Source organism: Caldimonas brevitalea, assembly GCF_001017435.1.
Classification (GTDB): domain Bacteria; phylum Pseudomonadota; class Gammaproteobacteria; order Burkholderiales; family Burkholderiaceae_C; genus Caldimonas; species Caldimonas brevitalea.
The window spans coordinates 5,838,297-5,894,586 of the sequence record NZ_CP011371.1; the positions used below are offsets into that span (position 1 = coordinate 5,838,297).

51 protein-coding genes and 2 pseudogenes (2 of these 53 only partly in view) are annotated in these 56,290 nt (G+C 67.0%); 20 read left to right on the forward strand and 33 right to left on the reverse strand.

Annotated elements, in window-relative coordinates:
- Nucleotides 1–770 carry the 3' end of a DUF1800 domain-containing protein gene (locus AAW51_RS24860; protein ID WP_047196777.1) on the forward strand. The gene continues 1,093 nt to the left of window position 1, outside the view, so the window shows 770 of its 1,863 coding nt (coding positions 1,094–1,863); its start codon lies off the left edge, out of view; its stop codon occupies nucleotides 768–770.
- Nucleotides 771–778: 8 nt separating this feature from the next.
- Nucleotides 779–2,221, forward strand: a complete 1,443-nt coding sequence (locus tag AAW51_RS24865) for a DUF1501 domain-containing protein (RefSeq protein WP_238947688.1) — start codon at nucleotides 779–781, stop codon at nucleotides 2,219–2,221.
- 92 nt (nucleotides 2,222–2,313) lie between these two features.
- Here the strand turns inward: AAW51_RS24865 and AAW51_RS24870 are convergent, their stop codons facing one another.
- Nucleotides 2,314–3,201, reverse strand: coding sequence for a LysR family transcriptional regulator (locus AAW51_RS24870; protein WP_047196778.1), 888 nt, complete (start codon nucleotides 3,199–3,201; stop codon nucleotides 2,314–2,316).
- Nucleotides 3,202–3,300: 99 nt separating this feature from the next.
- Here AAW51_RS24870 and AAW51_RS24875 point away from each other — a divergent pair, with 99 nt between their 5' ends.
- A complete protein-coding gene (locus AAW51_RS24875; RefSeq protein ID WP_157360026.1) occupies nucleotides 3,301–4,176 on the forward strand; it encodes an N-acyl homoserine lactonase family protein in 876 nt (291 codons plus the stop codon).
- 108 nt (nucleotides 4,177–4,284) lie between these two features.
- Here AAW51_RS24875 and AAW51_RS24880 read toward each other — a convergent pair whose 3' ends face one another.
- On the reverse strand, nucleotides 4,285–6,336 hold the full coding sequence (locus tag AAW51_RS24880; RefSeq protein ID WP_047198268.1) for an ATP-dependent helicase: 2,052 nt from the start codon (nucleotides 6,334–6,336) through the stop codon (nucleotides 4,285–4,287).
- A gap of 256 nt (nucleotides 6,337–6,592) precedes the next feature.
- Between AAW51_RS24880 and AAW51_RS24885 the strand changes: the two genes are divergently transcribed.
- From AAW51_RS24885 to AAW51_RS24915, 7 genes are all read left to right on the forward strand, one after another.
- Entirely contained in the window at nucleotides 6,593–7,540 is a 948-nt protein-coding gene (locus AAW51_RS24885; RefSeq protein ID WP_047196779.1) for an AEC family transporter, read from the forward strand.
- Nucleotides 7,541–7,798: 258 nt separating this feature from the next.
- A complete protein-coding gene (locus AAW51_RS24890; protein ID WP_047196780.1) occupies nucleotides 7,799–9,268 on the forward strand; it encodes a catalase in 1,470 nt (489 codons plus the stop codon).
- A gap of 72 nt (nucleotides 9,269–9,340) precedes the next feature.
- Nucleotides 9,341–9,469, forward strand: coding sequence for a hypothetical protein (locus AAW51_RS31135; protein WP_256365026.1), 129 nt, complete (start codon nucleotides 9,341–9,343; stop codon nucleotides 9,467–9,469).
- A gap of 464 nt (nucleotides 9,470–9,933) precedes the next feature.
- Nucleotides 9,934–11,634: a 2-isopropylmalate synthase gene (leuA, locus tag AAW51_RS24900; RefSeq protein WP_047196782.1), complete on the forward strand. Its 1,701-nt coding sequence runs from the start codon at nucleotides 9,934–9,936 to the stop codon at nucleotides 11,632–11,634.
- Between the two features lie 11 nt (nucleotides 11,635–11,645).
- A complete protein-coding gene (locus AAW51_RS24905) occupies nucleotides 11,646–12,074 on the forward strand; it encodes a helix-turn-helix domain-containing protein (protein ID WP_169788077.1) in 429 nt (142 codons plus the stop codon).
- A gap of 408 nt (nucleotides 12,075–12,482) precedes the next feature.
- Nucleotides 12,483–13,226 carry a hypothetical protein gene (locus AAW51_RS24910; RefSeq protein ID WP_047196784.1) on the forward strand — a complete coding sequence of 248 codons (744 nt, stop codon included), beginning with the start codon at nucleotides 12,483–12,485 and terminating at the stop codon, nucleotides 13,224–13,226.
- A gap of 63 nt (nucleotides 13,227–13,289) precedes the next feature.
- Complete coding sequence (locus AAW51_RS24915) at nucleotides 13,290–13,610, forward strand: DUF7079 family protein (RefSeq protein WP_157360027.1); 321 nt, start codon at nucleotides 13,290–13,292, stop codon at nucleotides 13,608–13,610.
- 22 nt (nucleotides 13,611–13,632) lie between these two features.
- Here the strand turns inward: AAW51_RS24915 and AAW51_RS24920 are convergent.
- Nucleotides 13,633–14,753 (reverse strand): IS3 family transposase gene (locus AAW51_RS24920; RefSeq protein WP_417903582.1). Its coding sequence is split into 2 segments (ribosomal slippage): nucleotides 13,633–14,489 and nucleotides 14,489–14,753, totalling 1,122 coding nucleotides; the frame shifts between segments, so codons are not numbered across the junction.
- 45 nt (nucleotides 14,754–14,798) lie between these two features.
- On the opposite strand from AAW51_RS24920, the pseudogene AAW51_RS29500 reads away from it, so the two are divergent.
- A pseudogene (locus AAW51_RS29500) lies at nucleotides 14,799–15,007 on the forward strand (IS110 family transposase); the annotation flags it as partial.
- A gap of 105 nt (nucleotides 15,008–15,112) precedes the next feature.
- On the opposite strand, the gene AAW51_RS24930 reads toward AAW51_RS29500, so the two are convergent.
- The 8 genes and pseudogenes from AAW51_RS24930 to hemE form a co-directional block, all read right to left on the reverse strand.
- Nucleotides 15,113–16,248 (reverse strand): IS3 family transposase gene (locus tag AAW51_RS24930; RefSeq protein WP_417903583.1). Its coding sequence is split into 2 segments (ribosomal slippage): nucleotides 15,113–15,999 and nucleotides 15,999–16,248, totalling 1,137 coding nucleotides; the frame shifts between segments, so codons are not numbered across the junction.
- A 1,796-nt stretch (nucleotides 16,249–18,044) separates the two neighbouring features.
- Nucleotides 18,045–19,198 (reverse strand): IS3 family transposase gene (locus AAW51_RS24940; RefSeq protein WP_157360028.1). Its coding sequence is split into 2 segments (ribosomal slippage): nucleotides 18,045–18,940 and nucleotides 18,940–19,198, totalling 1,155 coding nucleotides; the frame shifts between segments, so codons are not numbered across the junction.
- Nucleotides 19,195–19,401 (reverse strand): annotated as a pseudogene (locus tag AAW51_RS30220) (transposase domain-containing protein); the annotation flags it as partial. The pseudogene AAW51_RS30220 and the gene AAW51_RS24940, both read right to left, overlap by 4 nt.
- Before the next feature lie 182 nt (nucleotides 19,402–19,583).
- A complete protein-coding gene (locus AAW51_RS29515; protein ID WP_083438742.1) occupies nucleotides 19,584–20,354 on the reverse strand; it encodes an IS5 family transposase in 771 nt (256 codons plus the stop codon).
- Between the two features lie 233 nt (nucleotides 20,355–20,587).
- Nucleotides 20,588–20,959, reverse strand: coding sequence for a cupin domain-containing protein (locus AAW51_RS24960; RefSeq protein WP_047196787.1), 372 nt, complete (start codon nucleotides 20,957–20,959; stop codon nucleotides 20,588–20,590).
- An 84-nt stretch (nucleotides 20,960–21,043) separates the two neighbouring features.
- Nucleotides 21,044–22,321, reverse strand: coding sequence for a hypothetical protein (locus tag AAW51_RS24965; protein WP_157360029.1), 1,278 nt, complete (start codon nucleotides 22,319–22,321; stop codon nucleotides 21,044–21,046).
- Nucleotides 22,322–22,461: 140 nt separating this feature from the next.
- Nucleotides 22,462–24,540, reverse strand: coding sequence for a primosomal protein N' (locus AAW51_RS24970; protein ID WP_047196789.1), 2,079 nt, complete (start codon nucleotides 24,538–24,540; stop codon nucleotides 22,462–22,464).
- Between the two features lie 350 nt (nucleotides 24,541–24,890).
- On the reverse strand, nucleotides 24,891–25,982 hold the full coding sequence (gene hemE, locus AAW51_RS24975; RefSeq protein ID WP_047198272.1) for a uroporphyrinogen decarboxylase: 1,092 nt from the start codon (nucleotides 25,980–25,982) through the stop codon (nucleotides 24,891–24,893).
- A 229-nt stretch (nucleotides 25,983–26,211) separates the two neighbouring features.
- Between hemE and AAW51_RS24980 the strand changes: the two genes are divergently transcribed.
- The 4 genes from AAW51_RS24980 (at nucleotide 26,212) to AAW51_RS24995 (ending at nucleotide 28,860) form a co-directional block, all read left to right on the forward strand.
- The gene (locus tag AAW51_RS24980) at nucleotides 26,212–26,814 is read left to right on the forward strand and encodes a LemA family protein (protein WP_047196790.1); all 603 of its coding nucleotides are present in this window, start codon (nucleotides 26,212–26,214) and stop codon (nucleotides 26,812–26,814) included.
- Nucleotides 26,815–26,821: 7 nt separating this feature from the next.
- The gene (locus AAW51_RS24985) at nucleotides 26,822–27,748 is read left to right on the forward strand and encodes a TPM domain-containing protein (protein ID WP_053014060.1); all 927 of its coding nucleotides are present in this window, start codon (nucleotides 26,822–26,824) and stop codon (nucleotides 27,746–27,748) included.
- An 18-nt stretch (nucleotides 27,749–27,766) separates the two neighbouring features.
- Entirely contained in the window at nucleotides 27,767–28,276 is a 510-nt protein-coding gene (locus tag AAW51_RS24990; RefSeq protein ID WP_047196791.1) for a TPM domain-containing protein, read from the forward strand.
- A gap of 119 nt (nucleotides 28,277–28,395) precedes the next feature.
- Complete coding sequence (locus AAW51_RS24995; RefSeq protein WP_047196792.1) at nucleotides 28,396–28,860, forward strand: RidA family protein; 465 nt, start codon at nucleotides 28,396–28,398, stop codon at nucleotides 28,858–28,860.
- Between the two features lie 158 nt (nucleotides 28,861–29,018).
- Here the strand turns inward: AAW51_RS24995 and AAW51_RS25000 are convergent, their stop codons facing one another.
- The 9 genes from AAW51_RS25000 to AAW51_RS25040 form a co-directional block, all read right to left on the reverse strand.
- Entirely contained in the window at nucleotides 29,019–29,435 is a 417-nt protein-coding gene (locus tag AAW51_RS25000) for a F0F1 ATP synthase subunit epsilon (protein WP_047196793.1), read from the reverse strand.
- 109 nt (nucleotides 29,436–29,544) lie between these two features.
- Nucleotides 29,545–30,924 (reverse strand): F0F1 ATP synthase subunit beta, encoded by a 1,380-nt coding sequence (atpD, locus tag AAW51_RS25005; RefSeq protein ID WP_047196794.1) that lies wholly within the window; start codon nucleotides 30,922–30,924, stop codon nucleotides 29,545–29,547.
- Nucleotides 30,925–30,972: 48 nt separating this feature from the next.
- Nucleotides 30,973–31,845: a F0F1 ATP synthase subunit gamma gene (atpG, locus tag AAW51_RS25010; protein WP_047196795.1), complete on the reverse strand. Its 873-nt coding sequence runs from the start codon at nucleotides 31,843–31,845 to the stop codon at nucleotides 30,973–30,975.
- A gap of 24 nt (nucleotides 31,846–31,869) precedes the next feature.
- A complete protein-coding gene (gene atpA / locus AAW51_RS25015; RefSeq protein ID WP_047196796.1) occupies nucleotides 31,870–33,408 on the reverse strand; it encodes a F0F1 ATP synthase subunit alpha in 1,539 nt (512 codons plus the stop codon).
- Between the two features lie 104 nt (nucleotides 33,409–33,512).
- A complete protein-coding gene (locus tag AAW51_RS25020) occupies nucleotides 33,513–34,046 on the reverse strand; it encodes a F0F1 ATP synthase subunit delta (protein ID WP_047196797.1) in 534 nt (177 codons plus the stop codon).
- A gap of 2 nt (nucleotides 34,047–34,048) precedes the next feature.
- Nucleotides 34,049–34,519 (reverse strand): F0F1 ATP synthase subunit B, encoded by a 471-nt coding sequence (locus AAW51_RS25025; protein ID WP_047196798.1) that lies wholly within the window; start codon nucleotides 34,517–34,519, stop codon nucleotides 34,049–34,051.
- Between the two features lie 50 nt (nucleotides 34,520–34,569).
- Complete coding sequence (gene atpE / locus AAW51_RS25030; RefSeq protein WP_047196799.1) at nucleotides 34,570–34,818, reverse strand: F0F1 ATP synthase subunit C; 249 nt, start codon at nucleotides 34,816–34,818, stop codon at nucleotides 34,570–34,572.
- 70 nt (nucleotides 34,819–34,888) lie between these two features.
- Nucleotides 34,889–35,761, reverse strand: coding sequence for a F0F1 ATP synthase subunit A (gene atpB / locus AAW51_RS25035; protein WP_047196800.1), 873 nt, complete (start codon nucleotides 35,759–35,761; stop codon nucleotides 34,889–34,891).
- 73 nt (nucleotides 35,762–35,834) lie between these two features.
- Nucleotides 35,835–36,398, reverse strand: coding sequence for an ATP synthase subunit I (locus AAW51_RS25040; RefSeq protein WP_238947691.1), 564 nt, complete (start codon nucleotides 36,396–36,398; stop codon nucleotides 35,835–35,837).
- Nucleotides 36,399–36,950: 552 nt separating this feature from the next.
- Between AAW51_RS25040 and AAW51_RS25045 the strand changes: the two genes are divergently transcribed.
- Nucleotides 36,951–37,508, forward strand: a complete 558-nt coding sequence (locus AAW51_RS25045) for a DUF2062 domain-containing protein (RefSeq protein ID WP_047198274.1) — start codon at nucleotides 36,951–36,953, stop codon at nucleotides 37,506–37,508.
- Between the two features lie 57 nt (nucleotides 37,509–37,565).
- On the opposite strand, the gene AAW51_RS25050 is transcribed toward AAW51_RS25045, so the two are convergent.
- The 4 genes from AAW51_RS25050 to AAW51_RS25065 all read right to left on the reverse strand — a co-directional run bounded on the left by AAW51_RS25050 (nucleotide 37,566) and on the right by AAW51_RS25065 (nucleotide 40,701).
- The gene (locus AAW51_RS25050) at nucleotides 37,566–38,480 is read right to left on the reverse strand and encodes an SMP-30/gluconolactonase/LRE family protein (RefSeq protein ID WP_047196802.1); all 915 of its coding nucleotides are present in this window, start codon (nucleotides 38,478–38,480) and stop codon (nucleotides 37,566–37,568) included.
- Nucleotides 38,480–39,343 (reverse strand): aldose 1-epimerase, encoded by an 864-nt coding sequence (locus AAW51_RS25055; protein WP_047198275.1) that lies wholly within the window; start codon nucleotides 39,341–39,343, stop codon nucleotides 38,480–38,482. Before AAW51_RS25055 ends, AAW51_RS25050 begins: the two co-directional genes overlap by 1 nt.
- A gap of 160 nt (nucleotides 39,344–39,503) precedes the next feature.
- Nucleotides 39,504–39,995 (reverse strand): GNAT family N-acetyltransferase, encoded by a 492-nt coding sequence (locus AAW51_RS25060; protein WP_047196803.1) that lies wholly within the window; start codon nucleotides 39,993–39,995, stop codon nucleotides 39,504–39,506.
- Nucleotides 39,996–40,041: 46 nt separating this feature from the next.
- Nucleotides 40,042–40,701, reverse strand: coding sequence for a cytochrome b/b6 domain-containing protein (locus AAW51_RS25065; RefSeq protein WP_047196804.1), 660 nt, complete (start codon nucleotides 40,699–40,701; stop codon nucleotides 40,042–40,044).
- Between the two features lie 227 nt (nucleotides 40,702–40,928).
- Here AAW51_RS25065 and AAW51_RS25070 point away from each other — a divergent pair, with 227 nt between their 5' ends.
- A complete protein-coding gene (locus AAW51_RS25070) occupies nucleotides 40,929–41,399 on the forward strand; it encodes a c-type cytochrome (protein WP_047196805.1) in 471 nt (156 codons plus the stop codon).
- 39 nt (nucleotides 41,400–41,438) lie between these two features.
- On the opposite strand, the gene AAW51_RS25075 is transcribed toward AAW51_RS25070, so the two are convergent.
- Nucleotides 41,439–42,170 carry an alanyl-tRNA editing protein gene (locus AAW51_RS25075; RefSeq protein ID WP_047196806.1) on the reverse strand — a complete coding sequence of 244 codons (732 nt, stop codon included), beginning with the start codon at nucleotides 42,168–42,170 and terminating at the stop codon, nucleotides 41,439–41,441.
- Nucleotides 42,171–42,211: 41 nt separating this feature from the next.
- Here AAW51_RS25075 and AAW51_RS25080 point away from each other — a divergent pair, with 41 nt between their 5' ends.
- Nucleotides 42,212–43,756 carry a B12-binding domain-containing radical SAM protein gene (locus AAW51_RS25080; RefSeq protein ID WP_047196807.1) on the forward strand — a complete coding sequence of 515 codons (1,545 nt, stop codon included), beginning with the start codon at nucleotides 42,212–42,214 and terminating at the stop codon, nucleotides 43,754–43,756.
- 37 nt (nucleotides 43,757–43,793) lie between these two features.
- On the opposite strand, the gene AAW51_RS25085 is transcribed toward AAW51_RS25080, so the two are convergent.
- The 4 genes from AAW51_RS25085 to AAW51_RS25100 all read right to left on the reverse strand — a co-directional run bounded on the left by AAW51_RS25085 (nucleotide 43,794) and on the right by AAW51_RS25100 (nucleotide 47,519).
- Nucleotides 43,794–44,633 (reverse strand): PhzF family phenazine biosynthesis protein, encoded by an 840-nt coding sequence (locus tag AAW51_RS25085; protein ID WP_047196808.1) that lies wholly within the window; start codon nucleotides 44,631–44,633, stop codon nucleotides 43,794–43,796.
- Entirely contained in the window at nucleotides 44,630–45,859 is a 1,230-nt protein-coding gene (locus AAW51_RS25090; RefSeq protein ID WP_047196809.1) for an aminotransferase-like domain-containing protein, read from the reverse strand. The genes AAW51_RS25085 and AAW51_RS25090 overlap by 4 nt, the downstream gene beginning before the upstream one ends.
- 100 nt (nucleotides 45,860–45,959) lie before the next feature.
- Nucleotides 45,960–46,901: a DMT family transporter gene (locus AAW51_RS25095; RefSeq protein ID WP_047196810.1), complete on the reverse strand. Its 942-nt coding sequence runs from the start codon at nucleotides 46,899–46,901 to the stop codon at nucleotides 45,960–45,962.
- A gap of 3 nt (nucleotides 46,902–46,904) precedes the next feature.
- Nucleotides 46,905–47,519 carry a LysE family translocator gene (locus AAW51_RS25100; protein ID WP_047196811.1) on the reverse strand — a complete coding sequence of 205 codons (615 nt, stop codon included), beginning with the start codon at nucleotides 47,517–47,519 and terminating at the stop codon, nucleotides 46,905–46,907.
- 182 nt (nucleotides 47,520–47,701) lie between these two features.
- Here AAW51_RS25100 and AAW51_RS25105 point away from each other — a divergent pair, with 182 nt between their 5' ends.
- Nucleotides 47,702–49,150 (forward strand): aminotransferase-like domain-containing protein, encoded by a 1,449-nt coding sequence (locus AAW51_RS25105; RefSeq protein ID WP_047196812.1) that lies wholly within the window; start codon nucleotides 47,702–47,704, stop codon nucleotides 49,148–49,150.
- Between the two features lie 141 nt (nucleotides 49,151–49,291).
- On the forward strand, nucleotides 49,292–50,113 hold the full coding sequence (locus AAW51_RS25110) for a hypothetical protein (protein ID WP_053013893.1): 822 nt from the start codon (nucleotides 49,292–49,294) through the stop codon (nucleotides 50,111–50,113).
- Nucleotides 50,114–50,186: 73 nt separating this feature from the next.
- Here the strand turns inward: AAW51_RS25110 and AAW51_RS25115 are convergent, their stop codons facing one another.
- The 4 genes from AAW51_RS25115 to AAW51_RS25130 all read right to left on the reverse strand — a co-directional run.
- Nucleotides 50,187–52,088, reverse strand: a complete 1,902-nt coding sequence (locus tag AAW51_RS25115) for an ATP-binding cassette domain-containing protein (protein ID WP_047196813.1) — start codon at nucleotides 52,086–52,088, stop codon at nucleotides 50,187–50,189.
- A 143-nt stretch (nucleotides 52,089–52,231) separates the two neighbouring features.
- Entirely contained in the window at nucleotides 52,232–53,188 is a 957-nt protein-coding gene (gene gshB / locus AAW51_RS25120) for a glutathione synthase (protein WP_238947692.1), read from the reverse strand.
- Nucleotides 53,188–54,378 (reverse strand): benzoate/H(+) symporter BenE family transporter, encoded by a 1,191-nt coding sequence (locus AAW51_RS25125; RefSeq protein WP_047198278.1) that lies wholly within the window; start codon nucleotides 54,376–54,378, stop codon nucleotides 53,188–53,190. The genes gshB and AAW51_RS25125 overlap by 1 nt, the downstream gene beginning before the upstream one ends.
- A 78-nt stretch (nucleotides 54,379–54,456) precedes the next feature.
- Nucleotides 54,457–56,290, reverse strand: the 3' portion of a protein-coding gene (locus AAW51_RS25130; protein WP_047198279.1) for a potassium transporter Kup. The gene runs 68 nt beyond the window's last position; the window shows 1,834 of its 1,902 coding nt (coding positions 69–1,902); its start codon lies beyond the right edge, outside the window; the stop codon is at nucleotides 54,457–54,459.

A 56,290-nucleotide genomic window follows, 5' to 3' on the forward strand; every position in this document is an offset into this window, starting at 1 on the left:
TCGAAGCCGTGCTCGACAGCCTGATGCGCCATCCCAACACCGCGCCCTTCATCGGCAAGCAGCTGATCCAGCACCTGGTCAGCAGCAACCCGTCGCCGGCCTATGTGCAGCGCGTGTCGACCGCCTTCAGCACCGGGCGCTACGGCAGCTTCGGCAGCGGCCAGCCGGGCGACATGAAGGCGACCATCGCCGCCGTGCTGCTCGACGCCGAGGCCCGCAGCGAGAACCCCGGCCCGCGTGCCGGCCGATTGCGCGAACCGGCGCAGATGTTCACCGGCGTGCTGCGCGCATTGAACGGCCGCACCGACGGCGATGCGCTCGGCTGGTGGTGGGGTGACACGATGCGCCAGCACGTGTTCCGTCCGCCCTCGGTGTTCAACTTCTACCCGCCGGACTATCCCGTCGCCGGCACCACGCTGGTGGGCCCGGCCTTCGGCATCCACAACGCCAACACCGCGCTGAACCGGCTCAACTACGTCAACTACCTGATCAACTGGAACGGCAGCGACGCCAGCGGCAGCATCCCGAACGCGGTGGGCACCAAGGTCGACCTGAGCGCCTTCCAGGCCGACGCGGCCGACCCGGCCAAGCTGGTCGACCGTTTGTCCACACTCGCCTATGGCCAGCCGCTGCCGGCCAATGCGCGCACCCAGGTGATCAATGCCGTGGCCGCGTTCGGACGCAACAACGACGGCAGCTACCTGAGCAACCGTGTGAAGAGCGCCGCTTATCTGGTGTTCAGCGCCCCGCAATACCACGTGACCCGCTGAGAGCCCTCATGACGAAATCGAAGACCCACGACCTCGACGCGCTGCTGATGCAGCGCCGCCAATGGCTCAAGCTGGCCACCGGTGCCCTGGGCGCTGCCGGCATGGGCGGCCTGATGATGGCGCCGCAACGTGCCTACGCCGCCGAGTACAAGGCGCTGGTGTGCATCTTTCTCTACGGCGGCAACGACGGCATGAACACCGTCGTGCCGACCGATGCGACGCGCCACGGCGAGTACAGCACCGTGCGCGGCCGCCTGGCGCTGCCGCGCACCAGCCTGGTCAGCCTGAACGGCAGCGACTACGGGCTGCACCCGTCGTTGTCGGCACTGTCGACCGCCTGGAGCGATGGCGCGCTGGCGCCGGTGTTCAACGTCGGCCCGCTGAACCGCCCGCTCACCAAGGACGAATACCGGCGCCAGACCGGCTCTTCGGCCCTGATCCCCGACAACCTGTTCTCGCACTCCGACCAGCAGACGTTGTGGGAGAACGGCACCAGCAGCGTGCTGACCCGCACCGGCTGGGGCGGCCGTGCCTCGGCCGCGCTGCGCACCACCAACCCGGTGATCTCGGTTGGTGGCAACGGCCGCTTCGGCATCTCCGACCTGGCCGCGCCGCTGGTGCTGCCACAGCCCGGCGCAACCTTCGGCGTCCAAGGCCTGGAAGACACCAGTTGGGCGCCGGTCGCCGCGCGCAAGGCGGCGCTCGACGCCCTCTATGCCGAGAACCACCAGAACGAGTTGCTGCAGGCCTATGCGCAGCAGCAGCGCGAGGCCTTCGCCATGTCCACCCGTCTGGGCCCGGTGGTGAAGATCAGGCCGGGTGACCAGGAAGCGCCGGCCGGTCTGAAGCAGGCCTTCGCCTCGCTGACCGGTCCTGACGGTCAGGCCACGACCATGATCGCGCAGCAGATGTTCCAGATCGCAAAGCTGATCAACGATCGGGCCACGGTGCAGGGCGATCGGCAGATCTTCTTTGCGCAGCTGGGCGGCTTCGACACCCACGGCAACCAGATCGACGCCAACAGCACGGTCGGCCAACATGCAACGCTGCTCAAGATGCTGGGCGACGCGATGGGCGCCTTCCACCAGGCCATGAAGAACATCGGCATGACGCAGCAGGTGACCACGTTCACCCAGAGCGATTTCGGCCGCACCTTCAAGCCCAACAACAGCAGCGGCACCGACCATGCATGGGGCAACCATCACCTGGTGATGGGCGGTGCCGTCAATGGCGGCACCACCTACGGCACCTACCCCGCGCTGGTGCTGGGCGGGCCGGACGACGTGGGCGTCAACAGCTGGGAACAGCAAGGCCGCTGGATCCCGACCACCAGCGTCGACCAATACGCGGCGACGCTGCTGCGGTGGTTCGGTGCCGAAGATGGCCAGCTCAACAGCATCCTGCCCAATCTGGCGAACTTCGGCTCACGCCGGGTGTTGGGCTTTCTGTAAGGCGGCCGACCGCCGGTGGCATCAGGGCCGGGCGCCAAGCCCGGCCCTTTTTGTTTCAGCGGCCTCGGCAGGCCTTCACGCGCAAGTCCAACTCACGGCCCCAGCGTCTGCAACACGTACGTCACGAAGCTCTGCAGCTTGGCGCTGGGCCGGCGGTCGGGCAGGTAGAGCAAGTGTGCCGGCCGCTCCGGCGGCGCGTAACGAGGCAACACCCTCACCAGCCGGCGTGCGGCGATGTCTTCCCGCACCAGCACCTCCCATTGCATCAACACGCCGGCGCCGGCCAAGGCGGCCTGGCGCAAGGCTTCGCCGTTGTTCATCGTCAGCGCGGTGGTGACCGGCACCGCGTGTTCGCCGTCCGGCCCGATCAGGCGCCATCGGTCCGGGTGCGCCCAGTGGCTGAAGCCGAGGCAGGCGTGCGCGGCCAGGTCGGCGGGTACACGGGGCACGCCATGGCGGCGCAGATAGGCCGGGGCGGCGCAAAGCACCATGCGCAGCGGCCGCAGGGGGCGGGCCACCAGCCGCATGTCGGCCGGCAAGGGGCCGGACCGCAGCGCCACGTCGTAGCCTTCGTCCATCAGGTCCACCACGCGGTCGTGCAAGGCCAACTCGACCTTCACATGGGGGTGCCGCGCCATGAAGCCGGGCAGCAGCGGGGCCAAGCCGCGCGAGCCGAGCACGACAGGCGCGGTCACCCGCAGCACGCCACGCGGCTCCGCCTGCAACTCCGTGGCCGCCGCTTCGGCGGTTTCGAAGGCGGTCAGCACGGCGCGGCAGCGTTCCAGGTACAGGCGGCCGGTGTCGGTGAGGCTCTGGCGCCGGGTGGTGCGGTAGAGCAAGGGGGCGCCGAGCCGGGCTTCGATGGCCTGGATGTGCTTGGCCACCATGGCGGGGGAAAGATCGAGCTCGCGTGCGACGGCCGCGAAGCTGCCCGCCTCGGCGACCCTCACGAAGACTTGCAGGCTCTCGATCCGGTCCATATTCAACACCGCCAGTTGGGAATGAAGCAACCTTAGCAGGCTGGGCAGACGCAGGCGGCGGCGGCACAGTCCGCCCTACTTCATCTCCTGGTGCCCACCATGCTCTGTCGTTTTGTTTCTCGACTGTCGGGCGGCGCCCGGCTGGCTGCCCTGCTCAGCCTCGCGCTTCACGCCACAGGGGCCTTGGCGGCCGATGTGCGCCTGTACACGCTGGACTGCGGTCATGCGGAATTCCGCGATTTTTCGGTCGGGTCGGACACCGGCCACTATGACGGCCGACCTGCCCGCCTTGCCGACCCGTGCTTTCTGATCCGTCATCCTCAAGGGTGGATGCTGTGGGACGCCGGGATGCCGGCCACCCTGCCCAACGCCGTGACCGGCGGCGTGGAGCCGCAGCACATGCTGGAACGACTGGGGTTCCGCATTGGGGCCGGGCGTCCGCTGGAGGAGCAGTTGCAGGCGCTGGGGTTGACGCCCGACGACATCCGCTACGTCGCCTTCTCGCATCTGCATTTCGACCACGTCGGCAACGCCGCCCTGTTCCGGCGCGCGACCTGGGTGCTACAGCGATCGGAACTGGCCTGGGCGCAGGCGTCACCGGCCCCGGCCAGCGTGGTCCCGGAACTGCTCAGCACCTTGCCGTCCGTGCGTCAACAGCTCATCGACGGCGACCACGACGTGTTCGGCGACGGCAGTGTGCGCATCTTGCGGACACCCGGCCATACGCCCGGGAGCAGCGTGCTGATGGTGAGCCTGCAGCGATCGGGCCCGGTCTTGCTGTCGGGCGACCTCTACCTGACCCTGGAAGGCCGCGCCCACCGACACGTGCCCGCGATCAACGCCGATCGAGCCGCGACACTGGCGTCGATCGAACGGATGGAGGCGCTGGCGCGCCGACGCAAGGCGCGCGTGATCGTCCAGCATGCACCGGAAGACTACGCCCGCTTGCCGAAGCCGCCGCGGTATCTCGATTGACGAGGCGGACGGACGGGTCGCCCGACACGGCGAGCTTGACGGCGCAGTGCACTTGCAGCCGCGTCACATGCACCAGCGCCGTTCGAACCCGACCCAGCCGCCGCAGCGTCAGGCCACCTTCGCCTGCGCCGCCCGCTTGGCGAATTCCGCCCGCAGCGCCTTGAGCTTTTCGCGCGGGTCTTCCTTCATGGTCTTCTCGTCGAGCTTCATCTCGTGGATGAAGCGGCTCGGGATGCCCTGCACGAACTCGCGCCCCTTCTTGCGGCGCTTGAGCGTGCTGACCGCGAGGGTCTGTCGGGCCCGCGTGATGCCGACGTACATCAAACGCCGCTCTTCCTCGAGCCGGTGCGCCGTCATCTCCTCGTCGTCGCTCTTGAACGGCAGCAAGCCTTCGTTGACCCCCATCAACACCACGTGCGGCCACTCCAGGCCTTTGGAAGCATGCAGGGTCGACAGCGTCACGACGTTGGGGTCGCCGCCGCGCTCGGCCAGGCTGAGGATCACCGAGATGGTCTGCGCCACGTCGAGCACGCTCTTGCGCTCGGTTTCGCTGGTGACGCCGCCTTCGGTCTCCAGTTCACCGCCGCAGCGCCGCGCGATCCAGTCGATGAAGTCCATCACGTTCTGCCAGCGATTGGCCGCGGCTTTTTCGTTCTCTTCACCGTCGTACAGGTGCTGCTCGTACCCGATCTCCTTGAGCCACTCCATCAGCACCGGCTTGGCCGCCTCGGCCCCCACGGTGTGGCGGAAGCGGTATTCGAGGTCGTTCACATAGCGGCCGAACTCGTGCAAGGAGCCGATCGCGCGGGCGCTGACCGCGGTCGACAGCGAGTCGGCGAACAAGGCCTCGAACAGGCTCACCTTCCACTTGGCCGAGAACTCGCCGAGCTGCCCCAGCGTCTGGTGGCCGATGCCGCGCTTGGGTGTGGTGACCGCGCGCAGGAAGGCCGGGTCGTCGTCGTTGTTGACCAGCAGCCGCAGCCAGCCGCACAGGTCCTTGATCTCGGCGCGGTCGAAAAAGCTCTGCCCGCCCGACACCTTGTACGGGATGTTGGCCTTGCGCAGCGCCTGCTCCAGCACCCGCGCCTGGTGGTTGGCCCGGTAGAGCAGCGCGAAGTCGCTCCACTCGGCCGGCGCCTGCGTGGTGGCGCCACCGCGGATCGACTGGATGCGCGCCACCGCGCGCTCGGCCTCGTGTTCCTCGTTGTCGCACTCGACCAGCCGCACCGGCTCCCCGTCGCCGTACTCGCTCCACAGCTTTTTCTCGAAGATCTTCGGGTTGGCGGCGATGACGTTGTTGGCCGCGCGCAGGATGCTGCCGGTGGAGCGGTAGTTCTGCTCGAGCGGAATCACCTTCAGCTGCGGATACTCCTGCGGCAGCCGCTTCAGGTTCTCGATCGTCGCGCCGCGCCAGCCGTAGATCGACTGGTCGTCGTCGCCCACCGCGGTGAACATCGCGCGCTCGCCCACCAGCACCTTCAGCAGCTCGTACTGCACCGCGTTGGTGTCCTGGTATTCGTCGACCAGCACGTAGCGCAGCGTGTCCTGCCACTTGGCGCGCACCTCGGCGTCACGCTGCAGCAGCTTGAGCGGCTGGCTGATCAGATCGTCGAAATCGACCGCCTGGTAGGCCGCCAGCCGCTCCTCGTAGAGCCGCATCACGCGCGCGGCGACACGCTCGTTGTCGTTCTGCGCGGCCGCTTCGGCCTGGTCGCTGTTGAAGCCCTGGTTTTTCCACAAGCTGATGGTCCATTGCCAACTGCGCGCCAGCTTGGCGTCGGTGGTGCTGCCGGCGTCGCGCAAGATGCCGAGCACGTCGTCGCTGTCCAGGATCGAGAACTTGTCTTTCAACCCGAGCCGCGCGCCGTCGCTGCGCAGCAAGCGCACGCCCAGCGAGTGGAAGGTGCTGATCACCAGCTGCTTGGCGGCCCGCGGGCCGACCAGGCCCTTGGCCCGCTCGCGCATTTCCTCCGACGCCTTGTTGGTGAAGGTGATGGCGGCGATCTGGCCCGGTTCGTAGCCGGCCTGCAGCAGGCGCGCGATCTTGTGCGTGATCACGCGGGTCTTGCCGGAACCGGCGCCGGCCAGGACCAGACACGGCCCCTGCAGGTAGTGGACGGCTTCGAGCTGGGCGGGGTTGAGGCTGGGCGGAGCAGACACGGGCAGGCAGGCTGTCGGGCAGGCAGCGAAGAGGCGAACGAGACAAAAGGCCGGACGGCGTTGGAGCAAGGGCTCGCATCGGCGGGCGGGCGCCTTCGTCGCCAGCGGCGGGCGGCGCGAAGCGGGTCATCATAGCGAAGGCCCGGGCGCTGCCGGCCCCCGGCTGCGTGACAAACCGCATGCACGGCGGCGCCCCCCGGGCACGTTCAGCACCGCTTCAGTTGGCGGCCGCGGGGCCTTGCGATACTGCGCCGGCATGCAAGCGATCTTCACCGTCACCCTGCCCTTTTTCGCGTTGGTGCTGTGCGGCTACCTGGCCGCTCGCGCGCGGGTGCTGCCCGAAGCGGCCATCCCGGGCCTCAACAGCTATGTGCTGTTTTTCGCGCTGCCCTGTCTGCTGTTTCGCTTCGGCGCCGGCACGCCGATCGCGCAGTTGCTCCATCCGGTCTGGCTGGCCCTGTACGCCACCTGTGCGGTGCTGGTCGTGGCGCTGACGGTGGCGCTGTCGCGGCGCATGGGGCTGGGGCTCAAGGACGCCGCCTTCGGCGCGCTGGTGGCGGCCTTCCCCAACACCGGGTTCATGGGCGTGCCGCTGCTGGTGGCCTTGCTGGGCGAGCGGGCGGCCGGGCCCGTCATCGTGACCGTGCTGGTCGACCTGCTGCTGACCAGCTCCTTGTGTTTGGCACTCGCGCAAAGCGAGGGGGCCGGGCACCGCCGCGCAGCGATGCTGCAAGCGCTGCGCGGCGCCGTGAGCAACCCGTTACCCTGGGCCATCGTGCTGGGCGCCGGGATGTCGGTGGCCCAAGGGTCGCTGCCGGGGCCGCTGGCGCAGATCGTCAAGATGCTGGCCGACTCGGCAACGCCGGTGGCGCTGTTCACGATCGGCGCCGTGCTGTGGCGGTCCAACCAGGCGGCGCACGGACATACGGCGCTGCGCCACGTCGTGCCGGTCGTCGCCATCAAACTGCTGCTGCACCCGCTGCTGGTGCTGGCCGTGGGTTCCGCCTTCCTCCTGCTTGGCCTGCCGATGACGCGCGAATCGCTGTCCGTGCTGGTGCTGGCCGCCGCCTTGCCGTCGGCGAGCAATGTCTCGCTGCTGGCCGAACGTTACGGTGCTGACAACGGGCGCATCGCCCGCATCATCCTCGCGTCGACGACGCTCGCGTTCTTCAGCTTCTCGTTCGCGGTGCGCTGGCTGGGCTGACGCGCCGCCAGGGGGAGGCTCCCCGCCCTCAGGCCGTTCTCCGGCGATTCAATAGTCTTCTTCTATTGCAAAAGTCGAGAGGATTCACTTCCTCTAGGACCGCACCCCCCGTAAGCTCCCATTCATCGAATCAATCGCATGAACAACATCGATAGCAAGGAGCCGACGATGACCGATTTGCTGCTGGAACTGCTGGCCGCGTTGGCCGAAGCGATCTGAAGACAGACAGACACCCGGACGACATCCCAAGGAGCCCTCATGACCACCCGCACCACCTTGACCACCGCCTCCGGCATCCCGGTGCCCGACAACCAGAACTCCGTCACCGCCGGCCCCCGCGGCCCGGTGCTGCTGCAAGACTTCCACCTGATCGAGAAGCTGCAGCATTTCAACCGCGAGCGGACCCCGGAGCGGGTCGTGCATGCCAAGGGGTCGGCCGCCTACGGCACCTTCACGGTCACCGAGGACATCACCCGCTACACCCGCGCCAAGCTGTTCGAGCAGGTCGGCAAGCAGACCTCGGTCTTGCTGCGCTTCTCGACCGTCGGTGGCGAAAAGGGCTCGGCCGACACCGAGCGCGACCCACGCGGTTTCGCGGTCAAGTTCTACACCGAGGAAGGCAACTGGGACGTGGCGGGCAACAACACGCCGGTGTTCTTCATCAAGGACCCGAGCAAGTTCCCCGACTTCATCCACACCCAGAAGCGCCACCCGCAGACCAACCTCAAGTCGCCCACGATGATGTGGGACTTTTGGAGCCTGAGCCCGGAGGCCCTGCACCAGATCACGACGCTGTTCAGCGACCGCGGCACGCCGGACGGCTATCGTTTCATGCACGGCTTCGGCAGCCACACCTTCAGCTTCATCAATGCCGACAACGAGCGCTTCTGGGTCAAGTTCCACTTCCGCTCGATGCAGGGCATCAAGAACCTGAGCGTCGCCGACGCCGTGCGGCTGGCCGGCGAAGACCCCGACTACGCACAGCGTGACCTGTTCAACGCCATCGAAGCGCAGGACTTCCCGAAGTGGCGCTTGTGCGTGCAAGTGATGCCCGAGGTGGAAGCCGAAACCTGGTCCAGGAAGACCGGCTGGAACCCGTTCGACATCACCAAGGTGTGGCCCTACAAGGACTATCCGCTGATCGAAGTGGGCGTGCTGGAGTTGAACCGCAACCCGCAGAACTACTTCGCCGAAGTGGAGCAGGCCGCGTTCTCGCCCGCCAATGTGGTGCCCGGCATCGGGTTCTCGCCGGACAAGATGCTGCAGGGCCGCATCTTTGCCTACCACGATGCACATCTGTACCGCGTCGGCACCAACTACCAGCAGCTGCCGGTGAACCGGCCGCAGTGCCCGTACCACACCTACCAGCGGGATGGTTCGATGCGCTTCGACGGCAACTTCGGCGCGGCACCGAACTACGAGCCGAACAGCATCGTGTCGACGCCCAAGCAAGCCCCGCAGTACAAGGAGCCGCCGCTGAAGATCAGCGGTGACGCGGACCGTTACGACCATGCCGAGGGCGACGATCCGTACACCCAGGCGGGCAATCTGTTCCGGCTGATGAAGGCCGACGAGCAAGACCGCTTGACGAGCAACATCGCCGGCGCGATGCGCAGCGTGCCGATGTCGATCGTCCAGCGCCAGCTGGCGCACTTCGCCAAGGCCGACCCGCGTTACGGCGCCGCGATCGCCGCCAAGCTGGGCGTGCAATTGGCCGGCGCGCTCTGAAGCAGCCCCCGCCCTGCAGCGCCCCGGCCCTGCAGGGCGGCCAGCCCCGACATCTCAGATTGGAAGGTTCTCATGAAGCCCACCGCCACCACCGCCCTGCCCCGCCTGGCCTTGCAGCAGCGCATCGGCATGTTGCTGTTCGCCTCCGGTTGGCTCGCCCTGATGTTTCACATGTCGCAGTGGCTCACGCCATCGGCCTGACCCGGCCCGCAGGTCGCCTCTCGCAGGCGGCCTGGCCCTGTTGCAACACCCTCACGCCCGGACTTTGCTGTGGACACATTGACAAAAGCCCTGCCGCTCGCCAACACTGCCGCCATGACGTTCGCCAAGACCCTGCTACTGCTATCGCTAGCCGCACCTTTGCTGGCTGGTCTGAGTCGCCTCGGGTCTTTGCACACCAGCTTGCGCCGCCCGCGCAGCTGACACCTCCCCCCGAAGCCACCTCCTCACCACGGCCAGCTGCCCAGCTGGCCGTGGTCGTTTTGGCGCCTTGTTTTCTTCTTCCTGCTGACCTGTTCGATCGGAGTCCTCTTCATGCAACCGCTGCCCTTCGCCCTGACCGCCTCGCGACTACCCATCGGTTGCCCGACCTCGAACCGGTGGTCGTCGGGCAGCTCCGTGCCGGCCACACCCTTTGTGTCTCCACCCTGACCTGACGACCCATCATGCTGACCGACCCGAGCCGCAAGTACCGCCCCTTCCCGCCCGTCGCCCTGCGCGACCGCACCTGGCCCGACCAGGTGCTCACCGCCCCGCCGATCTGGATGAGCACCGACCTGCGCGACGGCAACCAGGCCCTGTTCGAGCCGATGGGCGCCGATGCCAAGCTGCGCATGTTCCAGATGCTCTGCCGCATCGGCTTGAAGCAGATCGAGGTGGCGTTTCCAGCGGCCTCGCAGACCGACTTCGACTTCGTGCGCCGCCTGATCGAAGACGACCTGGTGCCCGACGACGTCACGATCGAAGTGCTGACCCAGGCACGCGAAGACCTGATCCGGCGCACCTTCGAGTCGCTGCGCGGCGCCAAGCGCGCCATCGTGCACCTCTACAACGCCACCGCGCCCGCATTCCGGCGCATCGTCTTCGGCATGTCGCGCGACGAGGTGCGCGAGTTCACGGTCCGCAGCGCCCGCCTGATCGCCGACCTGGCGGCTGAACAACCGGCCACCGACTGGACCTTCCAGTACAGCCCCGAGGTCTTCAGCGGCACCGAACTCGACTTCGCGTGCGAGGTGGTCGACGCGGTGATGGACGTCTGGCAACCCACCCCCGAGCGCCGCGCCATCGTCAACCTGCCGGCCACCGTGGAGATGAGCACGCCCAACCTCTACGCCGACCAGATCGAGTGGATGCACCGCCGGCTCAAGCGGCGCGACACGTTGTGGTTGAGCGTGCACCCGCACAACGACCGGGGCACCGCGGTGGCCGCTGCCGAGCTGGCGCTGATGGCCGGGGCGGACCGGGTCGAAGGCTGCTTGTTCGGCAACGGCGAGCGCACCGGCAACGTCGACCTGGTCACGCTCGCCCTCAACCTCTACAGCCAGGGGGTGCACCCCGGGCTCGACTTCTCGCAGATCAACGAGGTGGCGCGCACGGTCGAGGAGTGCACGAAGTTGCTCATCCACCCGCGTCACCCCTATGTCGGCGACCTCGTCTTCACCGCCTTCTCGGGCTCGCACCAGGACGCGATCAAGAAAGGCATGGCCGCGCAGCGGCCCGACGCCATCTGGGAGGTGCCTTACCTGCCGATCGACCCGGCCGACGTGGGCCGCACCTACGACTCGATCGTGCGCATCAACAGCCAGTCGGGCAAAGGTGGCGTCGCCTACCTGCTGGAGGCCGGCTTCGGGCTGGTGATGCCGCGCCGCCTGCAGGTGGAGTTCAGCAGCGCCGTACAACAGGTGGCCGATGCGGACGGTGGCGAGTTGAGCGCGGCCGCACTGTGGCAGTTGTTCCACGACGAGTACCTCGAGCGCCACGAGCCGCTGCGTTATGTCTCGCACAACAGCCGTGAACACGAGGGCTGCGTGCAACTCGAACTGGTGCTCGAAGCCGAGGGGCGCGAGTGGCGCCTGCACGGCCAGGGCAACGGCCCACTTGACGCGGCGGTGCACGCACTGGGCCTGCCGCTGCGCATCGACAGTTATGAGGAGCGGGCCCTGCAGGCCGGCTCCGACGCCAAGGCGGTCGCGTTCGTCGAGCTGAGCCTGCCGCAGATGCCCGGCAGCCTGTTCGGCGTCGGGCTGCACACCAGCATCGTCGGCGCGTCCATCCAGGCCCTGGTGCACGGCGTCAACCGATGTCTGGTGCGCCATCCGACGGCACTGCCGGGTGGCTGGCTGGGCCCACGCCTGCGGTTGGCATGAGCGAGGAGGCGATGTTGGACGATGATCTTTCAGCCGCCTCACCGGCCCGCCGCGAGCACTGCGACTACACGCGCGAGGGCTTCTCCCTGGCCGCGGCGTGGCACCGCGGCGCCGCGCAGGAGGCGGCGCTGCCACCGCACTGCCGCAGGTGTGGCAAAGCCGAGCACATGCGCCGCCATGGCCGGGTGAGCCGGGTGCTGCGCGACCTGCCTGAAAACGGCCGGCCTGCGTGGCGCCGCGTCGACGTGACCCGTTGGCGCTGCGGCGCCTGCGGCGTCACGTACACGCCTACCCCGCAGGGCACGTCGGCGCGCCGCCGCTTGACGGAGCGCCTGGCGCAATGGCTCATCGAGCAGGCGGCTTGGCGACCTGTGTCGCAGCTGGCGCAGGAAGCGGGCGTCGATGAAAAGACCGTGCGCCGGCTGCTCGGGTCGGGCTGAACCCCGTCCATCGCGACCGAAAGATCGCCGTGCACGGCTGCCCGGCACAGCGCAGGCCGCAAGGCATGCGCCGGTGGGGACTGTCTTTCCTCTCAGGGCCTAGTGTTCGGGTAGACCCAACATTGGCCACCGCTGACGAAGCGACGTGGCCCCTCGAAAGCCAACGTTGGATCTGAACGCTGTGATACGAATCTTTCGAACCACTTCGTTGCTTTCTCCAAACTCTCATTCGATTCATTCGGCTTCAAGGGAAAATCTACGGGCTTCCGTAGTAGGCAGAGAACGGACACTCGCCGGCTTGCTGAAATCCTTGTTTCAGTCCAGCCCCCATGAATAGGGGGCGCGCCGACATTTCATGTAAATGCCACTGTGTGAGAAAGTCGCGCAATCCATGCAAAGGGCATAGTCATGCCATCTTCTCCCGACACCCAAGCCAACGATCAACGGCTTCTTCAAAGGGCGCTTGCCGAGCTGCAGGCTACAGCTGCCAATTTCGCCCACGTCTGCATCACGGATGCCCGTGTCCGCGCGCAATACGTGACCGATTCGGTCGCTGCTTCGAAAGAGATCGCCCAAGCAGTCCAGGCCGGCAAGATGACCGCTAAGGCCGGCGCAGAACTGGCGCAGGAAATGCGCAACGAGATCATGGAGCTGTCCCGCTTGCGCAGCAGCCCGGTGGGCCGCGCCTATGCCAGGAAGCTCAAGCTCAGCGGCAAGACGCTGGGCGAACTCGCCGACAAATACGCCAAGGATCTGTTCAAGAAAGCATTTGCCGAGTTGGGCGAAGCGCAACAGGCCCGCGTCTACACCGAAATCGTCAATGCGGCCGGCCGACCGAATCCGAGCGTCATTGCCAAGGCCAAGTTCATCGGGAAGATAGGGCAGCGTCTGGTCCTGGTATCACTGGCCGTCGCGGTCTACGAGATCTACGAAGCGGAAGACAAGCCCCGCGAAGTCGCGCGCCAGAGTGTAATTGCAGGTGCCGGCGTTGCCGGCGGGGCAGCCGTTGGCGCAGGTGCGGTCGCCACGGGTGTCTGCGCGGCGACGGCGCCTGTTTGCGTTGGCGTCGCGGTGCTGATCGGCGGCCTGCTGTTCGCCACGGGGGCAGATCTGACCTTCGGCACGCTGTATCCGTCCCCCACGAGCCGCTAAGGCAACAGCCCGATGGCACTCACTCCAGAGGAACTAACGCAGCGAGCTCCAGTTTGGATCGCCTTGTCCGATCTGTTCGTCGGCAAGGAACTTCAGGACTACGACATCCGGTCCATTGCAGATCGGTTGCTCGAGTCAGGATTCACGCTCGACGACATCGAATCGATTCTGCGCGACGAGGTAGCACCGGTTTTTGGTTCCAATCTCGGCGCGCTGGCAGTGACTGAGATGGAAGGCTGGAACGACGCGTCGGTCATCGAAGCCGTTAGTCAATATCTGTCCAACCCGCCCGGGTGGCTGCAACGACAGGTGCTCCAGTGGAAACCGGCAGACAAGTTGGTGGAGTCCCGCTGGCGGACGGTGTTATCCCTGATCACGCGCTGAGGAGGCTCCGTAAGCTCCCCCGTCAAGTAGACATTCCAGAACTAGAGTCTGCGGCGGTTGTGATCCTGGGCAGGAACTGCCGCGGCGGCAGCCCTCCCAGGGCATCGTGAGGTCGGCGCTCGTTGTATTCGAGCAGCCATTCCTCGGTAATGTGCTGCACCTGCTCGATGGACCTGAACAGGTAGGCGTCGAGTACCTCGGTGCGGTACGTGCGGTTGAAGCGCTCGATGTAGGCATTCTGATTGAGCTCGCCGGGCTCGATGAAGCGCAGCGCGATACCCTTGACAGCAGCCCACTCGGTGAACGCCTGGGAGGTCATCTCCGGCCCGTTATCCAAGCGAATCGAGTCTGGCGTGCCGTACCACTCCATCAAGCGGCTGAGCGTACGGATTAGCCGCCTGGCCGGAATAGAGGTGCCGACCTCGATGGCCAGCGCCTCTCGGTTGGCGTCGTCGATGACGTTCAGTGTCCTGAAGCGTCTGCCGTCGTACAGGGCGTCGTGCATAAAGTCCAGCGCCCAGCTTTGATTGATGTACTGGCCCGCCTGCAGCGGCACGCGCTCTCGCTGTGGCACACGCTTTTTCGTTCGCCGCGGCAGGTTCAATCCCATCTCGCAGTACACGCGCCATACCCTCTTGTGGTTCCACGCCCGCCCATCCAGGCGCAGCCGCTGGTAGCACTTCCAGAAGCCCCAGCGGCCATTGCGCCCGACAACGTCGTTCAGCGCCTGAATCACCTCCCCGTCGCGCATCGGACCGTGGACAGGCTTGCGGTAGTACGCCGCCCGCGACAGGCCCACCAGTGCGCAGGCCTGTTTGACCGGCACGTGGTGCTCGTCGGTCATGACTTGCACCACCTGCCGCTTCGCAGACGGCGTCACCACTTTCGCGACAGCACGTCCTTCATCGCCGCGATCTCCAGCGCCTGCTCCGCGTACATGCGCTTGAGCTTTGCGTTCTCGACTTCCAACTCGCGCATGCGCGTCAGATCGCTGACCGTTGCTCCCGCGTACTTGCTCTTCCAGCTGTAGTACGTCGCGGCGCTGACTCCGTGCTTGCGGCATAGCTCGGCCACCGCGACGCCCGCCTCGCTTTCCTTCAGGATCGCCACGATCTGGCTCTCGCTGAACTTGCTCTTTCTCATCGGTCCTCGTCTTCCTATTCGAGGCCGCATTCTCCAGATTCAGGTGTCTACGTCGAGGGGAAGCTTACGCACGGTGCGAGGTCCGTCATCTATCGCGCAAGCAGAAGGCCGATCCGAAGAGCTGGGTCTTCAACGTGGCCGCCCGTCGCAACAGGAACGTCGCTGCCGTCGCGCTGGCCAACAAGACAGCCCGGATCGTTTGGGCGCTGCTCGCACATGACCGGGAGTTCCGACACGACTACGCGGCCGCGTAGTCGTGTCGGTTGACAAGATTCCAAGAATCAACACGGGAAGACAGGAGAACTTGACCTGCCCCCTTCTGCCGTGCCAGTCGTATGGAAGGAGTCCGGGGTTGAAGGTTAATTGATCTCGTGTGAAGCTGAAGGTTGGTGAGCAGCACTGCCTGAATGCTGGCGGTGCTGTTCGGCGAAGCGCGAGGGTGGGATGCGTCCGATGCTGCTGTGCGGTCGCACCTCGTTGTAGTCGCGTCGCCAGTGCGCGATGGTCTCCCGGGCCTGCTGCAGGGTCTGGAACCAATGCTCGTTCAGGCACTCGTCCCGGAACTTGCCGTTGAAGCTCTCGATGTAGCCGTTCTGCATGGGTCTGCCGGGCTGGATCAGCAGGTGCCGCACGCCGTGCTCGATGGTCCACGCGATGAAGGCGCGGCTCGTGAACTCCGGCCCGTTGTCGGTCCGCACAGCGGCGGGGTAGCCTCGGAAGCGAGCCGCACGGTCCAGCAGCCTCGTGACGTACTCACCCGAGATGCCGTAATCGACCGTGATGTCAACACACTCGTGGCTGAAGTCGTCGGCGACCGTCAGGCACTTCAGTCGTCGGCCATTGGCCAGGCTGTCACTGACGAAATCCATGCTCCATACCTCGTTGACCATCGTGGCGGCCTGCAGCGGCAGGCGCTCGGCCGGTGGCCTGCGAACCTTCTTGCGCTTGCGCACCGCCAGGTTGGCCGCCGCGTACAGCCGCCACACACGCTTGTGGTTGACGTTGGGGAACTCCGGGCGCAACAAGTCGTGGATGCGGCGGTAGCCGAACCGGCGCCGTTCGTGAGCGATCTCGACGATGCGCCCGGCCAGTGCCTGTGTCTGAGCGTCGGCCTGCGGCGGGTGCCGATAGCTGTCGCGGGATAGCCCCACGAGGCGACACGCACGGCGCTCCGACAGTTGGTGTTCCTGAACCATCTTGCGGACCGCCTCGCGCTTGGCTCGTGGGGCTAACGCTTTACCCCGAGGACGCTCTTGAGCGCGTGCATGTCCAGGTGCGCCTCGGCCAACAGCTTCTTGAGCTTGGCGTTCTCCGCCTCCAGCTCACGCAGCCGTTGCGCGTCCGGCACGTCCATGCCGCCGAACTTGGAGCGCCACTTGTAGAACGTCGCGTCGCTGAAACCGCCCTTGCGGCAGATCTCGGCCACCGGAATACCGGCCTCGGCCTGCTTGAGGAACCCGATGATCTGTTCCTCGCTGAACTTGCTCTTCCTCATGTCCGCCATTCTCCTGGTTGACGGACTTCACTTCCTTTACCCTGGCACGGCTGGTGGGGAGCAGGTCAAACTCACCACCGATTGCTCAGGCGATCACGAAGTGATGGCAAGACAGGTAAGACCGTGGTCGATAAAGCCCGCGCCGGACGAGGCACCCAGAGTGCGTCTAGGCGATCGAGACGTCGACCAGCAGAACCCATCAGGGACAGCGAGCGTGTCTCGCACGGGAAGTCCGAATGTACGGGAGCAATCTTTCCCCCCCTGTCATCATGAACTGAGACCTTGGCAAACGGGGGCGTCCATGTACGTCCGGTGTGGGCACATTGATCGGGGCGGAGATCACCCCAAGACCGAAGAATTGACGGGTTGCGACTCAAGCTTCCTTGTCAGACGATGGCCGGACGTAGCACCCTTGCCGGCAAGATCAATCCCGAGAGCCATGTTCAAGCGGACTCATGCCGGCGTGTTGCCTCTAGATGGAAAGGAGATTCGTCATGATTCGCGATGAAACACGCAGTGTTCCCGCCAATGTCCGAAGATCGCTCACCATTGCAGCGGTCACTCTGTGCGCATCCGCGTGGGCCGACACGGACTCGTCAACCATCCCGAATGACAGAGGACGCGGCTTCATGAACGACGAACACACCCGGATCTATGCCTGCGACCACAGGCACGACTCCTGGGGTGTCCGCGTGCACTACGGAAACGACACTCAGTCGGGCCTGGTCGGTGATGCGGACGGCGCAGATGGCAAGTGTGGGGAAGAAGGGCCGGACTATGGGGGAGCCGTGACATGGTTCAGAGCATGTGCAGGCCCCAACGGGGAGGACCGAGAATGCGGTCCTACGCTCTGGTTCACACAGTAACGGCGAACGTTCGACGGCAAGAGAACTGACCCGCGAAGAACGGGGAACAGCTCGCCCCTCAACCCGATGAGCATGGGCCGCTTCAGCACTTTGTGGGTAGCCCAACCGTGTCGGCCGTGGAGGTGATCTGCTGAGCCGTCATCGCTGTTCGAGCGATGGAACGGAGCTGGGCGAAGAACCTGTCGTATGTTCCCCTCAAAGCAATGCATCGGAGCGACACCGTGCCGCGAACTTCTTGAGGGACGTAAACAAATCCTTGATGGCCCTCGCTGCTACGGGGCACGCAGCGGAACTTCGCTACCCAGCGCGCACCTTGGGTCTGACTCGAGAGGCGGGGGCGGGGGCAGCGTCAGCGCCGGGCCATCCCACGAGAGACTGCGTGACGCAACGGATAGGAGATGCACTGATGAAATGTCCAGACATGGAACCGATTACTCATGCTGTCCGCCTAGGGTTGTCGATCACGGGGCTCGCGCTGCTGTCGGTAGCAGCGTCAGCCCAGGACCGCTCGACCATCCCGAATGATCGCGGCTATGGTGTCATCAGCGGCGACCGCCTACGGATTAGCGCCTGTGACGAACGGCACGACTCCTGGGGCGTACGCGTGCATTACGGCGCTGGCTTGAACCCCGGATACCGGGGGCTCGTGGGCGACGCAAACGGGGCTGACGGCGACTGTGGAACAGAAGGGCCTGATTTCGGGATGCCCATTGAATGGTTCCAAGCGTGCGCTGGCCCCAACGGGGAGGACCGGGAATGCGGTCCATACATCAGCTATAAGTGAGAGCGGTCGAAGGCGGTTTGAGCAGAGTCGCGGCTCACTCTGTTGAGGGTCGCGTCCAGCGATGCGGCAGCAACTCGGCGATGCGGGCTGCGGGGTGAGTGTCGTGGTCCAGTTTTTTCGGACACGCCGATAGGTAAAAACGTGGTTTATAGGGTGGCCGCCATCAATTGCTCGTGAACGACCGGGGAGCGGTAGCCGAGCGTGGAGTGCAAGCGCACGCAGTTGTAAAAGCCGACGATGTAGTCGGCGATGTCAGCCATTGCCTCGGCGTGGTTCGCGTAGTCGCGTAGCCAGACGCGCTCCATCTTCAAGTTGAGGAAAAAGCGCTCGATGACGGCGTTGTCCCAACAGTTGCCTTTGCGGCTCATGCTGCCCAGCAGCCCGTGGCGGGCCAGCAACTCTGTATGGACCTGGCTGGCGTATTGGCTGCCTCTGTCGGTGTGCACGAGCAAGCCCGGCGCAGGTTGGCGGCTTGCGATGGCCATACGCAGGGCCGCACAGACCAGCTGAGCAGACATGTCCGCGGCCATGGCCCAGCCTACGATCTTGCGGGAGAACAGGTCCATCACCGCGGCTAAATACAGCCAGCCGCTGCGCGTTCGAATGTAGGTAATGTCACCCGCCCAAGCCCTGTCCGGCGCCTCAGGCCTGAACCGCCGGGCAAGCACATTGGCTGCAACCGGCAGCTCGTGCCGGCTGTCGGTGGTGTGGACGAACTTGCGCCGCCAGCGGGGGCGCAGTCGGTGGTGCCGCATTAGCGTGCGAGCGCGCTGGCGCCCCACGGCCCATCCCTGAGCCTTCAGCGCGGCGCTCAGCCGACGGCTGCCGTAGCTGCGTCCGCTGGCCTCAAATGCGGCCTTGGCGCACGCGCCCACCGGGCACACCGCGGCGTCTTGGGCTGCGCGGCGGCGCGCCGCGTAGAAGCCCGAGCGGCTGATTCCCAGCAGCCGGCACAGCTGGCTGATGCAGGCCTTCCCCTCCTGCTGCACGATCTGATGAATCACTTCAGTTCGCGGGCGAAGAAGGCCGAGACTTTTTTTAGCAGTTCGTTGTCCGACTTCGCCTGCCGCAGCTCAGCCTCCAACTGCCGTATGCGCTGTTGCTCCGGCGTCAGCGGCCGGCCGATGCCGCTGCCTCCTGCCTGTTCCTCGTCATACTGCGCCACCCAACGCCGCACGGCGCTGTCCACCAGGCTCATGTCGCGGCACACCTGCCCGACACTCAGCCCTTGTTCTCGAATCATCTTCACGACTTGCAGCTTGAATGCCGCGTCGAAGGTTCGCCGGGTCGTCTTGCTCATCTCTGTTTGGTCCTCTTCGGGGTGAATCCCCTATCAAGGTGTCCATCAAGATTGGACCACGACAGAGTCGGCAGCCGCTCCATCGCGTCGAGCAGGTAGTGCCAAGGGTCGATGTGGTTGAGCTTGGCTGACTGGATCAAGCTCATGATGGCCGCAGCTCGCTTGTCCGCGCGCAAGCTGCCGGCGAACAGCCAGTTGGCACGTAGGCGTCCGATCTGGGCACATTGATCGTGAGCGTCCGGTCAAGGCGTCTTGCCCAGACGCTCGCCTCGAACCTATGTTCGACAGATTCTTCTCGGATGCGCGGACTTTGACGACCGGTGAGGCGCTTGGGCCGGACGTGGCCGTCAAAATCCGCTCTCAACTCGAAGATCTAGAACCTATCTCAAAATCGCTTGAGCAGCATCGTGATGGAGGCGAGCTGCACGAAGCCGAGGAAGTTTTCGGGGTAGTCCTCCCAACGCACGAGCACCCGGCGCTTCCATTGCAGCCATGCGAAGTAGCGTTCAGCAAGCCAGCGGCGGACGTAGCGTCTTAGCGCTCGTCCGTCCTGCGTCTTGAGCTTGCGATTGCCGCGGTGTGGAGCAATCATCTCGACGCCTTGCTTTTTGAGCTTGCTGTCCAGATCGTCGCTGTCGTAGGCCTTGTTCCCGATCAGGTGTTCGGGCTTGGCTTCGATCATGTAGAAGTCAAAGCTCAGTTGCACGAGCGTTACCTCGTGATGGTTCGCCGCATGCGTGCTCACCGACAGCGGAAGCCCGTGACGATCGACGATCGCCATGATCTTCACACCCTTGCCTCGCCTGGTGGGGCCAATCTCATCGCCGCCACCCTTGGCCGAGGCAAACGTCGCGTCGATGAAGGCTTCGCGCTCGTCAATATCGCCTTGATCCCTCAGTGTGTTGGCCAGTTCAGTCAGAACCTCGCGCAACACCTCTTGCTGGCACCACTGCTGGAAGCGCCGATGCACCGTCTTGTAGTTCGGGTAGCTCTGCGGCAGCATGTGCCACTGCGCTCCGGTGTTCAAAATCCACAGCACTGCTTCCAGCACGCGCCGCGTCGGGACGGGTTTGCGCCCCGGGCGCCCGGGTGGAATGTTCTCTTCCGGGAAGTGCGCCCTGATGCGCTCCCATTGCTCATCGCTCAACCGCAGCATGACGGCCATTCTCTGAACCAGTCCTCACCCCGTCAACGATTTTGAGATAGGTTCTAGTGTCCTGTCTCAGAAATACGTGGCATTTCGATTCGGTCAGATGGTGATGATCGCGGGTGCGCCGGTCGGGGTCGATACCGGGCGGTATCGACCCCGACCGGCAAGCCTGCGAGGGCGCCATCTGGCCGAACCCCTGCGGGGCGGGCCGAAACGCCACGTATTTCTGAGACAGGACACTAGATGGCGCGAAGCTGGTCCGCCAGCGAGCGGGTCTTTTCGGTGACCACGCCCCCGGTGTGTTGCGTGGTCTTGCGTTCGATGAGCATGAGCAAACACTCTTGCTCGGCCACCGGGTTGTGCCGCACTCCCTTGGGCACGACGAACATGTCGCCAGCGTCGAGTTCGACGGCGCCGCTGTCCATTTCAATCCGAAGATGACCCTGGAGGATGAAAAACAGTTCGTCTTCCTGGTCGTGGCTATGCCAGGCGAGACTGCCCTGCACTTTCGCCACCTTGATGTAGCTGTCGTCGACTTCGGCAATCACACGCGGCGACCACAGTTCGGTGAGAGAGGCCGCGATGTGTTTCGGGGACTTGGCGTTGGACATGGAGACTCCGGCCGATGGAGGTGAACGGGCCTGCGCAGGCTAGCAGACCGCGCAAGCCGCCGCGACACATCGTCGCGCCTGGCCCTAGTCCAGCTTGCGGCCGCAGGCCCCGCAGAAGGTGTCGGTCGGCGCCACCACCGTCTTGCAGGACGGGCAGCGGAGCAGCCCGGGGGCGCCCGGCTCCTGCACGCCGTCGCCTACGCCCGCGTCGTCGGGTGCGGCAGGCCCCTGGCCTTTCGGCGGTGACTCCCAATCGTCGGCCAACGGGGGGTCGCCCCCCGGCGCCACCACCGCCGGAGAGGGTGCGTTGGGCACCGTGCCCGATTCGGCCGAAGGCGCGGCACTGGCCGGCGCGCCACGCCGCACCTGCTCGGCCCGCTGGCGCGCGGCGGCCTGCAACTCCTGCGCACGCCGGCGCGCGTCTTCGGCAGCCTGCTGCGCCTTCTCGCGCGTGCGGGCCAAAGCCGTGTCGACCGCCGCTTCGGCGGCCGTCGTGTCAAGGTCGGCAGTCAGCCGCAGATAGCTCAGGCACAGGCCGTACAGCAGCAGCGCGGCAAACACGGCGCCGACCACGGCCCAGACGATGCCGATGCCCAGGCCGGCGCCGAAATGCCCGCCAGCCGAGACGGAGTCCGACACCTGGGGCATGTCGGGGCCGCCCAGCATCTGGCCGATGTCACCGCCCAGGATGCTGGCGGCCAGCCCCGCGGTGATGCCGAAGCCGGCCCCGATGAAGGCCATGGTCAGCGCCGCGATCAGCCCGACCAAGGCGAACAGCAGCATCAGGCGCAAAAAGGCTTCGAGCGGCCGGTCGGTGATGATGGCCCACAGCTGCGACAAGGCACGCTTGAGGGTGTGGCCCTCGAACAGGGCCGGTGCCGCCAGCCCCCAGGTCACGTAGAGGCCGAGGAACAGCAAGGCACCGCTGAACACCAGCAGCGGCACCACGCCCACCAGCAACACGCCGCCCAGCAAGGGGATCTTGCAGAAGAACAACAACAGCGCCGCGACCGCGAGCCACGCGACCACCACCAGCGAGCACACCAGTGCGAGGCCGAGCAGGCGGGCGACCGCCATCGGACTGCCGCCGAAGGCGGCGGCGCTGCCGGTGACCGGCAGCCCTTGCGCCTGATCCATGAACTGCCGCCCGGCGGCGGCCAGACCCAGCAGGACCAGCCCCCAGGCCAGCAACCCGAACACGAACATCAACAGGGCGACCCCGGTGGCCGCCCCCAGACCGATCAGCAGCGCCGCGGCGACGAAGGTGGCGACGAGCGTGACGAGGGCCGGGCCATTGCGCCAGGCCTCGCCGATGCGGGTCAGGCCATGCGGCCCAGTCCCGACCATACCGAACATAGACATGCAATCCCTCCTGCCCTTCGGGCGTGTGCCGATGGTATCGGAGGCGCTCGGGCGCCCCCCATGCGGCCGTTGGGGGCCGCCACGATAACCCCGCCGCGGCCACTGCGCCACTCCGCGCATCGCGCCGTTCGCGCCCCCCGTCAGATCGCCAACGGGTCGACGTCGATGGCCCAGCGCAGCAGGCCCTTGTGCTCGGCCCGGAGCGCATGCAGCTGGGGCATCCACTGGGCCAGCAATCGCTGCAGCCCGGGCCGGGTGGGCGACTCCACCAACATCTGGGCCCGTTCGACATTGGCGACCCGGGCGACCGCCATCGGCACCGGCGGATACAAGGTCACGCCGGCATCTGCTGCGCCCAGCGCCTCGGCAGCGCCCGCGGCCGCCGCCAGCCAGTCTTGCGCGATCTCCTGGGTGCGCCCCTCGGCCCGTAACAGGGCTTGGTGGGCAAACGGCGGCATCGCGGCCATCTCTCGCTCGGCCAGCGTGCTGGCGGCGAAGGCGGTGTAGTCGTGGCCGCGCAAGGCGGCATACAAGGGATGGGTGGGGTGCCAGGTCTGCACCAGCATCTCGCTGCGCGCCGCCTGCTCGGCATCGCGCCCGGCACGTCCCGCCGCCTGCATCAGCAAGGCGAACAGGCGCTCGCCAGCGCGGAAGTCGCTGCTGAACAGGGCCGCGTCGGGGTTGACCGCGGCCACCAGCGTCACGCGTCGGAAGTCGTGGCCCTTGGCCACCATCTGGGTGCCCACCAGCACGTCGACCTCGCCGGCATGCACGCTGGCCAGCTGCGTTTCCAGCGTGCCCTTGAGGCGCGTGGTGTCGGCGTCGATGCGGGCCACGCGGGCGCCGGGGAGCGCGTGCTCGAGCTGTTCCTCGAGCCGCTCGGTGCCTCGGCCGACCGGTTGGATGTCGGCATTGCCGCAGTCGGGGCAGGCGCGCGGCACACGCTCGGTGTAGCCGCAATGGTGGCAACGTAAGGTGCGGTCGACACGATGGAACACACGCCACGCGCTGCAATGGGGGCAGCCGCTCTTCCAGCCGCATTCCAGGCACTGCAGCACCGGCGAATAGCCGCGCCGGTTCAGCAGCACCAGGCTTTGCTCGCCGCGCTCGAGGCGCCGCTGCAAGGCCGCCACCAGCGCCGGCGACAGGGCTGCGTTGTAGGCCGCGTCCTTGGGCACATGGTTCATGTCCACGAAACGCACCTGCGGCAGCACGCCGCCGCCGACGCGCGCGGGCATCGAGAGCCGCAGGTAGCGGCCGCGCTCGGCCTGCTGCCAGCTTTCCATCGAGGGTGTGGCCGAGCCGAGCACGACCTGCGCACCTTCGAGCTTGCCCCGGTAGACCGCGAGGTCGCGTGCCGAATAGCGTGCCCCCTCCTGACTCTTGTAGGAAGGGTCGTGCTCTTCGTCGACGACGATCAGCCCGAGCCGCGGCAGCGACGCGAACACCGCCATGCGGGTGCCGAGCACGATGTCGGCCTGGCCGAGGTGGGCCGCCAACCAGTGCCGCAGCCGCTGCGCCGGCGTCAAACCGCTGTGCAGCGAGACGATCAGGCGGTCGGGAAAGCGCTCGGCGAAGCGCGCTTCCAGCTGCGGCGTGAGGTTGATTTCGGGCACCAGCACCAGCGCCTGCCGACCGGCGTCAAGGCTGCGGGCCACCAGGCGCTGGTAGACCTCGGTCTTGCCGCTGCCGGTGCTGCCGTGCAGCAGCGCCACCGAACCGGCATCCGCCGCGGCCAGCCCCTCCAGCGCCTGCGTTTGCTCCGGTGTCAGCTCCGGCAGGACCGGGGCCGGACCGCCCGCGGGCGCGAGCTTCTGCAGCTTCTTCAAGCGCTGCGCCAGCTGCGTGTCGTTCAATTTGCGCAGCTCGGGCGGCAACACCGACAGGGCCACCTCGCCGAGGCTGCGCTGGTAATAGTTCGCTGCGAATTGAACCAACTTGCACCATTCGTGTGGCAGCGGTGCCAGGCTGCTCAATGCGGCTTCAACGGGTCGCAGTTCCAGCGGCGGCCCGTCGCCCGGCACGCTGCCGAGGGGGTCGCCGGCCGCGGCCGGCCACACCACGCCACACACCGTGCGCTTGCCGAGCGGCACGTGCACAACGGTGCCAGCCGGCAACGGCCGGTCGCTGGTGTAGCTCAGCGCGCTGCGCAAGGCGCTGTGTTGGGGCGCGTCGACCGCCACCGAAACGACCGTGGCGGGAGGGGTCAGCTCACTCATTTACGCCTGTCATTTCTGCCAGCTCTTCAACTCCTGCTCGTAAACAGTTGATTCAAAACGGCTTTTGGAACTATCCACCATTCTTGTGGATAACTTTGTGGGCAAGCTGCGCAAACGCGCTCTAACTGCTTGCTGGGCGTGCGATTGCTTGCTTTGACGCCTTGCAACGCACCCTCTCGGCCCCCTTCTAAATCAACAACTTAGCAAGCACTTCTTCACAAGCGTGATGCAGCGCGACAAGCCGGGCTGCAAGGCTCTCGTCCCCGGTTTTTTGGGGATAAGTCAAGCCCCGCGCTACTGTTTCCGTGGTTAACCGCGCGAACTTGACGTTCAGCGGAATCTGGAAGCGTTTACAGGGCAGACCGCAAGGTCCGCGAGTGGCGGTGGACCGCATCGACCAGCACTGCGACGCTTTCCGGCGGTGTGAACTGGCTGATGCCGTGACCCAGATTGAAGATGTGGCCGGCGTGAGAGCCGTCGGGGTTGCGCAGCGGACCGAAACTGTCGAGCGCCTTTTCGGCCTCAGCGCGGATTTGATCCGGCTCGGCGAACAAGACCGCCGGATCGAGGTTGCCTTGCAAGGCGACACGGTGGCCGACGCGGGCCCGGGCATGACCCAGGTTGACGGTCCAGTCGACGCCCACCGCGTCGGTGTCGAGCGCGGCAATGGCCTCGAGCCAGGCGCCGCCGCCCTTGGTGAAGACGATGCGCGGGATGCGCTGCCCCTCGTGTTCGGGCTTCAGCTGCTTGAGCACCCGCTCGGTGTAGGCCAGGCTGAACGACTGGAACGCCCCGTCGGCCAGCACGCCGCCCCATGAGTCGAAAATCATCACGGCCTGCGCACCGGCGTCGATCTGCGCATTCAAATAGGCGGCCACGGCATCGGCGTTGACCGTCAGGATGCGGTGCATCAAGTCAGGTCGGCGGTAGAGCATGCTCTTGACCAGACGGTAGTCGTCCGACCCGCCGCCTTCGACCATGTAGCAGGCCAGCGTCCAGGGGCTGCCGGAGAAGCCGATCAGCGGCACCCGGCCCTGCAGCGCGCGGCGGATGCTGGTGACGGCATCGAACACGTAGCGCAGCTTGGCGAGGTCGGGCACTTCGAGTGCGGCGACCGCGGCCTCGTCGCGCAACGGGTGGGCGAAGCGTGGTCCTTCACCGGCGGCGAAGCTCAGCCCCAGGCCCATGGCGTCGGGCACGGTGAGGATGTCGCTGAACAGGATGGCCGCGTCGAGCGGAAAGCGCTCCAGCGGTTGCAGGGTGACCTCGGTCGCATAGCCCGGGTCGGTCGCCAGCCCCATGAAGCTGCCGGCACGGGCGCGGGTCGCGTTGTACTCGGGCAGGTAACGGCCCGCCTGGCGCATCAGCCAGATGGGCGTGTAGTCGGTCGGCTGGCGCAGCAAGGCGCGCAGGAAAGTGTCGTTCTGTAGCGGGGCAAACATCTCGGCATTGTAGGGAGGCAGCCCCACCCCGGCCGTGGCGGAATGCGCGGCCCCGAGCCCGAGTCGGCTTGGCGCCGCCGGGCCAGGGATCGCTGTTTGCTGAGTTGCCGCAACGGCCAGGGTGGCAACCCCGTCTGGAACTGTGGGAGCATGTCCTTATATGGCGAGCGGGGCCGCCCATCGGCCCTGCCCCCTGAAGTCAGCAACAAGTAAAGCGGGAGTACACATCATGAAACGAATGTTGGCGGCTTGGTTGATGGCACTCGGCCTCACGCTCGGTCTGGGCGGTTGCGGCTACAACGAGTTCCAGCGGCTCGACGAAGAGGTGAAGGCCTCGTGGTCGGAGGTCTTGAACCAGTACCAGCGGCGGGCCGACCTGGTGCCCAACCTGGTGGCGACGGTCAAAGGTGAGGCCAATTTCGAGCAGGAGACGCTGACGCGCGTGATCGAAGCGCGCGCCAAGGCGACGTCGATCCAGGTGTCGCCCGAGACCCTCGACAACCCGGAAGCCTTCAACCGCTTTCAACAGGCGCAAGGCGAGCTGTCCGGCGCGCTGTCGCGCCTGCTGGTGGTCAGCGAGAACTACCCCAACCTGAAGGCCAACCAGGGTTTCCAGGACCTGCGGGTGCAGCTCGAAGGCACCGAGAACCGCATCACGGTGGCGCGCAACAAGTACATCGGCGCGGTGCAGCAGTACAACGTGCTGGCGCGCAGCTTCCCGACCAACCTGACCGGCAAGATGTTCGGCTACCAGCCCAAGCCCAACTTCAGCGTTGCCAACGAGGCGGCGATCTCGACGCCGCCCAAGGTCGATTTCGGCGCCTCGAGGTGAGCCCGTGCTGCGCACGTTGTGGGCTCGCCTGACGCTGCTGCTGTTGACGCTGGGCCTGGCAGCGCCTGGGTTGTTCGCGCAAGGCGGTGGCGGCGTGCTGCCGGTGCCCGCGCTGACGGCCCGGGTGATCGACACCACCGGCACTTTGAGCGACGCGCAGCGCGCGGCGTTGGAGTCCAAGCTGCAGCAGTTGGAGACCACCCGCGGCACGCAGTTGGTGGTGCTGATGGTGCCGACCACGGCGCCCGAGGACATCGCGGCGTTTGCCCACCGTGTGGCCGACACCTGGAAGATCGGCCGGCGTGAGGTCGGCGACGGTTTGCTGCTGGTGGTGGCGAAAAACGACCGGCGCATGCGCATCGAGGTCGCCCGCGCGCTGGAAGGCGCGGTGCCCGACTTGGCGGCGGACCGGATCATCCGCCAGGTCCTCACGCCCGCCTTCCAGGCCGGTGACTTCGCCGGCGGCCTGAACGCGGCGGTCGACCGACTCGACGGGCTGATTGCCGGAGAAGGACTGCCCCTGCCCGATGGGCCGGCCGGGGGCGCCACCACCGGGCAGCAAGGCATGCAGTGGGGCGACCTGGCGATGTTTCTGTTCATCGGCGTGCCGGTGGTGGGCGCGGTGTTGTGCGGCGTGCTGGGACGCAAGCTCGGTTCGCTCGCGACGGCCGGCGCGGTGGGCGGCTTGAGCTGGTGGTTGAGTGCCAGCGCCTTTCTGGCCGGCGCCGCGGCCTTCATCGCGTTGATCCTGATGCTCGTGATGGGGGTCGGCAGTGCCGCGATGCCCGGCCGCGGGCGTGGCATGCGGCACCGCACACCCATCATCTGGGGCGGCGGATTCGGCGGCGGTGGTGGCGGCTTCGGCAGTGGGGGCGGCTTCTCTTCCGGGGGTGGTGGCAGCTTCGGCGGCGGCGGCGCGTCCGGCGGCTGGTGAGGCCAGGGAGGAAACCGAATGAGCACGAAATGGTTGCGCATCCTCCGGCATCGCTGGTGGGACGACGCCGACACCCGCCGGCTGATCGGCCCCGAGGCGTTGAAGCGCCTGGAGGCGCGGGTGCAGGAGAGCGAAAAGCGGCACAGCGGCGAGATCCGGTTGTGCATCGAAGGCGGATTGCCGTGGCGTTACCTGTGGCGCGATGCCACCGCGCGCGAGCGGGCGCTGGCGATGTTCGGCAAGCTGCAGGTCTGGGACACCGAAGACAACAACGGTGTGCTGATCTATTTGCTGCTGGTGGAACACCGCATCGAGATCGTCGCCGACCGCGGGGTGGCGAGGCGGGTGCCACAAGCCGAGTGGGACCGCATCGTGCAGCAGATGTCGCAGGCGCTGCGCGAGGGGCGCAGCGAAGAGGCGCTGAACGCGGCAGTCGACGCGGTCACCGCCCTGCTGGTGCAGCACTTCCCGGTGGTCGAAGGGGCGCACAACGTCGACGAGTTGGCGAATCGGCCGCACATGGTGTGAGGCGGTCGCGTGGCCGCGTCGCCTGCTGTCGTCGAACGGCTGTCCGCCCCATCGGTTCAGCGGCGACCGGCCATCGTCGGCCAACAGCTCGGACCGGAGCCACTGGCTACACTGGCCCGATGACACTCACCGCTGAACAACGCCTCCAAGCGCTAGGCCTCGTGTTGCCGCCCGTGACCGCACCACGCGGCAACTTTCGCCCTTACGTGATCCACGGCTCCGTGCTCTATCTCTCCGGCAAGGGCGCGCCGCTGAGGGAGCACGGCGGCCCGGTGCCGAAGGTCGGCGCCGAGGTCTCGGTGGCGCAGGCGCAGCAACATGCCCGAGAGGTGGCGCTGTACCTGCTGGCCCTCATCAAAGACGCCCTCGGCAGCCTCGAGCGGGTGCAACGTGTCGTGAAGGTCTTCGGCATGGTCAACGCCGTGCCCGACTTCACCGAGCACACGGAGGTCATCAACGGCTGCTCGGATCTTCTGGTCGCAGTCCTCGGCGAGCGCGGTGAACACAGCCGATCTGCCATCGGCGTGGGCTCGCTGCCCAAGGGATTCGCCGTTGAAATCGAGGCGGTGGTCGCGTTCGAGTAGCAACACGGCGCGGGCCACTGGATGGCCCGCGCCACGGCACCAGGGTTGACGACTTCGTGAAAGCACAACGCCCGCCGGCGGGGCCGGGCGGGCGTTGTAGGGGACGATCTGCAGTGTCGCGGCTTGCGCCACGGCACCCTGCAATGATCGGTATCAGCTCACTTGCGGCGGAACTTCCGCAGCGCGGCGATTTGCGCGGCCATCGCGGCGAATTCGCTCTGGGCCTTGGCGAAGTCGATGTCGCTCTTGGCGTTTTTCATCGCTTCTTCGGCCAGGCGCTTGGCCTCGGTGGCCTTGGCTTCGTCGAGGTCCTTGCCGCGGATCGCGGTGTCGGCCAGCACGGTCACGCCGTGCGGCTGCACCTCGAGGATGCCGCCGGCGACGAACACGAACTCTTCCTCGCCGTTGTCGGCCCGCTCGATGCGCACCGCACCCGGGCGGATGCGGGTGATCAGCGGCGTGTGCTGGGGCAGGATGCCCAGCTCGCCCGCTTCACCGGGGAGCGCGACGAACTTGGCCGGGCCCGAGAAGATCAGCTCTTCGGCGGACACGACGTCGACTTGTATGGTTGCCATATTTCCAGCTCCCTACGGGGGGACAAGACAGTGCGAGTAGCAAGTGACCTCGGCGCTGCAGACGGACGGACGTGGGCCGTGCGTGCCGCAGCGCCGGGGACGGCGCTTGTTACTGCAGCGTCTTGGCTTTCTCGAAGGCCTCGTCGATGGTGCCGACCATGTAGAAGGCCTGCTCGGGGAGGCTGTCGCACTCGCCGTTGACGATCATGTTGAAGCCGCGGATGGTTTCCTTCAGCGGGACGTACTTGCCGGGCGAGCCGGTGAACACTTCCGCGACGTGGAAAGGCTGCGACAGGAAACGCTGGATCTTGCGGGCACGTGCCACGGCCAGCTTGTCTTCCGGCGACAGCTCGTCCATGCCCAGGATCGCGATGATGTCGCGCAGTTCCTTGTAGCGCTGCAGGATGGCCTGCACCGCACGGGTCGTCGAGTAGTGCTCGTCGCCCACCACGTTCGGGTCGACCTGGCGGCTGGTGGAGTCGAGCGGGTCGACCGCGGGGTAGATCCCCAGCGAAGCGATGTCACGCGACAGCACGACGGTGGCGTCCAAGTGGGCGAAGGTGGTGGCAGGCGACGGGTCGGTCAAGTCATCCGCCGGCACGTAGACGGCTTGGATCGAGGTGATCGAGCCGATCTTGGTCGACGTGATGCGCTCTTGCAGACGGCCCATTTCCTCGGCCAGCGTCGGCTGGTAGCCCACCGCCGACGGCATGCGGCCCAGCAGCGCGGACACTTCGGTACCGGCCAGGGTGTAGCGGTAGATGTTGTCCACGAAGAACAGCACGTCGCGGCCTTCGTCGCGGAACGACTCGGCAATCGTCAGGCCGGTCAGGGCGACGCGCAGACGGTTGCCCGGGGGCTCGTTCATCTGGCCGTACACCATCGCGACCTTGTCGAGCACGTTGGAGTCTTTCATCTCGTGGTAGAAGTCGTTCCCTTCACGGGTCCGCTCGCCCACACCGGCGAACACCGACAAGCCCGAGTGCTGCTTGGCGATGTTGTTGATCAGCTCCATCATGTTCACGGTCTTGCCGACGCCGGCGCCACCGAACAGACCCACCTTGCCGCCCTTGGCGAACGGGCAGATCAGGTCGATCACCTTGATGCCGGTTTCGAGCAGGTCCTGCGACGGGCTCAGCTCGTCATAGGCGGGGGCCTTGCGGTGGATCGACGCGCTCAGCTCGGCGTTCACCGGGCCGGCTTCGTCGATCGGGTTGCCCAGCACGTCCATGATGCGGCCCAGCGTGGCCTTGCCCACCGGCACCGTGATCGGCGCGTTGGTGTTCTGCACCATCATGCCGCGGCGCAGGCCGTCGGACGAGCCCAGCGCGATCGTGCGCACCACGCCGTCGCCCAGCTGCTGCTGCACTTCGAGCGTCAGCGCGCTGCCTTCCATCTTCAAGGCGTCGTACACCTTGGGCATGGCATTGCGCGGAAACTCAACGTCCACCACGGCGCCGATGCACTGAACGATCTTGCCTTCAGCCATTTTTCGTTCCTTCAATCAATATTCGTTGGATGCTTCAGACCCGGCGCGTCAGACCGCCGCGGCCCCGCTGACGATCTCGGAGAGTTCCTTCGTGATCGCCGCCTGGCGCGTCTTGTTGTATTCGAGCTTCAGCTCGCCGATCAGGTTGCCGGCGTTGTCGGTCGCTGCCTTCATCGCCACCATGCGCGCCGATTGCTCCGACGCCATGTTCTCGGCCACGGCCTGGTAGACCAGTGCCTCGAGGTAGCGCCGCAGCAGCTCGTCGATCACCGTCGGTGCATCCGGTTCGTAGATGTAGTCCCAGGCATGCTCGTTGGTGCTGTCGGCCTTCAGATGCGCGGCCGACAACGGCAGCAGCTGCTCCACCACCGGCTCCTGCTTCATCGTGTTGATGAAGCGGGTGTAGCAGAGGTAGACGGTGTCCAGCTTGCCCTCGGCGTACTGGTCGATGACCGACTTGACCGGCCCGATCAGGCGGTCGAGATGCGGCTTGTCGCCCAGCTGGGTCACCTGCGAGACGACCCTGGCGCCGACGCGGTTCAGGAAACCCGCACCCTTGCTGCCGATCGCAACGGTCTGCACTTTCAGGCCCTGGGCTTCCAGTTCCTTGAGCTTGGCCGTCGTGGCGCGCAGGATGTTGGTGTTCAGGCCGCCGCACAGCCCCTTGTCGGTGGTCACGACGATGATGCCGACCTGGCCGGTGCCGCTGTTCTGCTGCAGGAACGGGGGCACGTAGTCAGGGTTGGCCTGGGACAGGTTCGCCGTGACGTTGCGGACCTTGTCGGCGTAAGGCCGGGCCGCACGCATGCGGTCCTGCGCCTTGCGCATCTTCGACGCGGCGACCATCTCCATGGCCTTGGTGATCTTCTTGGTGTTCTCCACCGATTTGATCTTGCCGCGTATTTCCTTGCCTGCCGCCATGACGGAACTCCTTGTTGGTGAGGATCAGGCGAAGGACTTCTTGAACGCCTGGATCGCGCCTTGCAGTTCGGCTTCCGCGTCCTTGTCCATGGCCTTGTCCTTGTCCAGCTTCGCCAGCAACGCGGCGTGGCTGGTCTTCAGGTACTGGTGCAGACCCGCTTCGAAGGCGAGCACCTTCTTGACGTCCACGTCGTCCAGGTAGCCCTTGTTGACCGCGTACAGCGTCGCGCCCATCAGCGAGATCGGCAGCGGCGAGTACTGGGGCTGCTTCAGCAGCTCGGTCACGCGGGCGCCGCGGTCGAGCTGACGGCGGGTGGCTTCGTCGAGGTCGGAGGCGAACTGCGCGAAGGCGGCCAGTTCACGGTACTGCGCCAGATCGGTACGGATACCGCCGGACAGGCCCTTCACCAGCTTGGTCTGCGCGGCACCACCGACGCGCGACACCGAGATACCGGCGTTGATCGCGGGGCGAACGCCGGCGTTGAACAGGCTGGTTTCCAGGAAGATCTGGCCGTCGGTGATCGAGATCACGTTGGTCGGCACGAACGCGGACACGTCGCCGGCCTGCGTTTCGATGATGGGCAGCGCGGTCAGCGAACCGGTCTTGCCCTTCACGGCGCCGTTGGTGAACTTCTCGACGTACTCGGGGTTCACGCGAGCGGCACGCTCGAGCAGACGGCTGTGGAGATAGAACACGTCGCCGGGGAAGGCTTCGCGGCCCGGCGGGCGGCGCAGCAGCAGCGAGATCTGGCGATAGGCCACGGCCTGCTTGGACAGGTCGTCATAGACGATCAGGGCATCCTGGCCGCGGTCGCGGAAGTACTCGCCCATCGTGCAGCCCGAGTAGGCCGACACGTATTGCATCGCGGCCGACTCGGCGGCCGAGGCGGCCACGACGATGGTGTAGTCCATCGCGCCGTTGGCTTCGAGGGCACGCACCACGTTCTTGATCGACGACGCCTTCTGGCCGATGGCGACGTAGATGCAGATCATGTCCTGGCCTTTTTGATTGATGATGGCATCAATCGCCACGGCGGACTTGCCGGTCTGACGGTCGCCGATGATCAGCTCGCGCTGGCCACGGCCGATCGGCACCATCGAGTCGATCGACTTGATGCCGGTCTGCATCGGCTGCGACACGCTCTGGCGTGCGATCACGCCCGGGGCGATCTTTTCGATCGGCGAGTTCATCTTGGCGTTGATCGGGCCCTTGCCGTCGATCGGCTGGCCCAGCGCGTTGACGACGCGGCCGACCAGTTCGGGGCCGACGGGGACTTCGAGAATGCGGCCGGTGCACTTCACCGTGTCGCCTTCGGTGATGTGCTCGTACTCGCCCAGAATCACCGCGCCGACGGAGTCGCGCTCGAGGTTCAGGGCAAGGCCGAAGGTGTTGCCCGGGAACTCGAGCATCTCGCCCGCCATCACGTCGGACAGGCCGTGCACGCGCACGATGCCGTCCGTCACGGACACCACCGTGCCCTGGTTGCGGATGTCCGCTTGCCCACCGAGACCCTCGATGCGGCTCTTGATCAGTTCAGAAATTTCTGCGGGATTCAGTTGCATTGCTTTCTCCCAGTCTTGTCCGGCCCGGGGGGACGATACCCCCCGTCGCCAGGACTTGGCTGCCCCGGACTCGCGCCCGGATGTTCATCGAAGCGACGCGGGTCTCAGGCGACCAGCGCGGCCTTCATGCGTTCCAAGCGGGCCTTGACCGAGGTGTCGAGCACCTCATCGCCGACCACCACGCGCACACCACCGATCAGTTCCGGCTCGACCTCGACACTGGCGATCAGCTTGCGGCCGAAACGCCGTTCGAGCGAGCTCATCAGATCCGCGAGCTGGGCGTTGTCGATCGGGAAGGCGCTGTAGACCTTCGCGTCGACGACCCCCGAGTGGGCGTTCTTCAAGGCGCGGAACTGCGTGGCGATCTCCGGCAGGGCAGCGAGCCGCCCGTTCTCGATCAGGGTGCGAAGCAGGTTGCGCACGCCCTCGGACAGCGTCACGCCGGGCATCGAAGTGAACACTTCGAGCACCTGCGTGGGCGCCACCTTGGGGTTGTCCGCAAACTCGCGTAGCTGCGGCTGGGCGGCAATGGCGGCCAAGGTGTCCACCTCGGCAGCCCACTGGTTCATGTCACCGGTGCGGGCCGCTTCGAAAACGGCTTGCGCATAGGGACGCGCGATGGTTGCCAGCTCAGCCATGGTCAAAGCTCGGTTTTCAGACGGGACAGCAAGTCGGCGTGGACGCCGGCATTGACTTCCCGCCGAAGGATCTGCTCGGCACCTTTGACGGCCAGCACCGCCACTTGCTCGCGCAGCGCTTCACGCGCCTGGATCACCAGCTGATCGGCCTCGGTCTTCGCGTTGGCGACGATCTTGGCGTACTCGGCTTCGGCCCGTTTCTTGGCCTCGTCGACGATCGACTGGGCGCGCTTTTCGGCGTCGCCCAGGCGCTGAGTGGCTTCTTCGCGGGTTTGGGCGAGCTGCGCTTCGACACGCTTGTTGGCGTCGGCCAGGTCGGCTTTCGCCTTGTCGGCGGCAGCCAGACCGTCCGCAATCTTCCGGGCGCGCTCATCCAGCGCCTTCGTGATCGGGGGCCACACGAATTTCATCGTGAACCACACCAGGATCCCGAAGACCACCATCTGCGCCCAAAGGGTAGCGTTCAGATTCACGGCTCGGACCTTTCTCGTTTACAGAAATTGAAGACTGCGAGAAAAGCCGATTACCTGATCACGAAGGGGTTGGCGAACGCGAACAGCATGGCCACACCGACACCGATCAGGAACGCGGCGTCGATCAGACCGGCCAGCAGGAACATCTTGGTCTGCAGTTCGTTCATCAGCTCGGGTTGGCGAGCCGACGCTTCGAGGTACTTACCACCCATCAGCGCGATACCGATACAGGCACCGATAGCGCCGAAGCTGATGATCATCCCGCAAGCGATCGCGACATAACCCAACACTTGTTCCATGATTACTCCTAGTTTTGAAGTGGTTTGACGAACGGAAAAGAAAACGGAAACGGACGCAACGAACGCAGGATCAATGGCCTTCGTGGGCTTGTCCGATGTACACCAGCGTCAGCATCATGAAGATGAAGGCCTGCAGCGTGATGATCAGGATGTGGAAGATGGCCCAGGCGGTGCCGGCCAGCACATGGCCGATCCACAGGAAGGCGCCGCCCAGCGAGGCGAGGCCGGCCATGCCCATCAAGGCGATCAGCATGAACACCAGCTCGCCGGCGTACATGTTGCCCCACAGCCGCATGCCGTGAGAGATGGTCTTGGCGCCGAACTCCACGATGTTCAGGAAGAAGTTGGCCGGGGCCAGCGCGATCGCGGCAAGGCCGTGCGCATGGAAAGGCGCCGTGAACAGCTCCTTGATCCAGCCGCCGACACCCTTGATCTTCATGTTGTAGAACAGGCACAGCAGCAGCACGCTGAACGACAGGCCCAGCGTGATCGACAGGTCGGCGGTCGGCACGACGCGCATGTAGGCGTGGTGCGGATCGTGGCCGGCGGCCTCATAGGCGTTGGTCCACAGCATCGGCAGCAGGTCGACCGGCAGCAAGTCCATCGCGTTCATGAAGAAGATCCACACGAACACGGTGAGCGCCACCGGGGCCACCAGCTTGCGCGACTCGGCGTTGTGCACGATGCCGCGCGCCTGGGTGTCGACCATCTCGACCAGCAACTCGATGAAACCCTGGAAGCGCCCCGGCGCGCCGGAGGTCGCCTTGCGGGCGCCGAGCCAGAGCACGAACACGGTCAGCAGACCGAGTGTGATCGACCAGAACAGCGAGTCGTAGTTGATCGCCGAGAAGTCGGCGATGCTCGTCTGCTTTTGGTTCTGGAAGTGACTCAGGTGGTGGGTGATGTAATCACCCGGGGAGGGAACTTGTCCTTCGGCAGCCATCGGTCTTCTCTCGAACGGTTGTCGTCTCTACGCAGTCTTACGCCGCGCAGCGTTGCGCTGCCCGGCGTTGTCTCTACGCGCTTTTTTTCGACCGGCGCTGCCACAACAGCGCCAGCCAACTTGCCTTCATGCACACGACCATCGTGACCAGCAGGGCTGGCCAGCTCAGGTCCGGCACGACTCTGGGAGCGGCCACCAACATGACCACTGCCACGAATATCTTCACAAACTCCCACAGCATGAAACCCAGCACCGCAGTGCCCGGGCTCGACCCTGAGAGTCCCCGCGTCATGCCACGCGCCATCAAGGCGCCCGGCACCACGGTGGCAGCGGCGCCATACAGCGCCGACCCTGCCACGCCGGCCCGCGAGCTTGCGGCCCACCAGACCAGCGTCACCGCCAGACCCATCGCGGCTTGCACGCCGACGATGCGCCACGGCGACAGCAGCGGCGGCAACTGGCCTCTCAAGGCCTGCGCCTGCTCGCGCGTCAGGGGCTTGAAATCCGGCTCGGCGACCACATCCTGATCAGAGTCCCAATCAGAACGGTTGCCTCCCTCCGCGCTCACTGCCTTGCCCATCACTCCTGCCACCCTTCGCTCGGCTGTCCGCTCATCTGCCCCTTGGTTGGCAGACACCCGCAAACCACCTGGCGAAGCGCGCTCAAGCGACGTAACACCTGTTGCGGCGCCTCCGCTCGAAGCCGGCCCCGCCAATGTGTCCGTCGCTGTAACTCCAGTGACCAACACCTTGGTCGACGTCGCTGTCCGCGCTGCCGACATTCCTGTCCCCAGGAGTGTCGATCGCCCGGTCGGCGCTGCCGGTCGTCCACCCGACCGCCTCCAGACTGTTCTTCCAACCCTTCTTCCAAGCCTTCTTCCAACCGATGCCCCGCGGCTTGTGGCCCGGCGTCGCTTGCGGAAGTCGCCCCGACCAAACGGTTACAAGCTGGTTGCGGCAAATCCGCGGAATTATACGTGGAAACCCGTGCTCATCCAGGTACCCCAAACCCGCGTCCATCCAGGTACCCCGTCTGCACCGACTCCGGCAGCACCTCTTCACACTCGTTGCGCATCGTCCTCGCATCGTGCTGACGCCCGGCTTCGTCGCAGGGCTGCAGCAAAACATGACGATGTGAGTCAGCCGCGAAAGACTCGCAAGGTGACCCAGGTCATGAGAGGATGCAGGCCATGACGTCGATGAAGGCACTGCTGGCTCGCCGGCTGAGAAATCAACTGCCCCAGCGTGAGGAGCTTGCGCGCAGTCGTTGGCTGCGCCCCGTCGCCACTCATGTCCTCGCGCCCGAGCTGTGGCGCATGCGCGGCGAGTCGGTGGCACGTGGTGTCGCAGTGGGGATGTTCTGGGCCTTCATCGTGCCCGTGGCGCAGATCCTGTTCGCCACCGTGCACTGCGTTTGGTGGCGCGCCAACATTCCGGTGGCCGCGGCCATCACCTTCATCACCAACCCGCTCACGGTGGGCGGCTGGTTGTGGCTCGCGTACCAGGTGGGCAGTGTGCTGGTGCAGGCGCCGCCGCCGCAGTTGCCTGGCGACGGCGCCGGGGTGATCGAGTTGCTGCAGGCGATCGGTCTGCCGGCTGCGGTCGGCATGGGACTGTTCGCGACGGTCGGCGCAGCGGTCGGCTATGTCGGCGTCAAGATGGTCTGGCGCTTCAGGCTGTCGCGTCGGCTCAAGGCACGCGCGCAGCAGCGCCGTCGTGGTGCCGCGTCGGTGTCACAGCCGTCCTGATCGTCGACACGGCCGGCAGCGCAACACCCTTCGGCCCCTTGCCGAAGTGCGCCGCGCTCAAACCTTGCAACGATTCGCCGGCAGGCCGGGCACCTCCACACGCAACGCGAGCACGCAGCCGGCTGCCGGCTGCGCAGCGAGTTCTTCGGCGGGACGCTTCTCGCGCGAGGTGGTGACGTACAGCGTCTTGAGGTCGGCACCGCCGAAGCAGGGCATCGTCGGGCACCGTACCGGCAAGCGCACTTCACGCAACACGGCGCCCTCGGGCGACAGCTGCAACAGCCGCGACCCTTCGAACATCGCCGTCCAGTAGTTGCCCTCGACGTCCACCGCGGCGCCGTCGGGTCGCCCACCGTAGTCGTCGAGCGACTGGCCTTCACGCTTCAGGTCGAAGCGTGCGAACACGCGGGTGTTGGCGACCGAACCCCGCTCTAGATCGAAGTCGGACACGAAGACGGTGTGGCTGGTGGTGTCGCTCCAGTACATGCGGCGCGCATCGGGACTCCAGGCGATGCCGTTGCACACGGTCAGGCCGTCGGCCTGGCGTGTCAGAACGCCGTCCACGTCGAGCCGGTAGAGCGCCGCCAGCGGCGGCTTGCGTGGCTCGTAGATCGTGCCGGACCAGAGCCGGCCCGCCGGGTCGCTCTTGCCGTCGTTGAAGCGCTCCTGCGCCGGGTCGTAAGGCGGCGGCGACACGATCGCCTCGCGCTGACCGCGCCGGAGATCGAAACGCCACAGGCCGTCGCGCATCGCCAACACCACGCCGCCTTTTGGTGTCGGCGCGCAGTGGCAGACGTTGGTGTCGAAGGTCCAGGTGTCGAGCGTGTGCGTGTGCGGGTCGAAGCGGCGCAACTGGTGGCCGGCGATGTCGCAGTAGTAGAGCGCCTGTTCGTCCGGGTGCCACACGGGCGATTCACCCAGCACCGCGGGTTGCTCCACCGCGACGCGCGCCTCATACAGCGGCTCTGTCATCAGCGGGCCTCCTCGATCTGCAGCTTCATCCAGGCGCTGGTCGACGCGCCCGGCGCCAGCGAGACGACGCCGTGCCCGCTCGGGTCGTCCAGGTTCAACGCGTTGCTGACGTGGCTGACCGGCTCCACACAATAGAAGTCGTACAGCTCGGGCGTGTAGACGACCAGATACGGCAACGACGAGGTGAGCAGCATCGAGAACCGCTCGTCGCGGATGCGCGCCGATTGCTGCCAGCCGGTGAAGACGTTGTCGTAGCGCAGATGGGCCACGTCGCCGTCGATGCCGTGCTGCTGCACCACGTGCCGCACCGGCAGCAGCGCCTCGTCGAGGTCCCAGCGGCCGCTCAGCTCCGCGTGGATGCGGCTGCGCGTGCGCTTGGGAAAGTGCGGATGCCAGCCAAGGCCGAACGGTGCCTCGGCGTCGCCGCGGTTGGTCAGCGTCAGGCCCAGCGACAGGCCGGACTCGCCCAGCTCGATCTGGTGCACGGCCTCGAATTCGAACGGCCAGTCCTCGTCGGGCCGATGGTGCAGCCGCAGCGTGGCGCTCGACGTGTCGCTGGCGACCACTTCCCAGGCGCGCTGGTAGCCCACGCCGTGCACCGAATGCCGGGAGTCGTCGAAGTTCGGCCGCGTCGACCAGGTGCGGCCGGCCCACGGGAAGCGGCTATACCCGATGCGGTTGGAGTACGGCACCAGTGCGTAGGCACCGGCGGCGCGGGCGTTGCTCAGGGCCCCGGGCTCGATCGAGCGCAGGACGGGCAGGTCATGGTGCCAAAGGCCAGCAATGCTGCCGCCCACATCGGGGCGCAGCGCCAGCCGCAGCGGACCCGCCCGCAGTTCGAGGCCGTCAGGGGTTGAGGTCATGGTGTCTCCGTTGGTGTGCTGCGGCGCCTGCATGCCGGCGCCGTCGCCTTGCAGCTTGGCAAGTCGACGATGCTACGTCGGTACCTCGATGTAACCGGCACGCTCGCCCCACGGTGCGCCGGCAGGGCCGGGCGTCGGGGCGTGGCGGCGGCCTGCGACTTCACCCCAGCTCGGCCTTCAGGTAGTGGGCACCCGGCAGGGGGTTGAAGTAGTACGGGGGGATCTCGTGAAAACCGAGCGAGGTATACAGGCTGCGCGCCGCCTCCATCTCGTCGATGGTGTCGAGCAGCACCGACGAATACCCGCAGCGGCGCGCCTCGTCGATCAGCGCCTGGGCGATGGTGCGGCCGAGGCCAAAGCGCCGAAACGGCTTGCGCACGTAGAGCCGGCGCATCTCGCAGGCATTCGGGTAGTCGGTCTCGGCGATGTAGCGGAAGGCGCCGCAGCCCGCCAACTGTGCGTCGACGTAGGCCAGCAGCAACTGGCCACCGGGCGGGGCATAGGGCTCCGGCAAGGACCGCAGCTCGGTCTCGAAGCCCTGGAACCCGAGGTCCACGCCGAGCGAGTCGGCGTATTCCTTGAAGATCTCGCGGGCGGCGTTCAGCAGCTCGGGCCGGTCGGGGACGACAAGACGTATCTCGGGGGATTCCATCACTCAGGGTTCGGCGCCGCGGAACCCGCCGCGGCCAGCGTGCAGTCTAACTCCCGATGCGGGAGACCCAGGCGGCGACGGCACCAGCGGCTGCGAACACTGCCAGGGCCAACCAGCGGGCACCCGCGCCGTCGCGCGACGCGGGCAGATCGCCGTCCACCTCCTTGTCACCGTGCCACATCGGCGCCACCAGGCGCTGGCGCTTCACGCCGATGTAGAAGGCCAGCGCGAGCAGGTGCAGCACCACCAGCGCGATCAGCAGCGGCTCGCCGATGACCTTGTGATACCACGTCAGGCTCAGACTCAGCTCGGCCGACACCTGGTGCGCCAGCGGGCCAGCGTAGGCAATCTCGTCGTCGGCGAACAGCCCGGTGGTCACCTGGGCCGCCAGCGCGAGCAGCAGCGCGAACACCGAAAAGCTGCCCAGCGGGTTGTGGCCGGCCGTGTGGGCGGCCGGCGCGCCGCCCCTCAGATAGCGCAACACGCTGCGCGGGCCGTAGACGAAGGTCGCGAAACGCGACCAGTGGCCGCCCACGAGGCCCCAGGCGAGGCGAAACAGCAACAGCGCCAGCACCAGATAGCCGAGGCGAAAATGCCACACCATCGCATTGCCCCCGGTCTTGGCTGTGACCACCAGCCCGATCACGCTCGCGGCCAAGGCCCAGTGAAACAAGCGGGTCGGCAGGTCCCAGATCCGGATCTTCATCTCGCTCCCTCGACGCCATGGCAACCGCAGGGTTTTACCGGGGGAAGCGGGGAGACCGCAAGCGTGAAAGTACGGGGCGGCGCCGAACGCGGCCGCCGGCACCGTGCGGGGGGCATGTGCCGGGTGGTTGCGGTGTGCGCCAGCGCGCCTTGGCGCGCGCTGCCCATTGCGGTGTGGGCTTCGTCGACACGCCGTCCTTGTTTCCGACGCCCCCCTGGAGCCACACGATGACCAAGAAAATCAGAGGGGCCGTGAGCGGCCTGGCCGCCGCCGCCATGACCGCCCTGCTCGCCGCCGCGCCGGCCCAGGCGCAGTTCGCCAAGCCGGAAGATGCGGTGAAGTACCGCAAGGCGTCCTTCACGGTAATGGCCCAGCACTTCGGCCGCATCGGCGCGATGGTGAACGGGCGCGCGCCGTTCGACGCCAAGGCCGCGGCCGACAACGCCGCGGTGGTGGAATACATGTCCAAGCTGCCATGGGCCGCCTTCGGTGAAGGCACCGACACGGGCGAGACCAAGGCCCGTCCCGACATCTGGAAAGAAAACGACAAGTTCAAGGCCGCCGCACAGAAGATGCAGGACGAGGTGGCCAAGCTGAACGCGACCGCGAAGGGTGGCAACCTCGACCAGATCAAGGCCAGCTTCGGCGCGGCCGCGCAGACCTGCAAAGCCTGCCACGACGAGTACCGCAACAAGTAAAGGCGGCGCGACGGGCGGTGGACGCCGCCCGTCGTCGTGTCAATCGGCGGCCGGCGCCGCGAAACCGAGCACCACGCGGCGCGTCTTGGCGCTTTTCTTCTCGATCTTCGTCACCACCACCGGCCCGATCTCGGCACTGTTGGCCACATGCGTGCCGCCGCAGGGCTGCAGGTCGACACCGTCGATCTTCAGCACCCGCACCCGCCCGGAGCCGCGCGGCGGCTGCACGCTCATGCTGCGCACCAGCTGGGGGTTGGCGTCGAGGGCCTCGTCGCTGATCCAGCTGTGACTGACCGGGCGCGCCTCGGCCACCAGCCGCGCCAGGCCGGCGTTCAAGGTGTCCTTGTCGAGCGGCTCGGTCATGTGGAAATCGAGCCGGGCGTAGTCGGCGGTGATGGAACACCCGTCCACCGGGTGCGGCACCAGCGCGCATAACAAATGGGTGGCGGTGTGAAAGCGCATGTGGCGCTGGCGGCGCTCCCAGTCGATGCACGCCGTCAGCGCCTGCCCCGGCTGCAACCGGGCCAGCAGTTCGTCCTGGCCGGCGGCCGGCAGATGCAGGATGACACCGGCTGTCTCGCCCTTGACCGTGTCGGCCACCCGCAGCGCCTGCCCGTCGGGCAGCCGCAACTCGCCGGCGTCGCCGGCCTGCCCGCCGCCGCGCGGGTAGAACACGGTGCGGTCGAGTTGCAGCCCGGCGGCGTCGACCGCGGTGATGCGGGCCTCGCATTCCCGCCGATAGCTGTCTTCGCGAAACAGTTCTTCCGTCACTTTGCCCTCCTGGTGCACATCGAAATCAATAATGGGCGGCTATGCCTGCCATCGTCCTGGCGACGCTCAACGCCAAATACATCCACGCCTCGCTCGGCTTGCGCTGTTTGCGCGCCAACATGGGCGCGCTGCGCGACCAGACCCAGATCCGCGAGTTCACCATCCTGCAAAAGCCGGTCGAGATCGTCGAACGGCTGCTGTCGTCGGGCGAGCCGCCGCAGATCGTCGGCTTCGGCGTCTACATCTGGAACGTCGTCGAAACCACCCGCGTGGTGCGTCTGCTGAAAGCGCTGCGGCCGCAACTGCGCATCGTGCTCGGCGGCCCCGAGGTGAGCCATGAAACCGCCGAGCAGGAGATCTGCCGGCTGGCCGACCATGTGATCACCGGCTGGGGCGACGTGAGCTTTCCGAAACTCTGTCAGGCGCTGCTGCACGGCCCGCGGCCGCTGACCAAAGTGATCGCCGGCGAACAGCCGCCGCTCGACACGCTGGCGCTGCCCTACGACGAGTACACCGACGACGACCTGGCGCACCGGCTGGTCTATGTGGAAGCTTCGCGCGGCTGCCCGTTCAAGTGCGAGTTCTGCCTCAGCTCGCTGGACAAGACCGCCTGGGCCTTCGACCTCGACCGCTTTCTTGCGGCGCTGGAACGTCTGCACCGGCGCGGTGCGCGCCACTTCAAATTCGTCGACCGCACGTTCAACCTCAAGATCGAGGCTTCGGCCCGCATCCTGGCGTTTTTCCTGGAACGGTTGGACGACCGGCTGTTCGTGCACTTCGAGGTGGTGCCCGACCACCTGCCCGAGCGTCTGCGGCAGTTGATTGCGCAGTTTCCGCCCGGCTCGCTGCAGTTCGAAGTCGGCATCCAGAGTTTCGACGCCGAGGTGCAGGCACGCATCTCGCGCCGGCAGGACAACGACAAGACCGCCGAGAACCTGCGCTGGCTGGTGACCCACTCGCAAACACATGTGCACGCCGACCTGATCTTCGGCCTGCCCGGCGAGACGCTGGCCAGCTTTGCGGCCGGCTTCGACCGGCTGGTCGCGCTGGCGCCGCACGAGATCCAGGTCGGCATCCTGAAGCGCTTGCGCGGCACACCCATCGTGCGCCACACCGCGACCCACGCGATGGTCTACGACCCGGAGCCGCCCTACGCGATCCTGCAGAACGACTGCGTCGATTTCGCGACCGTGCAGCGCCTGCAGCGCTTTGCCCGCTATTGGGACCTGGTGGCGAACGCCGGCCGGCTGCCGCGCGCGCTCGCGCTGCTGCTCGGGGACGCCCCTTTCGCCCGCTTTGCGGCCTTCTCGGACGCCTTGTGGCAGCGCACCGGCAAGACCCACCAGATCGCCTATGAGGATCTGGTCGACGCGTTGTTCGAGCATTTGTGCGACGGCCTTGGCCTGGCCACGGACAGCGTGCGCGAGACGCTGCGGCTCGACTATCAAGCCAGCGGCGCCCGCGGCAAGCCGCGTTGCCTGGACACCGGGGCCCCGCTGCGCGAGCGACGGCCCGGCGCCAAGCCGCTCGCGCAGCGGCAGGCGCGCCGCCAACACGACCGGCTGCCCGCAGGTTCGCCCGACTGACGGACCCCGGCGTGACGCCCTGCCCCAGCTCACCACATCACAACGACAAGCTGCCGTCGATGCAGGTGCGGCTCTCGCCGCCCACCCACACCGTGTCACCTTCCCGCACGATGTGGACCCGCCCGGCCCGCCCCAGCCGCGTGCCTTGCGCCGCGACGTAACGCTCCGGCGCCACGCCCTCGCCGATCAGCCACTGCGCCAGGCTGGCGTTGAGGCTGCCGGTCACCGGGTCTTCCGGCACCCCGACCGGCTCGGCAAAGGCGCGCACTTCGAACTGGCACGGCGCACCCGGGCCCCACGGCCCGATGACACCCACCTTCGCAAGGGCCACGAGAGCGCCGTGCCGCGGCTCCAGCGCCAGCACTGCTTCGGCGCTGGCCAGGCGCAGGCCCAGCCAGGTCGGCCCGTTGTCGAGCCAGCGCGCCGCCTCGACCTGCTGCACCGTCACGCCGAGCGCCGCACAGACGTCGGCCAGCAAGCCCGGCTCGACCTCGCGCATGCGCAGCGGCGGCGCGGCGAACGCCAGCCGGCCGCTGTCGTCCTCGCGTCGCAGCGTCACCAGCCCAACGGCACACTGCTGCACCACCTGCCCCGGCGTGCGCGGTCGCCCGCCTGCCTCCAGCCACGCGTGGCAGCTGCCCAGCGTCGGATGGCCGGCAAACGGCAGTTCTTCGCTGGGCGTGAAGATGCGCACCCGGTAGTCGGCCGCCGGGTCGGTGGGCGGCAGCAAAAACGTCGTTTCGGACAGATTGGTCCAGCGCGCGAACTCGGCCATCTGCTCATCGCTCAGCCCTTCGGCCGAGAACACCACCGCGAGCGGATTGCCTCTCAACGCCGCGCCGCTGAACACATCGACCTGCTTGAAGGCGCGCTTCATGCTGCAACCCCGGCCGCCGCCGGTTGTGCCGCCCGGACCACGCCGGCCAGCAGCCGCACCGCGGTGGCGATCTGCTCGGGGTCGAGCGTCACGAACGACAGGCGCAGCGTGTTGATGCGGGGTTCGCGCGCATAGAAGGCCGCACCGGGCACGAAGGCCACACCGGCCTCCACCGCCTGCGGCAGCAAGGCCATCGCGTCCATCCCCTGCGGCAGCTCCATCCAGAAGAACATGCCGCCGATCGGTGCACTCCAGCGGCACTCGGCCGGCATGTGCTGCTCCAGCGCGATGCGCATCGCGTCGCGCTGGGCGGCGTAACGCGCGCGGATGCGGGGCACGTGCTGATCCAGGAAACCCTCGCGGATCACCTCGTGCACCACCCGCTGGTTGAACACCGGCGTGTGCAGGTCGGCCGCCTGCTTGGCCTGCAACAGCTTCGGGTACAAGGCGGGCGGGGCCACCACATAGCCCAGGCGCAGGCCCGGCGCCAGCACCTTCGAGAACGAGCCGAGGTAGAGCGTGCCGCCGGGGTAACGCGAGGCGAGCGCGGGCGGCGGCGGCGCGTCGAACCACAATTCGCCGTAGGGGTTGTCTTCCAGCAGCGGCAGCTTGAGACGGCGCGCCTCGGCGACCAGCGCCTCGCGCCGCGCGGCACTCATGCAACGCCCGCTCGGGTTCTGGAAGTTGGGCAGCACATAAAAGAAGCGGGCGCCGCGGGCGTGATCGACCAGTGCCTGCGGCAGCGGTCCTTCTTCGTCGGACGGCAGGGCGACCACCTCGGGCTCGTACGGCGCGAAGGCTTGCAAGGCGCCCAGATAGGTCGGCGTTTCGACCAGCACCCGGCTGCCGGGGTCGAGCAAGACCTTGGCGCACAGGTCCAACCCCTGTTGCGAGCCGGTGGTGATCAGCACCTGGCTGGCGTCGACCTGCATGCCCTGTTGCGCGCCCACCTGGGCGGCGACCCACTCGCGCAGCGGTGCGTAACCTTCACTCGCTGCGTACTGCAGCGCTTCGCGCGGGTTGTCGCGCAGCACCCGGGCCGACGCCTCCCGCACCGCCTCCACCGGAAAGGTGTCGGGCGACGGCAGGCCGCCGGCCAGCGAGAGGATGCCGGGCCGCTCGGTGACCTTCAGGATCTCCCGGATGATGGACGGGTTCATCCGCTCGGCGCGGCGCGCCAGGTGCCAGGGGTTGTCGTGCTCGCGGTCGGGTGCCGTGGCCGTCATGGGGTGTCTCCTGAGGTGAGGAAGTGAAGGCCGCCGAGAACGACGGGCCAATGGGTGCGGCCGGCAGCGGACCGGCATCCAGGGTGGTGTGCAGCGGCGTTCATGCGGGTTTGCCCGTCTGCACCGGCAAGCGCTTGCCGATGAACACCGTGGCCATCACCGCGACGCCGAAACCGAGCGTGGTCGCGTCCAGCCGTTCGCCCAGCAGCGGCACGGCAAACAGCATCGACAAAAAGGGTTGCAGCAGCTGCACCTGGCTGACCCGCACCGGCCCGCCGAGGGCCAGCGCGCGGTACCAGGCGAAAAATCCGAGCCACATCGAAAACAGCGCGACATAGACAAACCCGCCCCAGGCGGCTGCCCGCACCGGCTGCGTCGGCCAGGTCCATCCCGCCGCCGGCAGTGTCAGCGGCAACGACACCACCAACACCCAGCAGATCACCCGCTCGGCGCCCAGCGCCGGGGTCAGGCGGGCGCCGACGACATAGCTCGCCGACGCCGCGAGCACGGCCAGCACCAGCAGTGCATCGGCCCAGTGCGCCCGCAGCCCGGCACCGCCCCCGCTGCTGCTGCTGCTGTGCGACAGCGCGTAGACCACCACCAGGGCGCTGCCGAGCGCGGCGCAGCCCCAGAACGCGGCCGCCGGGCGCTGTCGGAATGCGAGCGCGGCCGCCGCAGCGGTTGCCAGCGGCAGCAGGCCCGTGATGACCGCGGCGTGGACCGCCTCGACATGGCGCAAGCCCAGCGCCAGCAACAGCGGAAAGCCCAGCACGTTGCCGGCCGCCGTGAACAGCAAGGCCGCCCATTGCCGGCCTTGCGGGCGCGGCCCGCCGACGACCGCGAGGTAGACGATAGACAACAGCCCGGCCAGCGCCGCGCGGCCGAAGGTGACGAAGGCGGGCGACAACTGGGGGTCGGCGGCGGCGCCGGTGGCCAGGCGTGTCATCGGCAAGGTGAGCGCGAAAATCGCGACGCCCAGCAGCCCCAGCCAGAGGCCGCGGGTTTCTTGCTCGAGGGGCGTCGTGAGGGTGGCAGCCGACATCGCTCAGACTCCCGTCATCCAGGCCGCGGTGGCGACCAGCACGGCCGCCATCGTGCGGTTGAACCACAGCAGACGGCGGCCTTGCGCCAGCCATTCGCGCAGCAGCGAGCCGACCAGCGCATAGGTGAAGTTGCTGACGAAGGCATACACCCCCATCACGGCCAGCACGATCAGCAGCCGCTGGTCCTGGTGCTCGGGGCTCGCGCCGGCGCCGCCGCTGACCCAGCCGGCGCTCAGTGCCAGCGCCAGCATCCACGCCTTGATGTTGACGAACTGCAGCATCACGCCCTGCCAGAAGCCGATGTCCAGCGCGGCCCGGTCGGCCTCGCCCAGCCGACTGGCCTGCGACAGCTTCCAGGCCAGCCACAACATGTAGGCCACGCCGACGCCTTTGACGCCCCACCGCAAGGCCGGCATCGCCATCACGACGGCGCCGATGCCGAGCGCGCAGATCAGCATCAGCACGCTCCACCCGGCCGGCACCGCGCAACAAAACCGCAGCGCCGCCTTGAGCCCACAGTTGGCCGCCAGCGCCGCCGACAAAGTGGTGTTGGGACCGGGCGTGAAGGACATCGCGGTCGCCAGCAGCAGCAGCGCGACCAACTCCTGCAGCGTCATGCCCACCTCCGCCCGGACGTCGCCGCGCCGCCTGCAGCGTGCGGCCGAGAGGATGGAAGGTGCAGGGCTGGAGCGAACATGCGAGCCAGTCTATGATCAGTGACCGATACAGCACCAATACAAATAACCGACCCACACTGCAGACTGTACCGGTTCATTTGCCAGCACACAGGGCCTCCGCCATGCTCACTCGGTCTCCGTCCGAAACGCTCACCGACCAACTCGCCAACCGGTTTGCTCAGCGCATCCGCAACCGCTTGCTGCCGCCGGGCGCGCGGCTGCCGTCGGTGCGCGAGTGTGCGCGCCGTCATGAGGTCAGCCCCTACACGGTGGTGGCGGCCTACGACCAACTGCTGGCGCTGGGCATGATCGAGGCCCGCCGCAACCGCGGCTTTTTCGTGCGCGAGTCGCGTCCGGACGCTCGTACCGAAGCGGCGCTGGCCGAGCGTTCCGAGGCGCGCCCTGTCGGGGAGCGGGCGCAGCCGCCGGTGGACGCGGCGACGTTGATCCGCGGCATGTTCCGGCAGGTCGACGCCCACGGCGGGCAGATGAAGGGCATGCCGGGCATGGGCGTGCTACCGGCCACCTGGCTCGAAACGCCGTTCCTCGGCTCGGCCGTGCGGCGCGTCACGAGCACTCCCAACCTGCACGCCGTGTCGCTGCAATACGGCGACCCCGCCGGCGACCCGGCGCTGCGCCGGTCGTTGAGCCAGAAGCTCGCCAGCATGGAGATCGAGGCGACGCCGGCCCAGATCGTCACCACCGTCGGCGCCACCCACGCGCTGGATATCGTCTGCCGGGCGCTGCTGAAGGCGGGCGACTCGGTGATGGTCGACGAGCCGGGCTGGGCCGTGGAGTTCGCGCGCCTGACGCAGATGGGCATGCGCATCCTGCCGGTGCCGCGGCGCGAGGACGGGCCCGACCTCGGCGTGATGGCGAGGTATTGCGAGGCCTATGCGCCGGAACAGCGGCCCAAGCTGTTCATCACCGTCAGCGTGCTGCACAACCCGACCGGCTATTGCCTGGCGCCGAGCAACGCCCACCGGGTGCTGCAACTGGCGCAGCAGCACGACTTCCGGGTGGTGGAAGACGACACCTACTCGCACCTGGCGCCCGCGCATGCCACCCGCCTGAGCTCGCTCGACGCCCTGCAACGCACCATCTATGTGAGCGGCTTCGCCAAGATCCTGGCGCCCAACTGGCGGGTCGGCTACCTGGCCGCCCACCCCTCGCTGGTCGAGCGTTTCATCGACACCAAGCTGCTGACCACCCTGACCACACCGTCGCTGTTCGAGCAGGCGCTCGCCCATTGCCTCGACCAGGGCCAGATCCGCCGTCACGCCGAGCGGCTGCGCGCCAAGCTGGACGGCGCTCGCGCGCGCTGTGTGCAGTTGGCGATGAAGGCCGGCTGCCGCTTCGTGACGGAGCCAGCCGGCTTGTTCGGCTGGGTCGACACCGGTGTCGACACCGACCGACTGGCGCAAGCCATGCTCGACGAAGGTTATCTGCTCGCGCCCGGATCGCTGTTTCACGCGGTGCGGCAGCCGTCCACGTTGATGCGGCTGAACTTCACAGCCGCCCAGGACGCCGGTTTCTGGGCTGACTTCGCCCGGGTCCGCGGTCAACTGTGATTTTTGCCTGCCACAAACTACGGGTTTGTGCTGATCTCCGAGCTTTTATCAGTGTTTTCCCGTTCCCCCTGGGTGATCCCTAAAGTACAGTCACCAACACATACAAATGCAAGGCCTAGTTTCTGCTGGGACAACGCACTTGTGACCCGGCTGTCTGTGTGCCGCTTCGACGCGGCGCGCGTCGCGATTTACCTGCTGATGAACGAGACCACCATCCCCTTCGGTGAACCGGAGTTGATGCGTGCCAGCGTCTTCCAGCGTTACCTGGACGAACTGGCACGCCAGCCCGGCGCGACCACTGCCGTCCCGCGACTGACCGCGCTCAGCCCCTCTTTGCTGGCCGATCTGCAACGCTTCGAGCATCGCCCGAGCGGCACCGAAGTGCTGGAAGTGCTGGCCGCCTGTCTGCGCCACGCCCAAAGCGTGGTGGTGCATTGCGAAGCGGGCGGCTATGTGGTGCCGGTGACGGTGTTTCCGCGCGAGCGGCTGTTCCACTGCCCGGCCGAGCCGGATACCTATTTGTTGCAGCGACTGGCACTGTTGAAAGTGCTGCGGGTCGAGCCCGCGGTGTTGCGAGCGCCCGGCGACTCCGAGTCGTCGCTGGTCGCGCCGTTGTCGTGCTACCACCCGATTGCGCCGCTGCTGTGGGAACTGGCGATGCGGGGCAGCCGCACCGAGTTGCTGCCCGAAGTCGCCGGCAACGCCTGCTACCGCACCACGCCGGGCCTCGATCTGCGCATGTTGCAGATCCGCTCGGTCCACCGAGCCGTGATCCGCCACATGCGCACCCAGCCGGTGACCTTGCGCGAACTGACGGAGTTGATCGGCCGCGGCCGCGAAGATGCGGTGCGGCTGCTGAACGCGCTGTACCTGCAGTCGGGCCTGATCATCAGCCGCGCGCTGCCGACCTCGTCGGCGGAGTCCTGGCTGGCCAACTTCGGATTGCGCCGGCGCCACAGCTGAGGCGCGCCGCGCCAACCAAGCCGGCCGCGCGGCCGACCGACCGGCCGTCCTGCGACCGCCCCCTTCTTCCCGTTCACCTCGAGCCGAGCGCTTCCCAGCGTTCCAGCGCTTCCATCAGCGCTTCTTCGATGGCGGCGTAACGGGCCTGCAGTTCGGCCACGCGCTGGGGCTCGCTGCGGTACACCTCGGTCCCGGCCAGCGTCTCGCCGATCTGCTGCTGCTCGGCTTCGAGCGCTTCGATACGGCGCGGCAGTTCTTCGAGTTCCCGTTGTTCCTTGTACGACAGCTTGCGGGCGGCCCCGGTCGCGGGCTTGGGCGCGGGCTCGGTGCGAGCCGCCTCCTTGGCCGCCGGCGGCGGTGCGGCCGCGGCCTTCTGCTGCTGCTCCTGCAGCGCGCGGCTGCGGCGGCTCTGCACCCGCCAGTCTTCATAGCCACCCTCGTACTCGCGCCAGAAGCCCGGCTGCAGGTCGCCCTCCCAGGCGATCGTGCTGGTGACCACGTTGTCGAGGAAACGGCGGTCGTGGCTGACCAGAAAGACCGTGCCGTCGTAGGTCTGCAACAACTCCTCTAGCAGTTCGAGCGTGTCGATGTCGAGGTCGTTGGTGGGTTCGTCGAGCACCAAGACGTTGGCCGGGCGCGCGAACAAGCGGGCCAGCAGCAGGCGATTGCGCTCGCCGCCGCTGAGCGTGCGCACCGGTGAGTTGGCGCGCTGCGGCGAGAACAAAAAGTCGCCGAGATAGCTCATCACGTGCTTGCGGGCGTTGCCGATCTCGATCCATTCGCTGCCCGGGCTGATGGTGTCGGCCAGCGTGGCGTCGAGGTTGAGCGCCTCGCGCATCTGGTCGAAATACGCCACCTGCAGCTTGGTGCCCTGCCGCACGCTGCCGCTGTCGGGCGCGATCTCGCCCAGGATCAACTTCAGCAGTGTCGTCTTGCCGGCGCCGTTGGGCCCGATCAGGCCAACCTTGTCGCCGCGCAGCAGCGTGGCCGAGAAGTTGCTGACGATGGGCCGGCCTTCATAAAACTTGCTGACGTCGCGCAGCTCGGCCACCAGCTTGCCGCTGGAGGCGCCGGCGTCGAGGTCGAGCCGGACCCGGCCCACCACGTCGCGCCGTTCGGTCCGGGTGCGGCGCAGCTGCTCCAGCCGCTTGACCCGGCTGACGCTGCGGGTGCGGCGGGCCTCGACGCCCTTGCGCACCCACACCTCCTCCTGTGCCAGCAGCTTGTCGGCGCGGGCGTTGAGCAAGGCCTCGTCCGCCAGCTGCTGCTCCTTCAGCGCCTGGTAGGCGGTGAAATTGCCGGGATAGCTGCGCAGCTGGCCACGGTCGAGTTCGACAATGCGGGTGGTCACGCCGTCGAGAAACGCCCGGTCGTGGGTGATCAGCACCACGCTGCCGCGGAAGCCGTTGAGCAGCTCTTCGAGCCAGCCGATCGAGGCCAGGTCGAGGTGGTTGGTGGGTTCGTCGAGCAGCAGCACGTCGGGCTGTGCGACCAGGGCCTGGGCCAGCGCGACGCGCTTTTTGGTGCCGCCCGACAAACGCGCCACCGGCGCGTCGCGGTCCAGCCGCAGCCGCGCCAGCGTTTCTTCGACCCGCTGCTCCCAGGTCCAGCCGTCGAGCGCCTCGATGCGGGTCTGCAGCGCGTCGAGATCTTCGCCGGGCGCGTGCGCCTCGTAGCGTTGGCGCAGCTCGCGCACTTCGGCCAAGCCCAGGCTGACCGCGTCGAACACCTGTGCGTCGGCGTTGAACTGCGGCTCCTGCGGCACGTAAGCGATGCGCAGGCCCTGCTGCAACTGCAGCAGGCCGTCGTCCGCCTTTTCGAGCCCGGCCAGGATCTTCAGCAGCGAGGACTTGCCGGTGCCGTTGCGGCCGATCAGGCCGACCCGCTCGCCGGCCTCGAGCGCGAACATCGTGTCGTCGAGCAGGGGCACATGGCCGTAGGCGAGTTTGGCGTTGGTGAGGGTGATCAGGGCCATGGTGGGACAGGTGGGCAGACAGACAGCAAACAGCAGCGCGGCCGGCGGCCGCGCGAGGGTCGAATTATCGGGTGGCGCCCGCCCCGCCGAAGTACCGCGGGCCGCGGCGGGGGTATCGGCCGCGCGCAGGGGGCCGGGCGCGGCTAGCGCCCGCGTTGCAGCACCCGCTCGAGTGCGTCGACGAAGGTGCGGGCGACGTCGAAACCCGTTTGCTGCTGGATCTCCTGGAAACAGGTCGGGCTGGTCACGTTCACCTCGGTGACACGGTCGCCGATGATGTCGAGCCCGATCAGGAGCAGCCCGCGCGGCGCCAGCAAGCGGCCCACGGCGCGGGCCGTTTCGCGGTCGGCATCGTTGAGCGGTTGCGCCACGCCTTTGCCGCCGGCCGCCAGGTTGCCGCGCACCTCGCTGCCCTGCGGGATGCGGGCCAGCACGTGCGGCACCGGCTCACCGTCGATGATCAGCACCCGCTTGTCGCCCTGCGTGATCTCGGGGATGAAACGCTGCACCATCAGCGTGCGGGTGCCATGCTGGTTGAGCGTCTCGACGATGCTGCCCAGGTTCAGCCCGTCGGCACCGACGCGGAAGATGCCCATGCCGCCCATGCCGTCCAGCGGCTTCAGGATGATGTCGCGGTGTTCGGCGTGGAACTGCCGCACTTCGTCGGCACTGCGGGTGACGAGCGTCGGCGTGACGAACTGTGGAAACTCCATCACGGCCAGCTTTTCGGGATGGTCGCGCAGCGACCGCGGGCTGTTGACGACCCGCGCGCCTTCACGCTCGGCTTGCTCGAGCAAATGCGTGGCGTAGAAATATTCGCTGTCGAACGGCGGGTCCTTGCGCATCAGCACACCGTCGGTCTCGGCCAGCACCAGGGGCGCGGCGTCGCCTTCGGGGCGCCACCAGGCGTCCGGCTCGCCGGTCAGCGTGATGGCCTGGGCCAGCGCGGTGACGCGTCCGCCGCTGCGCCACGACACGTGGCAGGGCTGGCACACCGACAGCCGGTGGCCGCGGGCCGCGGCCTCGCGCATCATCGCGAAGGTGGTGTCCTTGTAGATCTTGAAGTGCTCGAGCGGATCGGCAATGAAAAGGAGGTTCATCAGGGCTTTACCGTGACATCGGGTTGTGCGGGGCGGGTACGGTAGTGTTGCACCACCAGCGCGATCGCGCCGGCGACCACGCCCCAGAAGGCCGAGCCGACACCCCACAGGGTGACGCCGGACAGCGTGACCAAAAAGGTGATCAGCGCGCTTTCGCGGTGCCGATCGTCCTTCACCGCCGCGGCCAGTCCGGCGGCGATGGTGCCGAGCAAGGCGAAGCCGGCCACCGCGACGACCAACTCGCGCGGAAAGGCCGCGAGCAAGCCCACCACGGCACCGCCGGCCACCGCCACCAACAGATAGAACACCCCGGCCATGACCGCGGCGGTGTAGCGCCGGGCGGGATCTTCATGGGCTTCGCGCCCCAGGCAGATGGCCGCGGTGATGGCCGCCAGGTTGACGGCGTAGGCACCGAACGGCGCGAGCAGCAGCGTGGTCAGGCCGGTGGTGGCGACCAGCGGCGAGACCGGTGTGTCGTAGCCGGCGGCGCGGATGGCGGCCACGCCCGGCAGGTTCTGCGACGCCATCGTCACGACAAACAGCGGCAGCGCCACACCGATGGCGGCGTTCACCGAAAACTGGGGTGTCGTCCAGACCGGCACGGCCAGCGTCCACTGCAGCTGCGATCCCTGCAGCAGGCCCAGCACGGCCGCCGTCGCGATGCCCGCCGCCAGCACGGCGGGCACGGCATAACGCGGCCAGGCGCGCCGGCCGAGCAGGTAAACGCCGAACATCACCGTCACCAGCAGCGGCTGGCTCTTGAGCGCGACGAAGGCCTCCATGCCGAAACGCGCGAGCACGCCGGCCAGCAGGCCCGACGCGAGCGGCAAGGGGATGCGGTTCATGACACGGGCGAACCAGCCGGTCAGCCCGCACAGCGTGATCAACCCGGCGCTCAGCATGAACGCCCCCACGGCTTCGGGCATCGACACGCCGGCGGTGGCCAGCACGGCGGCGCCGGGGGTCGACCACGCGACCAGCACCGGCTGCCGAAAGTACAGCGACAAGCCGATGCACGGGAGACCCATGCCGAGGCCCAGCGCCCAGATCCACGAGGTGGTCTGCGCCGGTGTGGCACCCAGCGCCTCGGCGGCCTGGAACACCAGCGCAACCGAACTGGTGAAGCCGACCAGCACGGCCACGAACCCGGCCACAACGGCAGACAGCGACAGGTCACGCAAAAAACGCATCGTCGGCACCAGCAGCAGATTCACCCGCCTCACACGCTCGCCACCCCGCGGCGGCCGGCGGCGCCCGACCGGCCGGGTTCAGATTTCGATTTTCGAGCCGAGTTCGACGACGCGGTTGGCCGGCAGGTTGAGGAAATCGGCCGCCGCCGACGCATTGCGGTGCATGCTGGCGAACAGCTTTTCGCGCCAGGTGGCCATGCCTTTGGCAATCGACGGGCTGACGATCTCGCGCGACAGGAAGTAGGACGTCTCCATGTCATTGAGCTGCACGCGGTGGATGCGCAGCAGCTCGAGCGCATCGGGCACGTCCGGGTCGTTCTTGAAACCGAAGTGCAGCACCACCTGCCAGCAGTCGTGGCCCAGCGGCTCGACCTCGACACGCCGGTCGAAGCCGATCCAGGGCACCTCGTGGTGGCGCACCGTGACGAACAGATTGGTGTCGTGCAGCACCTTGTTGTGCTTCAGGTTGTGGAGCAGCGCGTTGGGCGTCACGCCCTTTTCGGCGTTGAGGAACACCGCCGTGCCGGGCACCCGCGTCGGCGGGCTCAGGAACACCGAGTCGAGAAACGCCTTCAGCTCGATCGACTCCTCGCGCAGGCGCTCGCCGAGCAGGTGGCGACCTTGCTTCCAGGTCATCATCAGCGTGAACATCACGGCGCCGATCAGGAGCGGGAACCAGCCGCCGTCGAACAACTTCATCGCATTGGCGGCGAAGAACAGCGCGTCGACGATGAAGAAGAAGCCCGTGGCGGCCACACACAAGGCCCAGGGGTAGTGCCAGGCGTAGCGGATCACGAAAAAGGTCATCACGGTGGTGATCAGCATGTCGACCGTCACGGCGATGCCGTAAGCGGACGCGAGCGCGCTGCTGGAGCCGAAGACGGTCACCGCGATCACGATACAACCGTACAGCGTCCAGTTGATGAACGGTAAATAGATCTGGCCCGCCTCCCGCACCGAGGTGTGGCACACGCGCAGCCGCGGCAGATAGCCGAGCTGGATGACCTGCTTGGTGACCGAGAACGCCGCCGAGATCAGCGCCTGCGAGGCGATCACCGAGGCGCAGGTGGCCAGCACGATCAGCGGGTACAGCCCCCACTCGGGGGCCATTTCGTAGAACGGATTGTTGACGTTCTCGGGGTGGGCCAGCAGCATCGCGCCCTGGCCGAAATAGTTGATCACCAGCGACGGCATCACGAGGCCGAACCAGGCCAACCGGATCGGCCGCTTGCCGAAGTGGCCCATGTCGGCGTAGAGCGCCTCGGCGCCGGTCACGCACAGCACGATGGCGCCGAGCGAGACGAAGGCGACATGGGGCTGCCCGACGATGAAGCGCAGCGCGTAGAACGGGTTGAGCGCGGCCAGCACCGACGGATTGCCGGCGACGTGCACCAAACCCAGCAGCGCCAGCACCAAAAACCAGACCACCGTGATCGGCCCGAACAGCTTGCCGACACTCGCCGTGCCGTGCTTCTGCATCGCGAACAGCGCCGTCAGCACCAGCAAGGTCACCGGGACGACATAGCGCGTCAGCCCGGGCGCCGCCACGCCCAGGCCTTCGACCGCCGACAGCACCGTGATGGCCGGCGTGATGACACCGTCGCCGAAAAACACCGCGGTGCCGAAGATGCCGAGGATCAGCAGGTAGCGCCGCAGCACCGGGCGGTCCTTCACGGCCACCGAGGCCAGCGCCAGCATGGCCACCAGCCCGCCCTCGCCGTTGTTGTGCGCGCGCAGGATCAGACTGACGTACTTCAGCGAAACGATGATCGTCAGCGTCCAGAACATCAACGACAGGATGCCGAGGATGTTCTCCGCCGACACCGGCATGTGGCCGTGTGCGAAAACTTCCTTGAGGGCGTACAGCGGGCTGGTGCCGATGTCGCCGTAGACGACACCGACGGCGCCGAGC

Bases quoted from the DNA above. Each gene is read 5' to 3' on its own strand.
- AAW51_RS24865 (WP_238947688.1), top strand. From the start codon at position 779: ATGACGAAATCGAAGACCCACGACCTCGACGCGCTGCTGATGCAGCGC.
- AAW51_RS24870 (WP_047196778.1), bottom strand. From the start codon at position 3,201: ATGGACCGGATCGAGAGCCTGCAAGTCTTCGTGAGGGTCGCCGAGGCG.
- AAW51_RS24875 (WP_157360026.1), top strand. From the start codon at position 3,301: ATGCTCTGTCGTTTTGTTTCTCGACTGTCGGGCGGCGCCCGGCTGGCT.
- AAW51_RS24885 (WP_047196779.1), top strand. From the start codon at position 6,593: ATGCAAGCGATCTTCACCGTCACCCTGCCCTTTTTCGCGTTGGTGCTG.
- AAW51_RS24890 (WP_047196780.1), top strand. From the start codon at position 7,799: ATGACCACCCGCACCACCTTGACCACCGCCTCCGGCATCCCGGTGCCC.
- AAW51_RS31135 (WP_256365026.1), top strand. From the start codon at position 9,341: ATGAAGCCCACCGCCACCACCGCCCTGCCCCGCCTGGCCTTGCAGCAG.
- leuA (WP_047196782.1), top strand. From the start codon at position 9,934: ATGCTGACCGACCCGAGCCGCAAGTACCGCCCCTTCCCGCCCGTCGCC.
- AAW51_RS24905 (WP_169788077.1), top strand. From the start codon at position 11,646: ATGTTGGACGATGATCTTTCAGCCGCCTCACCGGCCCGCCGCGAGCAC.
- AAW51_RS24910 (WP_047196784.1), top strand. From the start codon at position 12,483: ATGCCATCTTCTCCCGACACCCAAGCCAACGATCAACGGCTTCTTCAA.
- AAW51_RS29515 (WP_083438742.1), bottom strand. From the start codon at position 20,354: ATGCTGCGGTTGAGCGATGAGCAATGGGAGCGCATCAGGGCGCACTTC.
- AAW51_RS24960 (WP_047196787.1), bottom strand. From the start codon at position 20,959: ATGTCCAACGCCAAGTCCCCGAAACACATCGCGGCCTCTCTCACCGAA.
- AAW51_RS24965 (WP_157360029.1), bottom strand. From the start codon at position 22,321: ATGTCTATGTTCGGTATGGTCGGGACTGGGCCGCATGGCCTGACCCGC.
- AAW51_RS24970 (WP_047196789.1), bottom strand. From the start codon at position 24,540: ATGAGTGAGCTGACCCCTCCCGCCACGGTCGTTTCGGTGGCGGTCGAC.
- hemE (WP_047198272.1), bottom strand. From the start codon at position 25,982: ATGTTTGCCCCGCTACAGAACGACACTTTCCTGCGCGCCTTGCTGCGC.
- AAW51_RS24980 (WP_047196790.1), top strand. From the start codon at position 26,212: ATGAAACGAATGTTGGCGGCTTGGTTGATGGCACTCGGCCTCACGCTC.
- AAW51_RS24990 (WP_047196791.1), top strand. From the start codon at position 27,767: ATGAGCACGAAATGGTTGCGCATCCTCCGGCATCGCTGGTGGGACGAC.
- AAW51_RS24995 (WP_047196792.1), top strand. From the start codon at position 28,396: ATGACACTCACCGCTGAACAACGCCTCCAAGCGCTAGGCCTCGTGTTG.
- AAW51_RS25000 (WP_047196793.1), bottom strand. From the start codon at position 29,435: ATGGCAACCATACAAGTCGACGTCGTGTCCGCCGAAGAGCTGATCTTC.
- atpD (WP_047196794.1), bottom strand. From the start codon at position 30,924: ATGGCTGAAGGCAAGATCGTTCAGTGCATCGGCGCCGTGGTGGACGTT.
- atpG (WP_047196795.1), bottom strand. From the start codon at position 31,845: ATGGCGGCAGGCAAGGAAATACGCGGCAAGATCAAATCGGTGGAGAAC.
- atpA (WP_047196796.1), bottom strand. From the start codon at position 33,408: ATGCAACTGAATCCCGCAGAAATTTCTGAACTGATCAAGAGCCGCATC.
- AAW51_RS25020 (WP_047196797.1), bottom strand. From the start codon at position 34,046: ATGGCTGAGCTGGCAACCATCGCGCGTCCCTATGCGCAAGCCGTTTTC.
- atpE (WP_047196799.1), bottom strand. From the start codon at position 34,818: ATGGAACAAGTGTTGGGTTATGTCGCGATCGCTTGCGGGATGATCATC.
- atpB (WP_047196800.1), bottom strand. From the start codon at position 35,761: ATGGCTGCCGAAGGACAAGTTCCCTCCCCGGGTGATTACATCACCCAC.
- AAW51_RS25045 (WP_047198274.1), top strand. From the start codon at position 36,951: ATGACGTCGATGAAGGCACTGCTGGCTCGCCGGCTGAGAAATCAACTG.
- AAW51_RS25050 (WP_047196802.1), bottom strand. From the start codon at position 38,480: ATGACAGAGCCGCTGTATGAGGCGCGCGTCGCGGTGGAGCAACCCGCG.
- AAW51_RS25055 (WP_047198275.1), bottom strand. From the start codon at position 39,343: ATGACCTCAACCCCTGACGGCCTCGAACTGCGGGCGGGTCCGCTGCGG.
- AAW51_RS25060 (WP_047196803.1), bottom strand. From the start codon at position 39,995: ATGGAATCCCCCGAGATACGTCTTGTCGTCCCCGACCGGCCCGAGCTG.
- AAW51_RS25065 (WP_047196804.1), bottom strand. From the start codon at position 40,701: ATGAAGATCCGGATCTGGGACCTGCCGACCCGCTTGTTTCACTGGGCC.
- AAW51_RS25070 (WP_047196805.1), top strand. From the start codon at position 40,929: ATGACCAAGAAAATCAGAGGGGCCGTGAGCGGCCTGGCCGCCGCCGCC.
- AAW51_RS25080 (WP_047196807.1), top strand. From the start codon at position 42,212: ATGCCTGCCATCGTCCTGGCGACGCTCAACGCCAAATACATCCACGCC.
- AAW51_RS25085 (WP_047196808.1), bottom strand. From the start codon at position 44,633: ATGAAGCGCGCCTTCAAGCAGGTCGATGTGTTCAGCGGCGCGGCGTTG.
- AAW51_RS25090 (WP_047196809.1), bottom strand. From the start codon at position 45,859: ATGACGGCCACGGCACCCGACCGCGAGCACGACAACCCCTGGCACCTG.
- AAW51_RS25095 (WP_047196810.1), bottom strand. From the start codon at position 46,901: ATGTCGGCTGCCACCCTCACGACGCCCCTCGAGCAAGAAACCCGCGGC.
- AAW51_RS25100 (WP_047196811.1), bottom strand. From the start codon at position 47,519: ATGACGCTGCAGGAGTTGGTCGCGCTGCTGCTGCTGGCGACCGCGATG.
- AAW51_RS25105 (WP_047196812.1), top strand. From the start codon at position 47,702: ATGCTCACTCGGTCTCCGTCCGAAACGCTCACCGACCAACTCGCCAAC.
- AAW51_RS25115 (WP_047196813.1), bottom strand. From the start codon at position 52,088: ATGGCCCTGATCACCCTCACCAACGCCAAACTCGCCTACGGCCATGTG.
- gshB (WP_238947692.1), bottom strand. From the start codon at position 53,188: ATGAACCTCCTTTTCATTGCCGATCCGCTCGAGCACTTCAAGATCTAC.
- AAW51_RS25125 (WP_047198278.1), bottom strand. From the start codon at position 54,378: ATGCGTTTTTTGCGTGACCTGTCGCTGTCTGCCGTTGTGGCCGGGTTC.